Source organism: Mycetohabitans endofungorum (assembly GCF_002927045.1).
Classification (GTDB): Bacteria; Pseudomonadota; Gammaproteobacteria; order Burkholderiales; family Burkholderiaceae; genus Mycetohabitans; species Mycetohabitans endofungorum.
In genome coordinates this window covers 56838-114508 of sequence record NZ_PRDW01000009.1, presented here as the reverse complement: position 1 = coordinate 114508, position 57671 = coordinate 56838, and the positions used below count along the sequence as shown (strand labels likewise).

The following is a 57671-nucleotide window of genomic DNA, read 5'->3' as shown; positions in this document are numbered from 1 at the left end:
ATCCAAATAGGCAATGCGAGGCCGCCGCCGGTTTCGCGATCGCCTAAGCTGCGCGAGCTGTCAAAGCCGATCCATGCGACAGCGACCAGCGTATGCTGGTAGCCGGCGAACCAGGCGTCGCGCGAGTCGTTGGTCGTGCCGGTCTTGCCGCCGATGTCCACGCGCTTGAGTGCGTTCGACTTGGCGCCCGTTCCGCGCTGTGCGACACCGATCAGCAGGTTATTCATAATGTACGCATTGCGCGGATCAACCGCGCGCGGCGCATTCTGCTCGGCCACCACCGGCTGCGCACGCGCGACGAGCGCGCCGCGCGCATCGGTGACCTCGGCAATCAGGTAGGGATTGATCCGGTAGCCGCCGTTGGCGAACACCGCATAGCCGGCGGCCATCTGTAATGGCGTGACGAGCCCCGCGCCGAGTGCCATCGGCAGGTAGGCAGGGTGTTTGTCCGCATCGAAACCGAAGTGCGTGATGTGCTGCTGCGCGTAATGCGTGCCGATATGGCTCAGGATCCGGATCGATACGAGGTTCCTCGACTTCTGCAGCGCGGTGCGCATCGTCATCGGACCATCGTAGCCGCCGCCGTAGTTCTTCGGTTCCCACGCGTGGCCGCCGGGTGTGGTTGGCGGAAAGTACAGCGGCGCATCATTGATGATCGTCGCTGGCCCCAGTCCCTTGTCCAGCGCGGCCGAATAGATGAACGGCTTAAAGCTCGAACCGGCCTGGCGCCACGCCTGCGTGACGTGATTGAATTTGCTCTTGTTGAAATCAAAGCCACCGATCAGCGCGCGGATCGCGCCGTCCTGCGGCGAGAGCGCGATGAGCGCGCTCTCGACCTGCGGCAACTGCACGATGCTGAACGCACCATCCTCGGCCTTGGTGATCCGGATGATCGATCCGGGGCGGATGCGCTGGTTCCGCTGTGCACGCCCGGACAAGGCTGCGGCAGCAAAGCGCAGTCCGTCGCCTCGGATGGTGACGGTGTTGCCGTCGATCAGCGAAGCCTTGACCTCGTGCGGGCCAGCTTGCGTGACGACGGCGGCGACTAGGTCGCCGTTGTCCGGATGTTCGAGCAATGCGTCATCGATCGCCTGCTCGCGCTCGGCGGCATCCTGCGGCAATTCGACAAACCCTTCCGGTCCACGGTAACCATGGCGGCGGTCGTAGTCCATCACGCCCTTGCGCACGGCGCGGTATGCGACCTCCTGATCCGCCGAATCGATCGTCGTCACGACCTCGAAGCCGCGCGTGTAGGTCTCGTCGCGATACTGTGCGTACATCAATTGTCGCACCATCTCGGCCACGTACTCAGCGTGCACGCTGTACGGCGCGCTCACCGTCTTGAGCACGATCGGCTCGTGTATCGCCGCATCGTATTGATCCGTGTTGATGTAGTGCAACTCGAGCATACGTTGCAGGATGTACTCCTGGCGTATCTTCGCGCGCCGGGGGTTTACCACGGGGTTGTATGCGGATGGCGCCTTGGGCAGCCCGGCGAGCATGGCCGCCTGAGCGAGCGTCACGTCCTTCAAATCCTTGCCGAAGTACACGCGCGCCGCGCTGGCGAAACCGTATGCACGTTGCCCGAGATAGATCTGATTCATGTAGACCTCGAGAATCTGATCCTTCGTTAACGCTGACTCGATCTTGTACGCGAGCAGCATCTCGTACAGCTTGCGGGTGTAGGTTTTCTCGCTGGATAAAAAGAAGTTGCGTGCCACCTGCATTGTGATCGTACTGGCGCCTTGCGCATTGCCGCCCCGGGTGAAATTGGCCACGCCGGCGCGCAGGATGCCGGTCAGGTCAACCCCGCCATGATCGTAGAAGCGATAGTCCTCGATCGCCAGCACCGCCTTTTTCATCACCTCCGGGATTTCGTCGAATCGCACGATACGCCTGCGTTCCTCGCCGAATTCGCCGATCAGCACATGGTCCGCCGTATAGACGCGCAGTGGCAGCTTGGGCCGGTAGTCCGTCAATGCGTCCAACGACGGCAGGTTGCGCTCGGCAACGACCACCGCGTAGCACAGCACTAGCGCCAGCGCCAGTATCGTCCCGATCAGTAGGGTGCCCAGCGCGAGCAAAACCCGCCACCATAGCGCGCGCTTGCGCTTTGGGCCGGCCGGAGGAGGAGAGGCGTCAGGCGTCGTCGATTGCATGGGAATACCAAAAACACGAACTCGCGATTATAGCGGGGCGGGCTGACACGACTGATCCCCTTGTCCGCAAGGATGCCTATTGTGGACGCGACGTGGCGTGAGTGAGCCGCCGCTGGCCGATCAGCCGAATGTTCGGCGGCGGCGCAGCTCGCAACAATGTCTGCATGCTTCGTCGAGCGCAGAGCCGGAGCGGTTTCCGGCCGACGCGGCGAAGCAAGGGAGGGAACATGCAGAATGCTTTATTGTCCGTTGGACGCCGGTTCGCGGCAGGAATCGACATTACGCCGTCGGAAATCCGGATGGCGGTGGCCAGCCGCAGGCTGGCTGACGGCGCCGACGTGCGCGTCGAGCACCTGGCGGCGCAACCGCTGCCGGCGGGCGTGGTGGATGATGGCGAAATTTTGCGGCCCGAATGCGTGTCGCGGGCATTGAGCGTATTGCGCGACGGTATTCCGATACGGCGGTCTCTCGCCGGTGTGCGATACGCGATGGCGTTGCCGCCGGCGGTGACCTACACGGGCGTGACCTCGCTCGCCGAGTTGGCACGCCGCACACCTGGCCTCGCTTCGGCGCAGCACGCGTGCGCCGCGTTCGACGAATTGGAGCCGGCCGTGCTGGCCGAGGCCGAACGCCTGTTCGGCGTGGATCCATCGTCGATCGTCGTCGATTGGCTCATGGCGGATCGGGACGACGATCCCGACGCGGTGACGATCACCGCCGCTTCGCGTGATTGGCTCGATATACGGATCGCCACGGCAGCGGCTGCGAACATCGTGCTCAGTACGGTAGACGGCGAGGCTGCGGCCGCACTGCGTGCGTGTCGGTTGCATGGTGCACTCGTGTTGCCCGCCGGTTGTTGCTGGTGCGCGATATGGGTCGGCGGTGGCACTGTGTATGCGTGGCTGCTGCGCGGCACGATGGTACGGCGTGAGTGGCATGCGTTATCCGGGCACCGGGGCCCGATATTGGACGCGCTGCGTGACGCGCTGGCCTCTGACGACCTCTCGGGAGCCGTGGTGGGCGGCGAGGTTGCCGCGATCGCGGCCGCGGGACTCGATTTCGATGCGTTGCGCGGCGCGCTTGGATGCGATCCGCAGTTATTCCGGTGTGCGCCGTTTTGCCGCGCGTCGATCGCCGCACAACCGTGCAGCAACAGTCCGGCGTATGCCGTCGCCTTCGGGCTCGCGATGCGCGGGGTGCTCGAATGAGTGGTGTGTCAGCGAGGGCTCGTGACGGGCGTTGCCGTGCGGCATGTGCGTTGCTGCTTGGGGACCTTGGCGGTTTCAATCTGTTGCCCCATCGCGCGCGGCGCCGACGCAGAGTTCGTCAACGCAGAGCGTTTAGTGCCGCGTGTGCCGCGTTGGGCGGCGTTGGGGTCGCGGCGATTGTGGCGGCCGCCGCCGGACGCAATGACATCGCGGCTGAGCAGAACCGGCAACGGCTCGAAAGTGACCTTACGGCTGCAGCGATTCCGATGGCCGAGTACGCCAGCCTGCAGGCCGAACTGGGTGCCTACCGCGCGTTTTGCGAGCACGCGACACAACGCGCGGTGCGCAGGGATCAGTTGCTCGCGCTGCTCGACCGTCTGTCAAGGGCCGCAGCCCATGACGTGCGCCTGACCGAACTGAGTCGGCACGGCGACGAGACCTTCGTCAGCGGGCAAGCCACTGGCCAGTCCGCTTTATCTGCATGGCTAAATGAATTGCGGCATGCGCCAGGCGTGGTTTCGACCAGCGTCCTGTCGTTTCGGCGCGTGCCGCCTGATCGTGAGGCCGCCGACACAGGTCGCACCACGCCTGCTGGCGCGTTCAACTTTACTGCGCGGTTGACCCACGCCGGTACGCGGCCGTTGATGTCGCCGCATGAGCAGCGTGTGGTTGCGCGAGGTGTGGAGCAGTCCGTCCACGCTGGAGAGGCTTCATGATGGCGCACACAATCGATGCTTCCCCATACGGTTTACGCGGCCAGGCGGCGCTGCTTGCGTCGTGGCGGGCATTGGCGCGGCCGCTGGAGCAGTGGCCGGCCATGCAGTTTCGTATCGCGATGGGGGCGTTGGCCGCGTTGTCGTTCGGCGGCACGCTGTACGTGTCGCAATCCTCGCACGACGAGCGCATGCGCGCCGAGGCCGTGGCGGTGGCTGGGTTGCGTGCAAAGACTGCGCAAGCTCATCGGCAAGTCAGCGCGTTGCCCGCACTCAGGCGCCAGTTGGAAAAGGTGCGTGCTGTGCGGATCGATCCGGACATCGCACAGCACATGCAACGGATCGACACGTTGGCAGCACGTGCGGGCCTGTTACTCGACAGCGTCGAGCCTGTTGCCGAAGTCGCGGTGGGAGAACGCCGAGGCGAGGGGGCGCAAGCAGTCGACCGGCAGACGGCTAGGCTGGCCGCATCCGGCGACTTTATCGGCGCATGGTCCTTTCTCGGCTCGCTGAGCGCGCTGCCGGTGATCGCGATACCCGACGAGGTCCAACTGAAAGCGGACGGTGGGCAACTCTCGTTGCGCGCCCTATTGACGATATACGGAATGCGCGGTGGACCCGGTCTCGCTGCAGCTGGCTGCGGCCGCGAGTGGGTACGCGAGCCCCGCGTGCCGTTGCCGACGCGCAGCCTGGCGGCGGATGCTGTTCGCGTGCATGATGCCAGCCGGGATGCCGCTGTCGAGCGAGGCGTCGATGCCGACCGCAGGCGTACCGGCAACCCACCTTCGCCGTTGCCATCGGATCCTTTTAGTGGGTCCCGCGCACGCCAGACTCGCATGGCATCGGTCACGTCACCGGTGTGGATCGGCACGATATGGAGCGGGTCGCGCCGGATCGCCGTGGTCGACGCGATCAAACCCCGCCTACCAGCCGCCCCAGGCGATGGCGCCGACTTGGCGGCGGGGGCAATTGCCGACGACGCAGCTTGGGAGGCCGGGCGCAGCAATCATGGACCATCGGCGCCACCAGCGGAGGGCTACGGGTGAGCAGCGTTCGATTTGGCAACACGCGTCGCGTGGCGGCACGGTGTTTCGTAGCCACGATGGGCGTTGCGCTTTTCGGGCTTGCCGGGGCGCTGGCTGATGCCCGCGCGTCGTTGGCCACAGTGCGGCCCGTGTCGCATGCCATGGCCGAGCACGATATGCGCATGTTGCAACTGCCAAGCTCGGCGATGGCGGCGGGGGCGCCGGCAGCTCGCCGTGGGCCCGTGCCGAGGCTTGCGTCCACGCCTACACTCGCGTCCACACCTACACTTACACCAGCGTCCGGACCCATACCCGCGCAGACGCCGTTGCCGGCGCCGAAGGCCGACGCGCGGGATGGCGACGGGTCTTCCGCCTCCCCAGCGGCCGCGCGTAGCGGCTCGCGCTCCGGCACAAACGTGCACGATGGTGCGGACGCGGCTAGGCCGATATCCTTAACTTTTCGTGACGCGGAACTGAGCACGGTACTCGGCGCCTTCGCCGAATTCACGGGATCCAACATCATCGTCAGTGACAAGGTTCGCAAAAAAGTGTCGCTGCATCTGGTCGACGTGCGATGGTCCCATGCACTGGCTGCGTTGCTGCAAGCGCACGGACTCGAAATGGAGCGACGCGGCAATGTGATATGGATCGCGCCGGCGGCCGAAATCGCGGCGCGAGAACGCGCGTTGCTGGAGGTGCACGCGAAACGATTGCAGCTGGAGCCGCTGGCTAGCCGCCTGTTCGAACTTCATTATCAGCGGGCCGAAGACGTGCGGGCGATGATTTGCGCATCGGGCAGCCAGCGGCTGTTGTCCAGCCGCGGTGCGGCGAATGCCGACCCGCGTACCAATCAATTGTTCGTCACCGATGTTCCCGGCCGGCTGGCCGACATCGCGTCGCTGATCCACGCGATCGATCGGCCGACCCGGCAGGTGTTGATCGAGGCGCGGATCGTTGAGGCGGATGATGGATTTTCCCGCGCGCTGGGTGCACGAGTCGCGATGCTCAAGCGCGACGGTGGCGATAGCTCGACATCCGGTGGCGAAGTGGCGTCTCAGCGTAGCACCGGGGCGGGACTGCGGGGGCCGATGGTCGATCTGTTGGCCGCCCCGCTTTCCGGGTTTGTGCCGGCCAGCGCGGGCATTGGGCTGCTGAGCGCGTCGGTATCGAGGCTGCTCGACATCGAACTGAATGCACTGGAGATGCAAGGGCGCGGCCGCGTGGTATCGAGCCCGCGCGTGATCACCGCGGATCGTTTCAAAGCCGTGGTCGAGCAGGGGGCCGAAGTACCGTACCAGACCCGTACGCAGCGGGGCAGCGCGGTACAGTTTCGGCGCGCGACGCTCAAGCTCGAAGTTGAGCCGCGCATCACGCCTCGCGGACATGTGATACTGGACCTCGACATTGCCAAAGACAGTGTCGGCTCTGAGATGTCACATGGGCCGGCGATCCATACGAAACGGGTGCAGACGCGCGTGGAGGTTGAAAACGGCGGCACGGTTGCGATTGGCGGTATCTATTCGCAGGACGATCGGCAAGACGAGGCCCGCGTGCCCATCCTGGGTGATATCCCGCTGATCGGCGCTTTGTTCCGGCACCGGACCCGAAGTGACCGTCATAGTGAATTGATCATATTGATTACTCCCACCGTCGTCACTGGGCTGCAGGCAACCGGGGCGAACGCACTACGGCCTGCCGAGGCGGATCCGTCACAGTCCGCCGAGCAGGACGCACAAGAAACCGAGGGGCAGCATGAAGGGTGATGCGCAAACCGTCCGCGCCGCCCGTCGCGATGCGTGTTCCGGCTTCATAAGTACGGTGGTACTGCGCTGCGGCCTCGACAAACAACAACGTTTGCAATTAAGCTGCGCGACGGACCAGTAGATTCATGTCAATGACACAGTTGCTCGACGCGACGGCAAACGCCAGCGTTTTTTTCATCGGATTGATGGGGGCGGGAAAGACGACGGTCGGCCGTGCTGTCGCCCGTCGCCTCGGACGCCCCTTCGTCGACTCCGACCACGAAATCGAAGCCCGTACGGGCGCGCGCATTCCTGTGATATTCGAGCACGAGGGGGAGGATGGCTTCCGCCACCGGGAATCGGCGATCATCGACGAGCTGACGCGCCGTCCAGGCCTAGTCCTGGCGACGGGCGGCGGCGCAGTGATGCGGCCCCAAAACCGTGAGTGGCTGCATGCACGCGGTATTGTCATTTATTTGCGCGCCACGCCACATGACCTGTGGCTGCGCACCCGTCGCGACAAGAATCGTCCGCTGCTGCAGACTGACGATCCGCGCGGTAAGCTGGAATCGCTGTTCGAGTTGCGGGATCCGCTGTATCGTGAATGCGCGCATTTCGTGATTGAAACCGGACGGCCCACCGTCAATGGTCTTGTCAATATGGTACTCATGCAACTGGAACTGATCGGCATCCGCCCGCAGCCCGACTGCGACGCACCGCAGGATGCCCTGCCGCCCCATGACAATGCTTGTTGAGTCGCCCCGTATGATCCATGTCGAAGTCGAACTGGGCGAGCGCGCCTACCCGATCCATATCGGTGCGGACTTGATCGACCGGGAAGCGTTGTTCGCGCCGCATATTCGCGGGACATCGGTGGCCATTGTGACCAATACCACGGTCGAGCCGCTGTACGGCACGCGGGTACGGGCAGCGCTTGAGCGTGCCGGCAAGCGCGTGCAGACGATCGTGCTGCCCGATGGCGAAGCGCACAAGAACTGGCAAACGCTGAACCAGATATTCGATGCGTTGCTGGGTCAGCATGCGGACCGTAAGGTGACGTTGGTCGCGCTAGGTGGCGGTGTCGTCGGCGACATGACCGGCTTTGCCGCCGCATGCTACTTGCGGGGCGTGCCGTTCATCCAAGTGCCGACCACGCTGCTGTCCCAGGTCGATTCGTCGGTCGGAGGCAAGACCGGCATCAATCATCCGCTCGGCAAGAACATGATCGGCGCGTTCTACCAGCCGCAAGCGGTGATCGCCGACATCGGCACGCTGGGCACGCTGCCGCAGCGCGAGCGTGCCGCCGGCCTCGCTGAGGTCATTAAGACAGCGGCTATCGCGGATCCGGCATTCTTTGACTGGATCGAAGCGAATATCGACGCGTTGAATCATTGTGACGCATTGGCGCTGGCACGGGCGGTCAAGCGCTCCTGCGAGTTAAAGGCGAAGGTGGTCGCCGCCGACGAGCGCGAGGCAGGCTTGCGCGCGATACTGAATTTCGGCCATACGTTCGGCCATGCAATCGAGGCCGGCCTCGGGTATGGCCAGTGGCTGCATGGCGAGGCGGTCGGTTGTGGGATGGTGATGGCCGCTGACCTGTCGGTACGGCTTGGCCTGCTGGACGAGATCACGCGCGAGCGACTGGTCCGATTGATCGGCGCAGCGCACTTGCCCACGCGCGCGCCGGCACTTGGCACGGATCGGTATGTCGAACTGATGCAGGTCGACAAGAAGGCGGACAGCGGTACGATAAAGTTCATCCTATTGAAGCGAATCGGTGACACGCTGATCACCGGTGCGCCCGATGCTGATGTGCGCGCGACACTGGCGGCGAGCATCTGAGTTCATGCCCCAGCGTCCGAGCGGCTGAAGCACGGCGGCAGCAGTCGTTGCTCAAGGAGTGTCGGTAAGTGAAGAATGCGTACGAAGGTCAATTTCGGCATAGGGTGCCGACATTGTGCGATCTCGAGGATCATCTGGCGCCGTATGCGGTGTCTTCACGGCTGTCCCGCGGGCGCCGTCATCTGGAACCCGCGCCGGATTCCCGGACCGAGTTCCAACGCGATCGGGACCGTATCATCCATTCGACGGCGTTCCGGCGCCTCGAGTACAAGACGCAGGTGTTCGTTAATCACGAGGGCGACCTGTTCCGCACGCGACTCACCCACAGTCTGGAAGTCGCGCAGATCGCGCGTGCGGTGGCGCGTAACCTGCGCGTCAACGAGGACTTGGTTGAGGCGATTTCGTTGGCGCACGATCTCGGGCATACGCCGTTCGGCCATGCCGGACAGGATGCGCTGAACGAATGCATGCGCGAGTTCGGTGGATTCGAGCATAATCTGCAAAGTCTGGCCGTAGTTGATGAGTTGGAGGAGCACTATGGCGGATTCAACGGCCTGAATCTGTGCTTTGAGACCCGCGAGGGTATCTTGAAGCACTGCTCGCGTGAAAACGCGCGGCGTTTGGGCGAGCTAGGCGAGCGCTTTCTGCACGGGCGCCAACCTTCCATCGAGGCGCAGATCGCCAACCTTGCCGACGAAATTGCGTACAACAATCATGATATCGACGATGGGCTGCGCTCGGGACTGCTGGCCCTGGAGCAGCTCGATACGGTCGAACTGTGGCGCGCGCATCATGCATTGGCGAGGCAGGCCCATCCGACGTTGGATGGGCGGCGGCTAATCCACGAAACGATACGGCGGATCATCAATACGTTGATCGTCGATTTGATCGGCGCGACGGCTGAACGCCTGGCGATGGCGAGGCCAGACTCGGTCGATGCGGTTCGCGCATCGGCGCCGCTGGTCGCGCACAGTGACGCGATCGCGGCGCAAGCGCGCGAACTCAAACAGTTCCTGCTTCACAACCTGTATCGCCATTATCGTGTGATGCGCATGGCGAATAAGGCGCGTCGCGTGGTCGTGGGGCTGTTCGATGCGTTCCGGGACGATCCGCGCTTGCTGCCGCCTGATTACCAGTGCGATGATGCGGCGACGCAGGCTAGACTCATAGCGCATTACATCGCCGGGATGACGGACCGATATGCGCTGAAAGAATATCGCCGTTTGTTCGTCATCGACGACGGCTAAACTCTCACGCTTGCCTTCCCCGCGCATCGACTTGCGCTGCTTTCACCTTTGTTCAAGTGAGGAATGCAAGGTGGCCGATTGGCCTTATCCGCGCGTGGTCGCGCACCGGGGTGGCGGTACACTGGCGCCGGAAAACACACTAGCGGCGATCCGCGTCGGCGCGAGGCTGGGGCTCAAGATGGTCGGTCCGTCAATGTGGTGCGTGCCAGCATCACAATGCCGCGCCGCTAACGGCGCGGCGCGTCGCTAAGCGCGTCCCAGTAACAAACCCAGCAGCAACGCCGCGCCGGCAGCTGCAGCGACGGCCTGCCATGGGCGCTCATGGACATATTCGTCCGCACCGCCCCATGCGGCCTGCGCGCGGCGTTTCACGTTCTCCTGGACATCCCCCAAGCGTGAGCGCGTGGCTTCGATCTTGTCCCGCAATTGCTGGCGCAAAATCTCGACATCGGCTTGAGTACTGTCCGTTAGCGTATTTTCCAATTCGGACAACAGCTCACGTACTTCGGCGCCGGCGTCCTGCACGGCATGACGCCCATGGTGTGCGATACGCTGCGCATGGCGACCGGTCTTGTCGAACGAATCCTCTAGCGCCTGGCGGGTATTTTCCAAATTTGCCATTACAGCTTTCTCCAGATAGTGTCGAAATGTTCGACGGTGTTGCAAAAAAGCCACCCTGGGTGGCACGCGACGTGCGTGAATGCACTGAACAGCGGTGGCAGTGCGCAATGCAGCTGTCGGTGCCGACACAGTAAAGCACATTGCAGGCCAACCCGGAGATTGTTGGCACCGTGCCGATCAAGGCTGGCGATAGCTGCGCCGGTCAAGACGGGCATTACGGAGGCCAGCGTTGCATGGGCCAAAGCGGGCGGCACAGCCGCAAGCGCCGCTCCCAGCGTGGAAGAATGCCAGCACGGCGCCCCCCCGGCGCGTCGATCGTCAGAAGCGGTAGCCGACGTTTAGGAGCGTGACGAGTGGATTCAGCTTGATGCGCGTGTGGCTCGTGACGTTACGCACGCCAACCGGTGTTTGCGCGACGCTATGCAGTGTGGCATCGGTCGAAAATGGCAGGAACGATACGGAAAAGCTGGCGAAAATGTGCTTGTTGAAGTTGTACGCGAAACCGGCGTTGAACACTGGCGCCCACGCGCTGTCTACATCCACAGAGGTCGGGCCATGCAACTGTTGCGACACAAACGTTGGATTCGTGATCCGCGCGTTGGTGAACCAGATGTAGCTTACGCCGATTCCGACGAACGGACGAAACGCAGCATTCGCATTGCGGAAGTAGTATTTGAAGACGAGCGCGGGACTCCATTGTCGTGCCTCTCCGAGTTTGCCGTACGAGGCGAGGGTGCCGCCGCCGCGCAGGTTGAATTTGGGTGGAATGCCCGCATCGGCTTGGACGGCGAAGTTGTCAGTGATGAAGTACCCTGTGGAGAGGCCAAAAGTATCGGAGGAGCTGATACTAGCGCTCGACCCAGGGACTGTGAAGTTGACGGGGGAGCCGCCGACGTTCGTGATTCTCATTACGTCGCTGCTGTCTTGCGGCGCAAGATGGAACCATCCGGCTGCCATGTAGACGCTGCCAGCCGTTTGAGCATATGCCTGATTGAAGCAGCAGGCGATAGCCGCGAGCCCTGGAATGGCCTTGATGATGTGTATTAATTGCACGGTGCTCCTCCATTTTTTTAAAGTCCGCCCATTATGCAGACAACGTTTCAAACGAACCATAGTCCTGCGTTAGAGCATTTTCCCTAAAGCTGGGACGCAGTTGGCTTTGCACGCCGCGTCGTGCGCGAGCGCCGCGGGATGATTGACTCCTGTGGGTATATACCAAGTGCGATCTAAACGGAAATTCCTGCAATGGCCCGGTTAGCACGTCTTTATGTCCCCGACCAGCCGCAGCACGTAATCCTGCGAGGCATCGATCACCAGCCTGCTTTCGTCGATGACGAGGATTATGCGCTGTTTGTCGAATGCCTGAAAACGGCATCACGCGACCACCGGCTTGCGGTCCACGCGTACGTCCTGATGCCATCGGCGGTGCAGTTGCTGGCGACGCCGTGCGAGGAGTCCAGCCTTCCCAAAGCGATGCAGGCCGTGGGTAGGCGCTACGTCGCGCACTTCAACCGTCGCTATGGACGACGCGGTACGCTGTGGGAAGGGCGTTACCGCGCCACGGTGATCGAAGCAGAACAGTATTTTCTGCTGTGTAGCCGGCTGGTGGAACTCAGTCCGGTGCGCGAGCGCCTCGTTTCTTCTGTCGACGCATATCGGTGGTCCAGCTATCGACACCACGTTGGCCTCGCACTCGATCCGCTGATTACCGACCATCCGCTGTATTGGGCGCTGGCCAATACGCCGTTCGAGCGCCAGCACGCATACAAGCAGCTGTGTGAGCAGGCGTTGGATGAAAACGCAGTCAATGAGTTGCAGCAGGCCACGCTCAAGGGTTGGGTGCTGGGGAGCGAAAGTTGGCGTGACTGGGCGGCCCGGCAGGCGAACCGCCGCGTGTCACCGTTGCCGCGTGGACGCCCTCGTAAGGCGCGGGACGACGATGATCAGGGGGCGGCCGGTGCGCAGCCGCCTGGTGCAGAAGCCGGAGGCGAGGCCTCGGCTGCTGCGCGTCCGCCAGGCGATGTGCCGTCGTCGGAGGTAGGCCGCTCAGGCGAGGCAGGACCGGGCAATGGGCCGTGCGCACGGAACATGCAGCCGGGGCGGGCCACGACCGGCCTCGGCGCCGCTGACACGGGGGCGAGCGATGGCGCTTCGGCACGGGCATCGGGGGAGGAACCGGCCAATGGTGGTTCGGAAACGGATCCTCCCACTTCAACGTAGGGCACCCCTTTCAGCGGCGGCTCCATCAGCAGTAACTCGCTTAGTAGTGGCTACTGGTAGTTTCTCGGTCGCGGCGTTACGTCCGATATTCCTATATCGAATAGTCCCCTGTCGGGCGGTTCCGCATGGGCGCCTCCATGGGTAGCTTACATAAGTCAGCCTACATGAGGTAGCTGACATGGGCGGTCCACTTCGAGAAGTTGTCTCCTCGGGCGTTTCCCTTCCGACACTCCCCTCTTTGGTATTCCCCCTCCGGCTCCTACATCGGGCAGTCACTCATCCGGCGGTTCCTCATCGGGCAGCACGGTAGCCCTGGACCGACTGCACGACGCACAGGCCCGTAATGATGCATTGAATGCGGAACGGCCAGGGGCAGACGTGGTGCGTTCCGGTTGTCACGGACGCTGTCCTGATCGGCGAAGCAGGCACACCAAGGTGTATTTTGTTGCGTCACATTGATATGGAACTTATTTATTAAAATCAAAAATTAACAAGCATATTATAGGGGACATATCAATCTATTTTTCTTGGCATCCTATTAATTCGTCGCGTATATTCGATTTCCAGCTGATTCATCGCTTCCGTGTCCATAAGTGTTTTTCCGGCCGGTTGCACGGCCAGTCACAATCACGGTGTCCCCATGAAAGACGCAACACAACCGACCGTCGGCCAGGGCTTGCCCGAAGCACAAGGCCTGTACATGCCAGAAAACGAACATGACGCGTGTGGCGTCGGCTTTGTTGCCCACATCAAGGGCCGCAAGAGCCACGAAATCGTGGAGCAGGGTCTTAAAATTCTCGATAACCTGGATCACCGCGGCGCGGTGGGTGCGGATCCGCTGATGGGCGACGGCGCCGGCATCCTGATCCAAATTCCGGATGCGTTCTATCGCGAGGAGATGGCGCGGCAGGGTGTGACGTTACCGCCGTGCGGCGAGTACGGCGTTGGCATGATTTTTCTGCCCAAGGAGCACGCATCGCGCCTGGCTTGCGAGCAGGAACTCGAGCGCACGGTCAAGGCCGAGGGGCAAGTGGTACTCGGCTGGCGCGACGTGCCAGTCGACGGCACGATGGAAATGTCGCCGATGGTGAAGGCCAGCGAGCCGGTGATCCGCCAGATCTTCATCGGTCGCGGCAAGGACATCATGGTCACCGACGCGCTTGAACGCAAGCTGTACGTGATCCGCAAGACGGCCAGCCACCGTATCCAGGCGCTCAAGCTCAAGCATGGCAAGGAGTATTTCGTGCCGTCGATGTCGGCGCGCACGGTCGTCTATAAGGGGCTGCTCCTGGCGAGGCAGGTGGGGATCTACTATCGCGACCTGCAGGACGCGCGGGTTGTGTCAGCGCTTGCGTTGGTGCACCAGCGTTTTTCGACCAACACGTTCCCGGCGTGGGAGTTGGCGCACCCGTATCGGTTGATTGCGCACAACGGCGAAATCAACACGGTCAAGGGTAATGTCAACTGGCTGAACGCGCGCACCGGGGCCATCGCGAGCCACGTGCTCGGCGATGATCTGCCCAAGCTGTGGCCGCTAATCTACCCGGGCCAGTCCGATACAGCCTCGTTTGACAACTGCCTCGAATTGCTGGTGATGGCGGGCTATCCGCTGGCGCACGCGGTGATGATGATGATTCCGGAGGCGTGGGAGCAGCACGCGCTGATGGATGAGAACCGCCGCGCGTTCTACGAATATCACGCGGCGATGATGGAGCCGTGGGACGGTCCGGCGGCGATCGCATTTACCGACGGTCGTCAGATCGGCGCGACGCTGGATCGCAACGGCTTGCGTCCGGCGCGCTACTTAATCACCGATGACGACATGGTGATCATGGCGTCCGAGGCCGGCGTGCTGCCGATCCCCGAGTCCAAGATCGTCAAGAAGTGGCGCCTGCAGCCGGGCAAGATGTTCCTAATCGACATGGAGCACGGCCGCATCATCGATGACAAGGAACTGAAAGACAATCTGGCGAACGCGAAACCGTACAAGAGCTGGATCGATGCGGTGCGCATCAAGCTGGACGAAATCGAGCCGAAATCGGAGGACGTTGCGGCGGCGGCTGAGCCGCAGGGCGCGCTGGCTTTGCTGGACCGGCAGCAGGCGTTCGGTTACACGCAGGAGGACATCAAGTTCCTAATGGCGCCGATGGCGCAAGCCGGCGAAGAGGCGATCGGCTCGATGGGCAATGACTCGCCTCTCGCGGTGATGTCGAACAAGAACAAGACGCTGTACCACTACTTCAAGCAGTTGTTCGCGCAGGTCACGAATCCGCCGATTGACCCGATTCGCGAGAACCTGGTGATGTCATTGGTGTCGTTCATCGGGCCGAAGCCGAACCTGCTCGATACGAACAACATCAACCCGCCGATGCGGCTGGAAGTGTCGCAACCGGTGCTCGACTTCAAGGATATCGCGAAGATCCGCGCAATCGGCGAGTACACCGGTGGCAAGTTCAGTTCCTACGAATTGACGATCTGCTATCCGGTCGCGTGGGGCAAGGCCGGTATCGAGGCGCGCCTGGCGTCGCTGTGTGCTGAGGCAGTCGACGCTGTGCGCTCCGGCTACAACATCTTGATCGTATCGGATCGCAAAACCGACCGGGACAATGTCGCGATCCCGGCGTTGCTCGCGACCTCGGCGATTCACAGTCACCTGGTGGCGCATGGGTTGCGCACGAGTACGGGCCTGGTGGTCGAGACCGGTTCCGCGCGTGAGGTTCATCACTTCGCGCTGCTCGCCGGTTATGGCGCCGAGGCGGTGCACCCTTATCTGGCGCTCGAGACGCTGGTGGCGATGTCCAGCGGCCTGCCGGGCGCGCTGTCGGCCGACAAGGCCATCCAGAATTTCACGAAGGCGGTCGGCAAGGGCCTGCAGAAGGTCATGTCGAAAATGGGCATCTCAACCTACATGTCGTACACCGGCGCGCAGATCTTCGAGGCGGTGGGCTTGTCCAGCGAACTGGTCGCCAAGTACTTCAAGGGCACCGCATCCAGCGTTGGCGGCATTGGCTTGTTCGAAGTGGCGGAAGAGGCGATCCGCCTGCATCGCGATGCATTCGGCGACAACCCGGTCCTCGCGACGATGCTTGACGCCGGCGGCGAGTACGCGTACCGCGTGCGTGGCGAAGACCACATGTGGACGCCCGACGCGATTGCGAAGCTGCAGCATTCGGCGCGCAGCAACTCGTATCAGACGTATAAGGAGTACGCACATATCATTAACGACCAGACCCGCCGTCACATGACGTTGCGCGGCCTGTTCGAGTTCAAGGTCGATCCTGCCAAGGCTATTTCGCTCGATGAAGTCGAGCCGGCCAAGGAGATCGTCAAGCGCTTTGCAACCGGTGCGATGTCGCTTGGCTCAATCAGTACCGAGGCACATGCGACCCTGGCAATCGCGATGAACCGCATCGGTGGCAAGTCCAACACCGGCGAAGGCGGCGAGGACGAGCGTCGTTACCGCAATGAGCTGCGTGGTATCCCGATCAAGAACGGGGATACGCTCGGCTCGGTCATTGGTGAAGAGGCGGTCGTCGTCGATATTCCGTTGCGCGACGGCGATTCGCTGCGCTCGAAAATCAAGCAGGTCGCATCGGGTCGTTTCGGCGTGAGCGCCGAGTACCTAAGCTCGGCCGACCAGATCCAGATCAAGATGGCTCAGGGCGCCAAGCCGGGCGAAGGGGGCCAGCTGCCCGGACACAAGGTGTCGGCGTACATCGGCAAGCTGCGCTACTGCGTGCCGGGTGTCGGGCTGATTTCCCCGCCGCCGCATCACGATATCTATTCGATCGAGGACCTCGCGCAGCTGATCCACGACCTGAAGAACGCCAACCCGTGCGCCGGCGTATCGGTGAAACTCGTCTCTGAAGTCGGCGTGGGCACGGTGGCGGCGGGCGTGGCCAAAGCCAAGGCTGACCACGTCGTGATCGCGGGCCACGATGGCGGCACGGGCGCATCGCCGCTGTCTTCGATCAAGCACACCGGCACACCGTGGGAGTTGGGCCTGGCCGAGACGCAGCAGACGCTGGTGCTCAATAAGCTGCGCGGCCGGATCCGCGTGCAGGCCGACGGACAGATGAAAACCGGCCGCGACGTCGTGATCGGCGCGCTGCTGGGCGCCGACGAGTTTGGCTTTGCGACGGCGCCGCTGGTCGTTGAAGGCTGCATCATGATGCGCAAGTGCCATCTGAACACGTGCCCCGTGGGCGTCGCGACGCAGGACCCAGTGCTGCGCGCGAAGTTCCAGGGCCAGCCCGAGCACGTGGTGAACTTCTTTTTCTTCGTGGCCGAGGAAGTGCGCGAAATCATGGCGCAGCTCGGGATTCGCCGCTTCGACGAATTGGTCGGTCGGGCCGACTTGCTGGATACGAAAAAGGGCATCGCGCACTGGAAGGCGCGTGGTCTCGATTTTTCGCGGATCTTCCATATGCCTGAGGCGGGCGCCGAGGTGGCGCGCCGGCACGTCGATACGCAGGACCATGGCCTGGATCGGGCATTGGATCATGTGTTGATCGACAAGGCGAAGGCGGCGATCGACAATGGTGAGCATGTGTCGTTCATCCAGCCGGTGCGCAACGTGAATCGCACGGTCGGCGCGATGCTCTCGGGGTTGATCGCGCGCAAGTATGGGCACGATGGCCTGCCGGACGATACGATCCACATCCAGTTCAAGGGGACGGCGGGACAGAGTTTCGGCGCGTTCCTAGCGCGCGGCATCACGCTGGACCTGGTCGGCGACGGCAACGACTATGTGGGCAAGGGGCTCTCGGGTGGACGCATCATCGTGCGTCCGACCAATGACTTCCGCGGCAAGTCAGAAGAGAACATCATTTGCGGTAACACCGTCATGTATGGCGCGATTGAGGGCGAGGCGTACTTCCGGGGCGTTGCGGGAGAGCGCTTCTGTGTGCGCAACTCCGGCGCGACGGCGGTCGTTGAGGGCACCGGCGACCACGGTTGCGAGTACATGACCGGCGGCACCGTCGTCGTGCTCGGCGAAACCGGCCGCAACTTCGCGGCTGGCATGTCGGGAGGCGTCGCGTACGTGTTCGATCCGGACAACACGTTCGCGACCCAATGCAATAAGGCGATGGTCGCGCTTGAGCCGGTGCTGCAGCAGGCCGAGCAAGAGCGCACTGTCGATCCGGCGCTGTGGCATCAGGACCAGACCGACGAGGCGTTGCTCAAGGGGCTAATCGAGCGCCACTTTGAGTTCACCGGGTCGCCGCGCGCCAAGGCGCTGCTCGAGAACTGGGATACGTCGCGGCGTCAGTTCGTCAAGGTGTTTCCAACTGAGTACAAGCGTGCCTTGGCCGAGATCGGTGCCAAGAAGAAGGCGGCGAGCGCGCCGAGCCTAGCGGTCTGACGGCTCGCGCACCGACGCGGCGGCGGATGCGCCGGCAAGTCAACGCACGACAGTCCCGCCGCGGTGCAGCGGGCTGCCCCTCAATATGCATTGGTTAAGAGAAGCTCATGGGCAAGGCAACCGGTTTTCTCGAATATGAACGCCGCCACGAGGCGTATGAACTACCGCTAGAACGCGTGAAGCACTGGAAGGAATTCACGCATGCGCTGACCGACGAGGACGCAAAGATCCAGGGCGCACGCTGCATGGATTGCGGCATTCCGTTCTGCAACAACGGTTGTCCGGTGAACAACATCATTCCGGACTTCAACGACCTCGTGTTTCGCCAGGACTGGAAGCAGGCGATCGAGGTGTTGCACTCGACGAACAATTTTCCAGAGTTGACCGGCAGAATCTGTCCCGCGCCGTGCGAGGCCGCCTGTACGCTGAATATCAACAGCGACGCGGTGGGCATCAAATCGATCGAACGCGCGATCATCGACAAGGCGTGGAGCGAAGGATGGGTCGCGCCACAAGTGCCCAAGCTGAAGACCGGTAAGAAGATTGCGGTGGTGGGGTCCGGGCCTGCCGGGCTGGCCGCCGCGCAGCAGCTGGCGCGAGCCGGTCATGAGGTGACGGTGTTCGAGAAAAACGACCGAATTGGCGGTCTGCTGCGCTACGGCATCCCCGACTTCAAACTGGAGAAATGGCAAATCGACCGCCGCATGCGCCAGATGGAGGCCGAAGGCGTGACGTTCCGTACCGGCGTGTTCATTGGCAAGGAGCCATTGCCGCCGTCGATCAACAATGCAGCGAAGGACACTCTGTCGCCGGACGAATTGCGCGAACAATTCGACGCAATCGTGATGGCGGGCGGTGCCGAAACGCCGCGTGACTTGCCAGTGCCGGGCCGCGAGTTGGCCGGCATCCACTTCGCGATGGAATTCCTGCCGCAGCAGAACCGGGTCAACGCTGGCGACAAGCTCGCGGATCAGTTGCTCGCCAAAGGCAAGCACGTGGTCGTGATTGGCGGCGGAGACACCGGGTCGGACTGTGTCGGCACGTCGAACCGGCACGGCGCGAAGAGTGTCACGCAGTTCGAATTGCTGGCGCAGCCGCCGCAGGAGGAGAACAAGCCTCTCGTGTGGCCGTACTGGCCGATCAAGCTGCGCACGTCGTCGTCGCATGAGGAAGGTTGTGAGCGCGATTGGTCGGTCGCGACCAAGCGTTTCGAGGGCAGGAGAGGCAAGGTCGAAAAGCTGATCGCTGCGCGCGTCGAGTGGAGGGACGGCAAGATGCAGGAGGTGCCCGGTTCCGAGTTCGAAATGAAAGCGGACCTGGTACTGCTTGCGATGGGCTTCACGCAGCCGGCGGCGGCGATGCTCAATGCGTTCGCCGTTGACAAGGATCAGCGCGGCAACGTGCGGGCCGGCACCGACGGCGAGCGCGCGTATCACACGTCGGTCGACAACGTGTTTGCTGCTGGCGACGTGCGCCGGGGGCAGTCGCTGGTAGTCTGGGCCATTCGCGAAGGTCGCCAATGCGCGCGCGCGGTGGACGCGTTCCTGATGGGGGCATCAGAGTTGCCGTGCTGAGTTTGAGTCGTGCGCAGCAGGGCGGCTTTGCCGTAGGGAATCATCGATGGATGTCAGACTGCAGCGTTGCTTTGTTGCCCTCATTCCCGATTCCGGCGCCCTTGATGCAATCGACGCGTGGCGCGCTCCATGGCGCGCCGGTCATATTACAGGCGTCAGATGGACGCCGCGTGAGCAGATCCATCTGACCATACGATTTATTGGCGCACTGACGCCGAGTGGGGGAAAACGGCTGATCGACGAATGGCCGACGCTGACGCCGGTGCCGGACATGCTGCCCACCTCGCATGCCGCGATGCTGCCCAGCGCCAGGCGCGCGCGCGTGTATGCGCTTGAACTGATCAGCGCGCCGGCGTTCCTCGCGTGGGTGGCTCGCGTCGACGTGCTGCTGGAGCAGGCTGGTGTGCCCGCCGCTGCGCGGCCGTTGCGGCCGCATCTGACCCTGGCCAGGCTGCGCGGCGATCCGCCCGCGCTAACGCACGATTTCGAAACGGTGCGGCCCGTGCCGCCGTTGATCACCTTTGATACGCTGGCGTTGGTCAGCAGCATGCTGACGCCGGCCGGATCACGCTACACGACGCTCGCGGCGGTACCGGCCGGGCGCAGCCGGCCGTGACTGCACTATGCGCGCGTGGGGCACAGCCGTCACCACGCTGCCGCACGTCAGACATCGCGTACCACTTCGATTGTCTCGGCGTGCATCGCTTGCACGGACTCCCGGTGCGCGACACTGACGATTGCCGCGTGAGCTAGACGTTGCGTCAGCACGTGGTACAGCGCCGCCTCGGTGTCGAGGTCGAGCGCGCTGGTCGCTTCGTCAAGGAACAGGAAATCGGGTTTTTGCAACAGCACGCGGGCGATCGCCAGGCGTTGTTGTTCGCCCGGCGACAGCACGCGCTCCCAATGGTCACTCACGTCAAGCTTATCGACCAGTTCGCCCAGCCGGCAGGCGCGCAGCACGTCGGCACAGTCGGCGTCGGTAAACGCGTCGGCCGTCGCTGGATAGCACAGCGCGCTCTTGAGTGTGCCGATTGGCACGTAACTTTTCTGCGGCACGAACATCACCCGTGCGTTGACGGGCATCTCGATGGTGCCGCTGCCAAATGGCCATAGGCCGGCCAGCGAGCGCAGCAGTGTGCTTTTGCCGGAGCCCGACGCGCCTCGCACTAGCACCCGCGAGCCGGGCGCGACGGCAAACGAGCCGATCGTCGACAGCGGCGTGCCATCCGGGCGCATCAGCCGCAGCGCCTGCACGCGCAGTACCGTCGTATCGGCCATCCTCGTGTGGATGCCGCCGTGCTCGGTGGCCCGTGACGTCGATTCGAGCAACTGCGGCTGCGCCATGATGCGCCGAAATTCCTTGAGCCGGTTAGTCACAGCGCGCCATGCGGCCAGCGTCGAGTAGCTGCTGATGAACCATGAGAACGAGCTGCTGACGGTGCCGAACGCACCGATTATCTGCTGATAACCGCCGTAGCTGACCGCCTTCGCGAAGTATTTCGGTGCGGCGGCGATAAACGGGAACACAATGGCCAGTTGCGAATAACTGACCACGACAAGGTTCAGGCGCCGCGTATAGCGCATGATCATCCGCCAATTGTCGCGGATGTGCCCGAAGGCGCCTTGCAGCGCTTTCTCCTCGGAGCGTTCGCCCTCGTACAGGGCAATTTGATCCGCATTCTCGCGCAACCGGATCAACGAGAAACGAAAGTCCGCCTCGACCCGTTGTTGTTGGTAGTTGATCGACACGAGCGGGTGGTTGACGCGATGCGTGATGTACGAGCCGACCACCGCGTAGAGCAGGGCGGTCCACACCATGTAGCCGGGTATCGTCACGTCGGTGCCGAACACGGTGAAGCTAAGCGGGCCAGCCAAGTGCCATAGGACATTGCTGAACCACAGCAACGTGACGGACGTGGACAGGAAATCCAGTGAGAGCGCTAGCGTCGTGCTCGCCAGTTCTTGTAGGTCCACTGAAACCCGCTGGTCCGGGTTATCGGCGAGCTTGTCGCGCTCGATCCGATAGTACGCGCGGCCCGACAGCCACTCGTGCATATATTGCGTGGTGAGCCACTGGCGCCAGCGGAATTCGAGCATCTGCCGGAAGTACGTGCGGTACGAGCCGAGCAGGATCATCGCCATTGCGATCGCGGTAAATTGCAGCAGTGAGTGCTTGAACACCGGATAGTTGTACTGCTGGATCGAGTCGAAGAACACGCGCTGCCATGTGTTGAACCACGCGTTGACCGCCACCATGGTCATGTTTATCGCGACCACGAGCGCGAGCAGTCCCCAGGCGATCCACTTTTCGTCCGACACCCAATACGGCTTGATCAGGCTCCACGTGGTAATACGCTCGTTGTTGCCTGATGCGGGTTGATTCATAGGGTTCCTCAAATGTAGGGTTCCTCAAATCGGTCCATTCACCGGCGCGCCGCTGCGTCGCACTGTCGCGGGCGTCGCGGGCGTCGCGGGCGTCGCGGGCGTCGCGACGGTGACCGACTCGTGCCAGTGCGGATTGTTCCGGCTACCGCTTAATTTCGGCTTAAGGCGCGTGGCGGCGCACGCTCCGGCAGCGGCGATTGCGCGACATTGTGCCAGAGCAACGAATTGCGGCCCGCGGCGGTTTTGTGATTTAATGGGCTTAGACGAAATAGGGGTGCTTTGCACGTCGGTGCGGGTTTGCCAGTCGATGCGCGGCGAACCGCGTAGTGCGAGGCAGAGAGAGTCCCTTCGCACCCGATCCGGATAATACCGGCGCGGGAAGTTTCCGATTCCGTGCTGTCCTGCTGTGAGGGAGCGGACGTGCCTGCCGGCGCGCCACTGCGATCAGGTCCCGCACGTGAATCTCGCCGGTTTCGTCCTTGTACCCCGATTTCCGTACATAGGATTCGATTGCCGTGCTCAGATCTGACCCCCCTTCAGAAACCGCGTGCCACGCCGCGCCGATGCCCGATGTCGCAGTTCTGGGCGGCGGCTTGTCCGGTCGTCTCATTGCGTGGCGGCTCGCGCGCGCGGGCCATCACGTCGCGCTATATGAGCAAGGCGAGCCGAGCGGCCGCAGCGCGGCAGCGTGGGTCGCCGCGGCCATGCTCGCGCCGCTGGCCGAAGCTGCCAGTGCCGAGCCGTTGTTGGTGGAGTTGGGCGCCGCGTCGCTCGAGCGCTGGGCCGAATGGTTGCCGCAGTTGTCACAGCCGGTGTTCTTTCAGCGCAACGGCACGCTGATTGTTTGGCATGCGGCCGATCGCGCCGAATGGCCATTGTTCGAGCAGCGCGTGCGCGTGAACGCGCCCATTACGATGCTGCGCGACGGCATCGTCGCACTGCACGGTGCTCAGGTCACGCAAGCCGAGCCAGCGCTTGGCACGCGTTTTCACGACGCGCGCCTGCTGCCTGGCGAGGGACAACTGGACAATCGGCAGTTGCTGGCAGCGCTGGGGGCCGCGCTCGACGAACTGCATGTCGACACGCACTGGCATACCTGCGTGCGCGAGGATGCCCTGCCTGCTGCCGGTCTGGTGATCGATTGCCGTGGATTGGGCGCGAAGCGGGCATGGTCTGGTCTGCGCGGGTTGCGGGGAGAAGTCGCGCGGGTTCATGCGCCGGGCATTGGTCTGAGCCGGCCGGTGCGTCTATTGCATCCACGCTATCCGTTGTATATCGCGCCCAAGCAGGACGATCACTATGTGATCGGGGCCACCGAGATCGAGGGCGAGGACATGTCGCCGGTGAGCGTGCGCTCGGCGCTCGAGTTGTTGTCGGCGGCATACTCGCTGCATCCTGCCTTCGGCGAGGGCCGGATCCTCGAGCTAAACGCGCATTGCCGGCCCACACTGCCAGACCATCGCCCCGCGCTGTCGTGGGATGGCGCGTCGGTGTTGCGCGTCAATGGCCTGTACCGCCACGGCTACATGATTGCGCCTGAAGTGGCGCACGAAGCCGTGACGCTCACGCACGCGTTGCTCGATGCGCAGGTGCGAGATCCGGACGGTTTTGACGCATGGCGTGCCGCCTCGCGCTGGCCGATGCTTTACCATACGGCTGCGCTGCAGCCGTGCCCGACTGACGCATAAACTATGGATATCCAGATCAACAACCAGCCGTTTTCATTGCCCGACGATGCGCGCCTTGCCGACGCGCTAGCCTCGTATGGTGCGGTGCCGCCGTACGCGGTCGCGATCAATAGCGAATTCGTGCCGCGCGCGCAACATGCTGCGCGCGCGCTCACGCAAGGTGACCGAATTGACATCGTAAAGCCCGTGGCAGGCGGATGACGCATTGGTGGCATGCCACGCGAGCCAACAATCTGACCTATGGGTCACCGAAACTGACGAAGACAATGATGAATTCGCATTCCACCGCCGACGCGCTGATCCTGTACGGACAAACCTTCACAAGCCGGCTGTTGCTCGGCACTTCGCGCTACCCGTCGCTACATGCGCTCGAGGCCTCGCTCGAGGCCGCGCGGCCCGCGATGGTCACCGTCGCACTACGGCGCCAGTTGGCCGCGCAAGGCGACGCCGACGTCGGTTTTTTTGACGCGCTGAAGCGCCAGGGTGCCGCGCTGTTGCCTAACACCGCCGGTTGCCATGCCGTGAAGGAGGTGGTGACGACCGCGCAGATGGCCCGCGAAGTGTTCGAGACCGACTGGATCAAGCTCGAGCTGATTGGGGACGACTATACGTTGCAGCCAGATCCGGTGGGTTTGATCGAGGCGGCCGACATCCTCGTGCGGGACGGCTTCAAGGTGCTGCCGTATTGCACGGAAGACCTCGTCGTTGCGCGGCGACTGCTCGACGTTGGCTGCGAGGCGTTGATGCCGTGGGGCGCTCCGATCGGCACCGGCAAGGGGGTGGTGAACCCGTATGGGCTCAAGCTGCTGCGCGAGCGCCTGACGGGCGTACCGCTGATCGTCGACGCAGGCCTGGGTGTGCCGTCGCACGCGTGTCAGGTGATGGAATGGGGGTTCGACGCCGTGCTGCTCAACACGGCAGTGTCGCAGGCGGCGCGGCCCGAGGCGATGGCGCGGGCGTTCGCGAGTGCGGTCGATGCGGGGCGCGAAGCGTACTTGGCCGGGCCAATGCCAGAGCGCGACAGCGCGCATGCGAGTACGCCGGTGGTCGGTATGCCGTTCTGGCACCAGGACGGCTATCGCGCGCCGGAGGGCGCCGCCGTCCCGCCCTCGAATGAGCGTCCATGAGCGGTCCCTTCCTGCGGGAGCGCGAGGTTTTTTATCCGCCGGCGGACGAACTGCTGGAGGCGGCCGAGCGGATCCGCGTACGGTTGGGTGATTGGCCGCGCGCCAGCCAGTCTGTGCGTATCTGTCTCGCGCCGCCGCCGCAGCCGGGGCCCGGTGACGTGGTCGTAGCGACCGATGCACAGCCTCATGCGGCCGATGCCGCGCGCTGGGTGGCTGCCGGCGCCGCGGTGCTGGACGCGTCGGCGCGCGCCATGCGGTTGCATCAGGGCGATGCGGTCCGCACGTTGGAGGCCGCACCGTGCGACGACTGGATTGCGGCGTTCGCCGCGTTCATCGATTGTGGCTGCGCGCCGCACGACGCGTTGTGCCTCGCTCTGGCGTGGCGGCAGGGCGACGAGCATGCGCAGGATCCATGGCCGAGTGACTTATCGCGCTTTCCGCGCGTGCTGGGGTTGCCCGATGCGCCGGTGCGGCCGTTCGCCGCGTGTCCGGCAGCGCTTGGTCTGTATCCGGTGGTGCCGACAGCCGACTGGATCGAGCGGCTGCTACCGCTCGGCGTGCGTACCGTGCAACTGCGCCGCAAGGTTGACGGGGCGGGCGGCGCGGCGGATCCGCGCGAGTTAGCCGTGCTGCGGGCCGACGTGCGCCGCGCCGTTGTGGCAGGCCGCCGCTATGAGGGCGCACGCGTGTTCATCAATGACCACTGGCAACTGGCGCTGGACGAACGCGCATACGGTGTGCATCTGGGCCAGGAGGATTTGCAGCGTGCGGACATCGGTGCGCTTGCGCACGCGGGGCTGCGGCTGGGTTTGTCTTCGCACGGATACTACGAGATATTGGTGGCGCTGCACTTCAAGCCGAGCTATGTCGCGCTGGGCGCGGTGTTTCCGACCACCACCAAGGCGATGCCCAGCGTGCCGCAGGGGCTTGCGCGACTCGCGCGCTACGTGCGGCTGCTGGACGGCGTGGTGCCCTGCGTGGCAATCGGTGGCATCGACCTGCAGACGCTGGACGACGTGCTGGCCACTGGTGTGCGCGGCGCCGCGGTCGTGCGCGCGGTAACGCAGGCCCACGACATCGAAAAAGCAATTTTTGCGTTGCAAAGAGGGTTTGCCCGATAATGCGGGGCTCGCCTGCTATTTCCCTACGCCGCGAAGGTGGCATGTAAGCAGTCTTGTGCGCAGTCCACGTCGGGGTTTCAGGCGGCAAATCCGCTTTAGGTCCTATAATCCGCGTTCCGTGCTTTTTGATGACCGCCTACGTGCCGCCAACCGCCTCCGATATCCTGCTTGAGCTTCGCGACGTTGCTTTCGGCTACAGCGCTGAGCGGCTCGTGCTCCAGAACCTGAACATGCGTTTCAAGCGTGGACAGGTGGTTGCGATCATGGGCGGCTCCGGGTGCGGCAAGACGACGGTGTTGCGGCTCATCGGTGCGCTGGTGCGCGCCAACCGAGGTCAGGTGCTGTTCCGCGGCGAGGACGTCGGTGCAATGAGCCCCCAGGCGGTCTACGCGGCACGGCGCAGGATGGGTATGTTGTTTCAGTTCGGGGCGTTGTTTACTGACATGTCGGTGTTCGACAATGTCGCATTCCCGCTGCGCGAGCATACGGACCTGCCGGAGGCACTGATCCGCGATCTCGTGCTGATGAAACTCAACGCAGTCGGCTTGCGCGGCGCACGCGACTTGGCGCCGTCCGAAGTGTCGGGCGGCATGGCGCGCCGGGTCGCGCTGGCCCGGGCGATCGCGCTCGACCCCGAACTGATGATGTACGATGAGCCGTTCGCGGGACTGGATCCGATCTCGCTGGGCATTACCGCGAACCTGATCCGCACCCTCAATACCGCGCTCGGCGCCACGTCGATCCTCGTGACGCACGATGTGCCAGAATCGTTTGCGATCGCGGACTACGTGTATTTCATTGCGAATGGACGGGTGCTCGCCGAGGGCACGCCCGCGCAGTTGCGCGCGTCGCAGGATCCAAGCGTGCGGCAGTTCATCGACGGCGCGCCTGACGGTCCCTTTCATTTTCATTATGCGAGCGCGCCGCTGGATGCGGACTTCGGTCTGCGCGCCGCGTCGCGCGCAGGAGAGTAGCGCATGATCGCCACGGTCGGCCGCGCCGTTCTCGACGGCCTTTCACGCACGGGCTACGGCGCCCGCATGTTCGCGCGGCTCGCGTCGGAGTGCTTTCCATTGCTGCGGCGCCCGCGCACTGTCACCCAGCAGATCCACTTCCTGGGTAATTATTCACTCGTCATCATCGCCGTTTCGGGGTTGTTCGTCGGCTTCGTGTTGGGCTTGCAGGGCTACACCACGCTGAATCGCTACGGCTCCGAGCAGGCACTCGGACTGTTGGTCGCGCTGTCGCTGGTGCGCGAGCTTGGGCCGGTGGTCACCGCGCTGCTGTTCGCGGGACGCGCCGGCACGTCGCTGACCGCGGAGATCGGCCTGATGAAGGCGGGCGAGCAACTGACCGCGATGGAAATGATGGCGGTGGACCCAATCCGGGTCGTTGTCGCACCGCGATTCTGGGCTGGCGTGATCGCCATGCCGATCCTGGCGGCGATCTTCAGCGCGGTGGGCATCGTCGGCGGGTATTTTGTTGGTGTGGTATTGATCGGCGTGGACCCCGGCGCGTTTTGGTCCCAGATGCAAGCGGGCGTCGACCTGCGGCAAGACATCGGCAACGGCGTGATCAAGAGCATCGTGTTCGGCTTCGCGGTGACCTTCGTCGCGCTGTTCCAAGGCTATGAAGCCAAGCCGACCCCCGAAGGCGTGTCGCGCGCGACGACCAAGACGGTCGTGTTTGCCTCGCTGGCGGTACTCGGGCTGGACTTTCTGCTGACCGCGCTAATGTTCAATTGATGGATGGAACCGGCGCCACAGCGCGCCGGCACGACTGCGTGCGCGATTCCCGTGCAGCGCGCAGCGGCAACAGCTATTCCGATGGGATGACGATGAAGAAAAACGCTCTGGACTTCTGGGTCGGCTTGTTCGTGGTGCTTGGTTTTGTTGCGCTGCTGTTCCTGGCGCTCAAGGCTGGCAATATGAGTTCGCTGTCGTTTCAATCTACCTATTCGGTGAAAATGAAGTTCGACAACATCGGCGGACTGAAGCCGCGCGCGGCGGTCAAGAGCGCCGGTGTGACGGTGGGCCGCGTACAGAGCATCGGGTTCGATACGCAGACTTACCAGGCACTCGTTACGATCGACGTGTATAAGCAGTACACGTTCCCCAAGGACTCGTCGGCCAAGATCCTAACCTCGGGCCTGCTCGGCGAGCAGTACATCGGCCTGGATCCGGGGGGCGACGAGCAGCTACTCAAGGATGGCGACACGCTCACGATGACGCAGTCCGCGATCGTGCTGGAAAACCTGATCGGCCAATTCCTGTACAGCAAGGCAGCGGATGCCGGTGCGGGCAAGCCGGCCGCGCCTGCTGCACCCGCGGCGGCCCCCGGGCCCGCCGCGGCCAGCCCTGGCGCATCTCAAACCCAAGTCGCGCCGGCGAGCGCGACGGCAAACTGAGGGGAAGCACAATGATAACGATGCGAGCCACCGTCGTGGTCGTGGCCGTGGCCGCTGCGATGGCGCTGGGTGGTTGTGCGACGGTGAAGACGCCGTCGAAGCAAGACCCGCTGGAAGGATTTAACCGGACGATGTTCGAATTCAACGACACGCTGGACCGCGTGGCGATGAAGCCGGTGGCGCGCGCCTATAACTGGGCGTTGCCCCAATTCGTCCGCGATCGTGTGTCGAGCTTCTTCTCGAACATCGGCGACGTGTATATCGCCGCCAACAATTTGTTGCAAGGCAAGATCACCGCGGGCACGGAAGACATCATGCGCGTGGCGATCAATAGCACGTTCGGGCTGGGCGGGCTGTTCGACTTTGCCAGCCAGGCCAGGTTGCCGAAGCACCAATCGGACTTCGGCGTCACGTTGGGCCACTATGGCGTGCCGCCGGGCCCGTACCTCGTGCTGCCACTGCTCGGGCCCAATACCGTGCGCGACGCGGCAGGCCTGCTGGTCGACTGGCAGGGCGACCTGACTGCCTACATGCGTCCGATCTGGCTGCGCACGACGCTGTATGGCGTGCGCATCGTTAGCACGCGCGCGGCGTTGCTCGGTGCGACCGACCTGCTGTCCAATGCGGCGCTCGACAAGTATTCGTTCGTGCGCAACGCCCATTTGCAGCGGCGCCAGTACTTGATTTCGGATGGCAATCCGCCGCCGCCCGCGTACGACGATGAATCGGACGCCGACACCGGCCCGACTGACGATGGCGCACCGGCGCCTGACGCCGAAGGTGCGCCGGCTGCTGGCGCCGGCCCTACCCACCCCGCGGCGACGCGACCGCCGGTACCGGCCGCTGCACCGCAGCCCGACGCAGCGCAGGGGGCATCGGCCCCACAACGGCAGGAGCTGACCGGCGCGGTGGGGCCGGATGCTGCTGCGGCGCGATTGGCGTCGGAGACGCACGTGCCAAGCCAGCAGATGATTCCACCCGGCGGCCGTCCCTATAGCATCCCGAATCTTCGGTTCAGATGAGTATGCTTCGCGGCGAATGAAACTCGAACTGCGCAATTCGCTCCAATGTTCGACGATCGTTGACCATAGCGGAAAGAAACAATCGATAGGACTGAGTTAATGAAAAATTTTTTACTGATCCCCGTCGTTGCCACGTTGCTGTCGTTTAGTGCCGGTTCGTTTGCCGAAGCACCGGCTATTGATACAGGCGCACCGGATGGGCTGGTGAAATCGGTGACGACCGACGTGCTGAGCATCGTACGCGCCGACCCGTCGATCAAAGCCGGCGACATTGACCGGATCACGCAGGTCGTTAACCAGAAGATTCTGCCGTACACCGACTTTGCGAGGACGACGCGTCTGGTCATGGGGCGGCACTGGCGCACCGCGACGCCGCAACAGCAGCAGCAGATCGTCGAGCAATTCAAGATGCTGCTGATCCGGACCTATTCCGGGGCGCTGTCGCAGGTCGGCAATCAGGAAATCCAGTATCAGCCGCTGCGCGCGGCGCCGACCGATACCGACGTTGTCGTACGCTCGACGGTAATCAACAATGGTCGGCCGATCCAGCTTGACTATCGGATGGAGAAGACCGCGCATGGCTGGCGAGTCTATGATTTGAATGTCGCCGGCGCTTGGCTCGTGCAGACATATCAGCAACAGTTCAATGAGCAGATCCAGCAATACGGAATCGATGGCTTGATCAACTACCTATCGCTGAAGAATACGCCGGCTGCCGCGGCCAAGAGCACATCGTGACGACCTTTGAAACGGGCCAGACGCTGACGGTCGCGACGGCGAACGCCGTGCTCAAGGCTGGTCTGAACCATATCGCCGGCGGCGCGACCGGCGTGGATTGCGCCCGCCTGCAGCAATTCGATTCGTCGGCGTTGGCGGTATTGCTGGCGTGGCAACGTGCGGCTCGCGCGCGTCACGCGGCATCGTTCTCGATCTTGAACCTGCCCGACGGATTGGCCAGCCTTGCCCAGGCCTACGGCGTCCAGACGCTGGTTTCGTCCCGCCGACATTGACGCTGTCACGTCGTTTCAGGTGACGGCGTGGGCCACGTGGCCAATCGGCCCCTCGCGGCGACCCGCCGACTTCGCCTATAATCAAGCGTTTTTCAAGCCGTTGATAGGCCATTGCCCGCCCGCGCAGCCTGCACGGGCAGGTCTGCAAACTCTGCCGGCGCTGTCGCGCTGCACACTCATGCCAGCCATAGAAATCCACAACGTCAAAAAGCGCTATCGCGATTTGCAGGCGCTCAAAGGCGTGTCGTTCACCGTCGAGGATGGCGAGTTCTTCGGATTGCTCGGCCCCAACGGCGCAGGCAAGACGACGCTGATCAGCATGCTTGCGGGTCTGGCGCGCGCGGACGAAGGATCGATCGCGGTGCGTGGCCACGATGTCGTGACAGACTTCAGGCGCGCACGGCGCGCGCTTGGCGTGGTGCCTCAAGAGTTAGTGTTCGACCCCTTTTTTACCGTGCGTGAATGCCTTCGCATTCAATCCGGCTATTTCGGTTTGGCCCGCAACGACGACTGGATCGACGAGGTGATGGCCAATCTGGATCTGACTGAGAAGGCGGACGTCAACATGCGCGCGTTGTCCGGCGGAATGAAGCGGCGCGTACTGGTCGCGCAGGCGCTCGTGCACCGGCCGCCGGTGATCGTGCTGGATGAGCCGACCGCGGGCGTGGACGTGGAATTGCGCCAGACGCTGTGGAAATTCATCGCGCGGCTCAACCGCGAAGGGCATACGATCGTGTTGACCACGCATTACCTGGAAGAGGCCGAGGCGCTGTGCGACCGCATCGCCATGCTGCGCCGCGGCGAGGTGGTCGCGCTGGAGCGCACCGGTGCGTTGCTGCAGCGCTTCACCGGACTGCAGTTGTTCGTGCGCGTTAGCACAGGTGTGGTGCCGGCGCAGGTCAGGGCCCTGGCGGTCGGCGCGCCCGATCCGGCGGGCCGGCAGCACCTGCTGAGGTTGGACTCGTATGACGACGTGGAGCCGATTCTTGCGCAATGCCGTGCGGCTGGCTGCCGGTTCGACGAGATCGACGTGCGTAAGGCCGACCTGGAAGACGTGTTCGTGCAGATCATGAACGCGCCCGAGGTCGTGGAGGGGCTGGCATGACAGGCTTCAGGACGCTGTTTTACAAGGAAGTGCTGCGGTTCTGGAAGGTGGCCTTCCAGACCGTGCTGGCCCCGGTGATGACCGCGTTGTTGTACCTGACCATCTTTGGCCACGCGTTGCGTGGCCATGTCCAGGTCTATCCTGGCGTCGAGTACACGAGTTTCCTCATTCCGGGACTGGTTATGATGAGCGTGTTGCAAAATGCATTTGCGAACAGCTCGTCGTCGTTGATTCAGTCCAAGATCACCGGCAACCTAGTGTTCGCCCTGTTGTCGCCGCTGTCGCACTGGGAGATGTTCTGCGCCTACGTGCTGGCCTCGGTTGTGCGCGGCCTGACTGTCGGGCTGGGGGTATTCGTCGTGACCATTGCGTTCATCCCGGTGCCGTTCTTCGCGCCGCTGTATATTGTCGCGTTCGCCATGCTTGGCGCGGCGATCCTCGGCACGCTGGGCCTGATCGCTGGGATCTGGGCCGAGAAGTTCGACCAACTGGCGGCATTCCAGAACTTCCTGATCATGCCGTTGACGTTCCTGTCCGGCGTGTTTTATTCGACGCATACGTTGCCGGACCTGTGGCGGCACGTATCGCGCCTGAACCCTTTCTTCTACATGATCGACGGATTTCGCTTCGGCTTTTTCGGTGCGTCCGACGTGGCGCCGCTTGCCAGTCTGGCAGTGGTGGGGGGATTTTTCGTCGCCGTCGCGGCATTGGCGGTACGCTTGCTGGCGAGCGGGTACAAACTGCGTCATTGAAGCATGGGAATCGGTCAAGGCGTCGCGCTCGGCGTGCGTCGCGACCCACAATTGAAAGCATACTGAGAGGGACTTGCGATGTTGCCGACCCCGGAACAAGTCAAGGAATATATTGAAGCCGGCTTGCCGTGCGAGCGTATCGACATCGAAGGCGACGGCCAGCACTTCTTCGCGACGATCGTCAGCTCGGCATTCGAGGGCAAGCGCAGTATCGCGCGGCACCAGCTTGTCTATGCGGCGCTGGGCGAGCGCATGCGCGAGGAGATTCACGCGTTGAGCATGAAGACGCTGACACCGACTGAATGGCAAAACCGATGAAGCAGGATTCGAGTGCGAATTAAACGAGATAACCTGGGCGTGACGAACGACGCTCCAGCGGCCCAGGCGGTTCACGCGTCGCGCCCGCCGGCCGCACAACGCGGAAGCGAATCAATGGATAAATTGCTGATCGACGGCGGGGCCCGCCTCAATGGCGAGATCACGGTGTCCGGCGCCAAGAATGCGACGTTGCCGATCCTGTGCGCAAGCCTGCTGAGCGCGGAGCCGGTTCAGCTGGAGAACGTGCCGAACCTGCAGGACGTGCGTACCATGTTGAAGTTGCTCGGCCAGATGGGGGTGCGCTCGGAGGTGAACGGCAACGCAGTGACGCTGGACGCGTCGCAGGTCGACAAGCCGGTAGCGCCATACGAGTTGGTCAAGACGATGCGTGCGTCGATTCTCGTGCTTGGGCCACTGGTGGCGCGCTTCGGTCATGCACAAGTGTCGCTGCCTGGCGGATGTGCGATCGGCGCGCGTCCAGTCGATCAGCATATTAAGGGATTGACCGCGATGGGCGCACAGATCTCGATCGAGCACGGCTTCATCGATGCGCGGGCGCGACGCTTGAAGGGCGCGCACGTGATCACTGACATGATTACCGTGACCGGCACGGAGAACCTGCTGATGGCGGCGGTGCTTGCGGACGGGGAAACCGTGCTGGAGAACGCGGCGCGCGAACCGGAGGTCACCGACCTGGCCAACCTGCTGGTCGCGATGGGGGCGAGAATCGACGGGATCGGCACGGACCGGCTCGTGGTGCACGGTGTGCCGCGCCTGCACGGCGCGCGCCACGCGGTGATCCCGGACCGCATCGAGGCCGGCACGTTCCTGTGCGCAGCCGCCGCCACGGGTGGCGACGTCACGCTGCGCGGCGTCACCCCGCTGATCCTGGAGGCCGTCATCGACAAGTTGCGCGAGGCGGGCGCGCAAGTGTCGGCCGGCGATGACTGGATCCGCCTGCGGATGCAAGGCCGTGCGCGTGCGGTATCGTTTCGCACCTCCGAGTATCCGGCGTTTCCGACCGACATGCAGGCGCAGTTCATGGCGCTGAACGCCATTGCGACAGGGACGTCCCAAGTGGTGGAGACGATTTTTGAGAATCGCTTCATGCACGTGCAGGAACTGAACCGGCTTGGCGCGAACATCACGATCGACGGTAATACGGCGCTGGTGACCGGCGTGGACAAGCTGTCCGGCGCGAAAGTGATGGCCACGGACCTGCGCGCGTCGGCCAGCCTTGTCATTGCCGCGTTGGTGGCCGACGGGCAGACGCTGATCGACCGGATTTACCATCTCGATCGTGGCTACGACCGCATGGAGATCAAGCTGGGCGTGCTGGGCGCAAGTGTCAGCCGTGTCAGCGCGAATGCACCGATCGATTTAGTCCGCGGAGCGGTGGCATGAGCACGTCGGCCACGGCCAACATACCGGGCGCGTTGGCGCCGGCAGTCGGGCCGGGCGTGCCGTTGACATTGGCGCTGTCTAAGGGCCGTATCTTCGAGGAGACGTTGCCGCTGCTGGCGGCGGCCGGGATCACGGTGACCGAGGATCCGGAGTCGTCGCGCAAGTTGATTCTGCCCACCACGGATCCGGGCTTGCGCGTGATCATTGTGCGGGCGACCGACGTGCCAACCTACGTCGAGTATGGCGCAGCCGACTTCGGCGTGGCCGGCAAGGACGTGCTGCTCGAGCATGGCGGCGACGGACTGTACCAGCCGATCGATCTGAACATTGCCCGCTGCAGATTGTCAGTCGCGGTGCCGCAGGGTTTCGATTACGTGAATGCGGTGCGGCAAGGCGCCCGGCTGCGGGTGGCCACGAAGTACGTGAACAGCGCGCGCGAGCATTTTGCGACCAAGGGCGTGCACGTGGACCTGATCAAATTGTATGGCTCGATGGAACTGGCGCCGCTGGTGGGCCTGGCTGATGCGATCGTCGACCTGGTCAGCTCCGGCGGCACGCTGCGTGCGAACAACTTGGTCGAGGTCGAGCAGATCATGGAGATCTCGTCGCGGCTGGTGGTCAACCAGGCTGCGCTCAAGCTTAAGCGTACAAAACTCAAGCCCATTCTCGAAGCGTTCGAGCGCCCCAGCAAGGGCGGGGCGCAAGCCGTGGCCGGGCGCCGCGCAGATACCGGGGTGCCCGGCGCGTGATGCCCGCATCACGGGACACAAGGAACTCGTATGGCGATCAAGATCCGCAAACTCGACTCCTCGGATGCCGGTTTCAAGCCGGCGTTGGCGGCCGTGCTCGCATTCGAGGCGAGCGAAGACGAAGCGATCGAGCGCTCGGTCGCGCAGATCTTAGCTGACGTCAAATTACGCGGCGATGCCGCTGTGCTGGAATATACGAAGCGTTTTGACCGGCTGGACGTGGACAGCGTTGCGTCCCTGGAATTGCCGGCTGCCCAGCTGCAGGCGGCACTGGATGCGCTGGAGCCCAAGCGCCGGGCAGCGTTGGAGGCGGCGGCGGCACGCGTGCACGCGTATCACGACAAGCAAAAAATCGAATGTGGCAGCCATAGCTGGCAGTACACCGAGGCGGATGGCACGGTGCTCGGCCAAAAGGTCACGCCGCTGGACCGCGTCGGCGTGTACGTGCCCGGTGGTAAGGCCGCCTACCCGTCGTCGGTGCTGATGAATGCGATTCCGGCGCGCGTGGCTGGCGTGCGCGAAATCGTGATGGTGGTGCCGACGCCGGACGGCGTGGCCAATGACCTCGTGCTGGCTGCCGCGCTGCTTGGCGGCGTGGACCGAGTGTTGACCATCGGGGGCGCCCAGGCCATCGGCGCGCTCGCATACGGTACGGATGCGATCCCGGCCGTGGACAAGATCTGTGGACCGGGCAATGCCTACGTCGCCGCCGCCAAGCGACGAGTGTTCGGCACGGTGGGCATCGACATGATCGCCGGTCCATCGGAGATCTTGGTGTTGTGCGATGGCACCACCGATCCGCGTTGGGTCGCGATGGACCTGTTTTCGCAGGCCGAGCACGATGAACTCGCGCAGTCGATCCTATTGTGTCCGGACGCCGTGTTCATCCGGCGCGTCGAGGAGGCGATTGACCAGCTGATTGGGACGATGCCGCGGCGCGACGTGATCACCCGTTCGCTGCAGGATCGCGGCGCGTTGATCAAGGTCCGGGACATGGCCGAGGCATGCGCGATCGCCAACGACATCGCGCCGGAGCACCTGGAGGTGTCGGCGCTCGAGCCGCATCAATGGGTGCAGCATATTCGCCATGCTGGCGCGATCTTCCTCGGCCGCTACACGAGCGAGAGCCTCGGCGATTATTGTGCGGGCCCGAACCACGTGCTGCCGACTTCCCGTACTGCACGCTTTTCGTCGCCGTTAGGCGTGTATGACTTCCTGAAGCGCTCGAGCGTGATTGAAGTGAGCGCCGAAGGGGCGCAGACGCTGGGTGAAATTGCCGCGGAACTCGCGTATGGCGAGGGCCTGCAGGCGCACGCGCGCAGCGCCGAGTATCGGATGAAGACCGGCGGCTGAACGCACCGGCGGGCAGGCGGGACAGTTTGGATACCAGACTATGACGATACCCCAGGACATCATTCGCGCGGACGTGCTTGCGATGACGAGCTATCCGGTACCGGATGCCGCCGGCTTGATCAAGCTGGACGCAATGGAAAACCCCTACGCGCTGCCGCGGCCGCTTGCGGACCGGCTCGGCGAGCGGCTCGCACAGGTGGCGTTGAACCGCTACCCACTGCCGCGGCCCGGCGCGCTGCTGGACAAGCTCAAGTGCGCGATGCAGGTGCCGGTTGGTTGCGATGTGCTGCTGGGCAACGGCTCGGACGAATTGATCAGCCTGATTGCGACCGCGTGCGCGAAGCCGGGCGCCAAGATCCTGGCGCCGGTACCCGGCTTCGTGATGTATTCGATGTCAGCCAAGCTCGCCCATCTAGAATTCGTTGGTGTGCCACTGAACGTCGATTTGACGCTGGACGTGGGTGCGATGCTGGAGGCCGTCGCTGCACACCAGCCCGCGGTGATCTATCTGGCCTACCCGAACAATCCGACCGGCACGCTGTTCGACGACGCGGATCTCGAGCGAGTTGTGCGCGCGGCCGACCGGTCGCTGGTGGTCATCGACGAGGCGTATCAACCGTTCGCGCAGCGCAGCTGGATGTCGCGGGTCGGCGAGTTCGACAACGTGGTGGTCATGCGCACCGTCTCCAAGCTGGGCCTGGCCGGTATCCGGCTCGGCTATCTGGTCGGTTTGCCGGCCTGGATCAACGAATTCGACAAGGTGCGCCCCCCCTACAACACCAACGTGCTGACGCAGGCGACGGTCGATTTTATGCTTGATCACCTGGAAGTGCTCGATGCGCAGGCCGCTGAGTTGCGTGCCGAGCGGGCGCGACTGGCCGAGGCGATCGGCGCGTTGCCCGGGGCTCACGTGTTCCCGAGTGCGGGGAACTTCTTGCTGGTGCGCGTGCCGGATGCCGCCGCGGTGTTCGACGCGCTGCTCGGCGCACGGATTCTGATCAAAAACGTGAGTAAAATGCATCCGTTGCTGGCTGAGTGCGTGCGGATTACGGTCAGCACGCCGGATGAGAATGCACAATTGCTGGCTGCGTTGAAAAATGTGCTGGTTTAATCGCGTGCGAGTCGCCGTTTAACTTTTTCCGCCATTTTCAGGAATATCCATGCGTATTGCGGAAGTCGTGCGCAACACGAGCGAAACGCAGATCCGGGTCAAGGTCAATCTGGACGGCACCGGCCAGCAGAAGCTGAACACCGGGGTGCCGTTTCTCGATCACATGCTGGATCAAATTGCCCGCCACGGCTTGATCGATCTCGAGGTCAACGCGCTCGGCGACTGGCACATAGACGACCACCATACGGTCGAGGACACCGGCATTACGCTGGGCCAGGCTGTCGCCAAGGCGCTCGGCGACCGTAAGGGCATTCGCCGCTACGGCCACGCGTACGTACCGCTGGACGAAGCATTGTCCCGCGTCGTCATTGATTTTTCCGGACGCCCGGGACTGGAGTTCCATATCCCGTTCACGCGCGCGCGGATCGGCAACTTCGATGTCGATCTAACGATCGAGTTTTTTCGCGGCTTCGTCAATCATGCCGGCGTCACGCTGCATATCGACAACTTGCGCGGCTTGAATGCGCATCACCAGGTTGAGACCGCGTTCAAGGCGTTCGGCCGGGCGCTGCGCATGGCCGCCGAGATCGATGAGCGCGCGGCCGGACAGATCCCGTCAACCAAGGGCAGCCTGTAGAACACGTTGCCACCGTTGCTCAACCGTGCGGTGCCATTTTGCTTGAGCCTAACTGCGCACCAAAGCGCGGCGGAGAAGCGTCGCACGATACGCGTTGCGTCGATATCGGTGGTCTGCGTGATCGCGCGGTATCGGCCACGCTCGGCGAGCGCATTATCTCTTTCTTCGGCATTTCGACGGCGTCGCTTGGGCAACGCGCGCAGCACCCCGCCGAGGAGCGCGACGAGGCCGAGGTGAAGAGCAGCGTGGCCGTCGTGTGCCGCTGGCGATTCCGCTGCTGACGGGGCCGGGGACGATCAGTACCGTAATCGTGTATGCGAACAAGTCGCACTACTGGTGCGAGTTACTCGAACTGATACTGATTGAAAATACTGCTACCGGTACTCAGGTAGCAGGCGAACAGCGCGCGGGGCGGGTGGTGCGACCACCCCGCGCGGTTTTGGGAAGGATGTGTATCAGAAGCGGGTCTGCATGAAAACTTCGATAGCGATTGTCGACTACGGAATGGGCAACCTGCGCTCGGTCTGGCAGGCGATGTTGCGCGCCGCACCACAGGCCGACGTGCAAGTGGTCAGCGACGTGCACAAGGTACGCGCCGCGCATCGCGTGGTGCTGCCCGGTCAAGGGGCGATGCGCGATTGCATGGCGTCGCTGGCCGCCTCGGGGCTGCAGGACGCGGTGCTGGAGGCGACACGCACCAAGCCGGTCCTGGGCGTGTGTGTGGGCGAGCAAATGCTGTTCGACTGGAGTGAGGAGGCTGATACGAAGGGCCTGGGTGTGCTGGGCGGCAAGTGCATGCGTTTTCAACTGGACGGCAAGCTGCAGGACGACGGCTCGCGTTTCAAGGTGCCGCAGATGGGCTGGAACCGGGTGCGGCAGACCCGGCCCCACCCGCTGTGGGATGGCATCGCCGACCAGAGCTTCTTCTATTTCGTGCACAGCTATTATGTGGTACCCGACGACGCGTCTGACACCGTTGGGGAAACGGTGTACGGCGCGCCGTTTACGTCCGCGGTAGCACGGGATAACATTTTTGCCACCCAGTTCCATCCCGAAAAAAGCGCGGAAGCGGGGTTGCGGCTGTATCGCAATTTTGTCCGGTGGAATCCATGATGATTGCTGATGCCTGATGCCTGATGCCTGATGCCTGATGCCTGATGCCTGATGCCTGATGCCCGATGCCCGATGCCCGATGCCCGGTGTTCGGTGTTCGGTGGCGCGCAGCCTTCGGCACTGGGTCGCGCGCCGGCCGGGGCCGCCTTACAACTTGTACTAAACTAGCAAAGACCTGCCGTCACACCGCAACGTGGTGGCAGCCCAATGAATTTTTCACTCCAGACTGACACGCGATAGTTATGTTGCTCATCCCGGCCATCGACCTCAAGGACGGTCAATGTGTGCGCCTGAAGCAAGGCGATATGGAACAGGTGACGGTCTTTTCCGAGGACCCGGCGGCCATGGCCCGTCATTGGGTGGATAACGGTGCGCGTCGGCTTCATCTGGTCGACCTGAATGGCGCGTTCGCCGGCAAGCCGAGGAACGAAGAAGCGATTCGCTCGATCATCGCCGAGGTCGGTGATGAGATTCCGGTGCAGCTCGGTGGCGGGATTCGCGACCTCAATACGATCGAGCGGTACCTGGACGATGGACTGTCGTATGTGATCATCGGTACGGCCGCGGTGAAGAACCCGGGATTCCTGCGGGATGCGTGCAGTGCATTCGGCGGCCATATCATCGTCGGGCTGGACGCGAAGGACGGCAAAGTGGCCACGGACGGCTGGAGCAAGCTGACCGGGCACGAGGTGATCGACTTGGCGCGCAAGTTTGAGGATTACGGCGTCGAGGCGATCGTCTATACCGATATCGGCCGCGACGGTATGTTGCAGGGAATCAACATCGAAGCGACCGTGCGTCTCGCGCAGGCGGTCAAGATTCCGGTGATCGCCAGCGGTGGGCTGTCGAATCTGGCCGACATCGACGCGCTGTGCGCCGTCGAGGACGACGGGATCGAGGGTGTGATTTGTGGGCGCGCGATTTATTCCGGCGAACTCGATTTCACGGCTGCGCAGAACCTTGCCGATTCGCTGCGCGAGTCCAGCGCCTGAAGCTGCGGCGCGCGCCGCGGGTCAGCTGCCCGTGCGCCGCCGTCGCGCTGGCCCCACGCGTTTCACTTTTCAGCACCTACTTTCATGGCTTTACCGAAACGCATCATTCCGTGTCTTGACGTGACCGCCGGACGGGTCGTCAAGGGCGTCAATTTCGTCGAACTGCGCGACGCCGGCGATCCGGTCGAGATCGCGCGGCGCTACGACGAGCAGGGGGCTGACGAACTCACGTTCCTGGACATTACCGCGACGTCCGACGGGCGCGACTTGATCCTGCCGATCATCGAGTCGGTCGCCGCGCGGGTGTTCATTCCGCTGACGGTCGGCGGTGGCGTGCGCACCGTCGAGGACGTACGACGGCTGCTCAACGCAGGCGCCGACAAAGTCAGTGTAAATTCCACCGCGGTGGCCAATCCGCAGTTCGTCCGCGACGTAAGCGAGCGCTACGGTTCGCAGTGCATCGTCGTTGCGATCGACGCGAAGCAGGTCGGTGATTCGCATGAGGCGCCACGTTGGGAGGTGTTTACGCACGGCGGCCGCAAGGCGACTGGGCTCGACGCCGTACAATGGGCGTGTCGGATGGCGCAGTTTGGAGCCGGCGAGATCTTGCTGACCAGCATGGACCGGGATGGTACCAAAAGTGGATTCGATCTGGCGCTCACGCGCGCGGTATCGGACGCGGTGTCGGTGCCGGTCATCGCCTCGGGCGGCGTGGGCTCGCTGCAGCATCTGGCCGACGGGGTCACTGATGGCCGCGCGGACGCGGTATTGGCTGCCAGCATTTTCCACTATGGCGAATACACGGTCGGCGACGTGAAGCGGTTCATGGCCGAACGTGGCATTGCAGTGAGGCAGTAATGGACGGCAACGACTGGCTGGACAAGGTGAAATGGGACGCGAACGGCCTGGTGCCGGTGATCGCGCAGGAAGCGTCGAGCAACGATGTGTTGATGTTCGCGTGGATGAACCGCGAAGCATTGGCCAAGACCATCGAGCTGGGGCGTGCCGTCTATTTTTCCCGCTCGCGCAACAAGCTGTGGTTCAAGGGCGAGGCGTCCGGCCATGTGCAACACGTGCGCGAAGTGCGGCTGGACTGCGACGAGGATGTCGTGCTGTTGAAGGTCGAGCAGGTATCTGGCATTGCCTGCCATACCGGCCGGCATTCGTGTTTTTTTCAGAAATTCGAAGGCACCGTGGACGACGGCGGCTGGATATCGGTCGCCTCCGTCCTGAAGGATCCGGAAAGCATCTATTCATGACCTACCATACTCAACCTATGCTGCACGGGACGGCTGACGCCAGGCGTGCACGGGACGTGAACGACACCCCGCGCGACGTGTTGCTGCGGCTGGCGGCGACGATTGACGGCCGCAAGGGGGGCGATCCCGAGGCCTCTTATGTCGCGCGACTGTTCCACAAGGGCGACGACGCGATTTTGAAAAAGATCGGCGAGGAGGCCACCGAAGTTGTGATGGCGGCCAAGGACGCGCGCCACGAGGGCTCGAGCGCGACGCTGGTGAACGAGGTGGCCGACCTGTGGTTCCATTGTCTTATCATGTTGTCGCATTATGGTGTTGGGCCCAATGACGTGCTGGCCGAACTGCAACGCCGCGAGGGCCTATCGGGCATTGAGGAAAAGGCGTTGCGCAAGCGGCGCGAGCGCGAACAGGATGGTGATTGAGGCATGCGGCAGTGCTGCGGAGCGACGCGATGAATGATCCGTTAGATGGCAACGAGCGTGCGGTGCGCACGGTCCAGCGTGCGCCGCTGGACGAACAGCGGCTGCGCTCGCTCAGAACGCTTACCCATCTGTTGTACGCGCTCTATGCGTTGGTGTGGTTCACTGGCGGCGTGTCGGCCCTGATTGCTGTCATCGTCAATTACGTCAAGCGTGACGATGTTGCCCACACGCCGTACGCCGCGCATTTCGATTGGCAGATTCGCACCTTCTGGTGGGGATTGGTGTGGGGCGGCGTGGGTTTCGTCACGATGGTGATTGTGATCGGTTTCGCCATCTGGTTCGCCGCCGGCGTCTGGGTACTTTACCGGATCATCAAGGGATGGCTGTATCTGAACGACAACAAGCCGTTGCCGGTGCGACAGCGGGCGGCGGCATGACGGTGGGCTGACTGGAAACGTGATATGACGCAATCCGACTGTATCTTTTGCAAGATCGCCAGCGGCGAGTTGCCGAGCAAAAAGGTGTTCGAGAACGACGAATTCGTCGCGTTCCACGATCTGCGGCCGGCAGCTGCCGTGCACGTGCTGGTCATTCCTCGAAAACATATCGAAACACTGTCCCATTGCACGGAAGAAGATGCACCGCTGCTTGGTAGAATGGCAATACTAGTCGCGCGCCTGGCCGAGCAATTGGGTTGCGCATACACCGGTGGGCAAACCGGTTTCCGGACCGTGATCAACACCGGGCCGGGCGGCGGGCAGGAAGTCTACCACCTGCACGCGCATATCCTGGCCGGCCCGCGGCCGTGGTTGAGGATGGGTTGATACACCGCACGCATTCGAAATCGGAGAGTTTTTATGGGTTCGTTAAGTATTTGGCACTGGTTGATCGTGCTGTTGATCGTTGCGTTGGTGTTCGGCACGAAAAAGCTGCGCAACATCGGCAGCGACCTCGGTGGTGCGGTCAAGGGCTTCAAGGAAGGTATGCGCGACGCGCAAGAGGCTAGCACCGACCCGCACAAGGAACTGCCACGCTCCGATACGATCGATGTCGACGCGAAGGAGAAGGCCGGTTCGCGCGATGCGCGTTGAGCGCGCAGCTCGTGCGCTGACTGGTTCCCCGCCATGCTCGACTTAGGCCTTAGCAAGATGGCGCTGATCGGCGTCGTGGCGCTGATCGTGATCGGCCCGAAGAAGCTGCCCGGTGTGGCGCGCACTGCGGGCGCATTGTTCGGCCGTGCCCAGCGCTATGTGAACGACGTCAAGGCGGAGGTGATGCGCGAGATCGAGTTGGACGAGTTGCGCAAGATGAAATCCGACTTCGAGGATGCCGCGCGGGGTATGCAAACCTCGATTCACGAGCACGTGCAGCAGGCGCAAACCGAGTTGACTGATGTTTGGCGTGACGGCACCGGCCCGAGCACGGACAGCGCCGAGCAAGGTGTCGGCGTCGGCACGCCGAATTCGATTTGGCACGACTCGTACAGTGGAGCGGGGCGGACCTCGTCGCGCAAAAACTGGCGAGTCAAGCGCACGGCGACGCCGCTGTGGTACAAACGGGTCGCCGCACGCCGTACCCGTGTACAGTCCGGCGCGGCCCGCGTGGCGCGGCATACGCCGCCTAACCTGCGGCGTCCGATCCGTTTCCTGTGATTCGGTACCGTTTCCTGTCCACTTTTTCTCCGTCCCAGGCCGCTGTGAGCGAAGCTCCGCAAAATCCGCAGAACCAAGACACCGAAGAAACGTTTATTTCGCATTTGATCGAGTTGCGCACGCGGGTGATCCGCGCCTCCGTCTCGGTGCTGGTGGTATTCGTGTCGCTGGTCTATTGGGCGCCGGACATTTTCCGGTTGCTGGCTCATCCGCTGATGGTGAACTTGCCCAAAGGCGGCAAGATGATCGTCACCGACGTCACAGGCTCGTTTTTCGTGCCAATGAAGGTGACGATGCTGGTCGCGTTCGTGATCGCGCTGCCGGTGGTGCTGTACCAGATCTGGGCGTTTATTGCGCCGGGCCTGTACCAACATGAGAAAAAGCTTGTGGTGCCCCTGGTTTCGAGCAGCTACGCGCTGTTTCTGTGCGGGATGGCGTTCGCGTATTTCGTCGTTTTTCCGACTGTCTTCCGCGTGATGGCGCACTACAATGCGCCGCTCGGCGCCGAGATGTCGACGGATATCGACAATTATCTGAGCTTTGTGTTGACGATGTTCATCGCGTTCGGCGTGACGTTTGAAGTGCCGATCGTCGTCGTGTTGCTCGCGAAGCTGAATCTGGTGACGGTGAAGAAGCTCAAAGAAGTGCGTCCGTACGTGATCGTCGGCGCGTTCGTGGTCGCCGCCATCGTGACGCCGCCCGACGTTTTCTCCCAACTCATTCTCGCGGTGCCGCTGGTCGTGCTATACGAACTCGGGATCATTGCGGCACGGCTGCTGGTCACTGGGCAGCCGGACAGCGAGCCCCGAAGCGAAGAGGCAAAATAGCGGCGCGGGCGGGTCGTGCGCTCCTTTCTGCTGAGCGCCGCGCGGCGGCGCCCGTCACTAATCGTCGTCGCCGTTGTCCAGCGCTTGCTTGGGTGGCGGCGGGCGCTTGCCGATCGTCACGTCGATGTCCATTTCGTGCGACTTGCGCCACAGGTGCACCTTCGCGACCGTGCCGGGCTTAATCAGCGCGATTACGTTGAGCAGGCTCGTCGTGTCGGTGATGTCCTCATCGTTGACCTTCACGAGGATATCGCCCGGCTTGATACCGGCCTTGTCCGCCGGTCCGCCTCGCAGAACGCCCGCCACGATTGCGCCCGTTTTCTGCTGCAGGCCAAATGACTCTGCAATTTCCGGTGTCACGTCTTGAGGCTCGACGCCGATCCAGCCGCGCGTGACCGTGCCCGTCGTGATGATGCTCTCGAGCACGCTGCGTGCCGTGGACACTGGAATGGCAAAGCCGATTCCCAGCGAGCCGCCGCTGCGCGAATAGATCGCGGTATTGATGCCGAGCAAGTTGCCGTTCACATCGACCAGTGCGCCGCCGGAATTGCCCGGGTTGATCGGCGCATCGGTCTGAATAAAGTTTTCGAACGTGTTGATCCCTAGGTGATTGCGTCCGAGCGCGCTGATAATGCCCATTGTCACCGTTTGGCCGACCCCGAACGGATTGCCGATCGCCAACACGACGTCGCCCACGCGCGCATTCTCCATCCGTCCGAGCGTGATCGTCGGCAGGTTGGGTAGATTGATCTTGAGCACCGCCAGATCCGTTTCCGGGTCTACGCCGATCATTTTCGCGTTCGCCGTGCGCCCGTCGGCCAACGCGACCTCAATCTCGTCGGCGCCGTCCACCACGTGCTGGTTCGTTAGAATGTAGCCCTCCGAGCTCACAATGACGCCGGAGCCGAGGTTGGACGCGGGCTCCTGGCGTTTGCGCTCGTAATTGCGATCGCCGAAGAAATAGCGGAACAGCGGGTCGTTGGCGCGCGGATCCGGCATCTGAGCGCCGTCCTTGCTGGAAAATACGTTCACCACCGCTGGCATCGCGCGCTGGGCGGCGTCTGCATATGACGTGACCAGGCCGCGGCCCGCAATGCCCGGGGCGACCTCCTGCAGCGCGACGATCGGGGACGCCAGCTGTTGCCCGAGGTTACCTTGGCGCTGCAGCCAGTGCGGCTTTAGCGTCGCGACGATGAACATCAACGCGAGCAGTACCGTCACCGCCTGCGCAAAGAACAGCCAAAAGCGTCTAAGCATTTGAACTTATGGGGCTTGCATGGATCGAAATGAGCTTGAATTGTACTTGAACGGGTTGCTCGAAACGTCGCGGTTCCGAGACTATTGCCCCAACGGCTTGCAAGTCGAGGGCCGTCGCCGGATCGAGAGGGTGGTCACCGGCGTGACCGCTTGCGCGGCGTTGCTCGAGGCGGCGATCGACTGGAAAGCTGACGCGGTGCTCGTACATCACGGGTATTTTTGGAAGAACGAAACGCCGCAAATCACGGGCCAAAAGTATCGGCGATTGCGCCTTCTGATCCAGAATGACATCAACCTGTTGGCCTACCATCTGCCGCTGGATGCTCACGCGGAATTGGGCAACAACGCGCAACTCGGTGCGCGGATGGGCTGGCTGGCCGACGCACGGTTCGGTGACAACGATCTCGGCTTCATCGCCACGCTGCCGATGCCCACGTCGCTGTCGCATCTGGCCGCGCAGGTCGGCAATACGCTTGGACGCGCGCCGCTCGTGCTCGGCGATCCCGATCGCAAGTTGCGCCGTGTTGCGTGGTGCACCGGCGCCGCGCAAGGCTACTTCGACGATGCAATCCGGGCCGGTGCCGAGGTCTACCTAAGCGGCGAAGTATCCGAGCCCACCACCCACTTGGCGGCGGAGTCTGGCGTGGCGTATGTGTCGGCCGGCCACCATGCGACCGAACGTTACGGCGTGCAGGCCATCGGGGCCCACTTGGCCGACACATTCGGCTTGGAACACCTGTTTATCGACATCGATAATCCGGTCTAGCTGGGCTGCGTCGATATCTGCGCCGACAAACTCACATGTGTCGGCGAGGAACGACTGATGCGGCATATCGCCGCACCCGCACCCGCACCCGCACCCGTGCCGTGCCAGGGGGCATGCGCCGCCGCATCCCGCACATCACGCCGCCGCATCTGGCACATCGCACCGCCGGGTCGGGCCTACCACGGAGCGCGTGCGTCAGTCGCAGCGCCCGCGGATCCCGCGCGACGTCGATTTCGCGGTTCTTGTTAAGTATTTGCTTAATTTTAGATGCTGTGCTGTACGAATCGGTGTCGCCAAACCCTTGCGCAGCAAGCCTTTACGCGGCAGGCTGTAACCAAGGCTTGTAAATGGCGGCTGCATTCCCGCACACTACAAGTGGGTAGCCGAAGGAAGCTGGAGTCCAACCAAGAAGTGGGGCGTGTGATGCGAGACAAGGAAGACAATCGCGTCGATGGCAGCCGCCGTACCTGGCTGATAGCGACGTCAGTAGCAGGTGGAGTGGGGGGCATGACAAGCCTGGTGCCGTTTGCTGCATCGCTGGCACCGTCCGAAAAGGCCAAGGCCGCAGGTGCGCCGGTCGAAGTGGACATCAGTGCTCTGAAGCCCGGCGAGATGATGACCGTTGCATGGCGCGGCAAGCCTGTGTGGATCATCAATCGTACCGAGCAGATGCTGGCCGAGGTCATCAAGGCCGATGGCGAGGTCGCCGATCCGCACACCCAAAATCCGTTTTCGATCCCGCTCCCCGAGTATTGCCAGAACGAATACCGCTCCCGTCCCGAGCACAAGAACATCCTCGTGCTTGTGGGCATCTGCACACACCTGGGCTGCTCGCCGAGCCCGCGCTTTTCGCCGGGTCCCCAGCCGAACCTGCCGGCCCATTGGCCGGGCGGTTGGCTGTGTCCGTGCCATGGCTCGACCTTTGACTTGGCCGGCCGCGTGTTCAAGAACAAGCCCGCACCGCAAAACCTCGATGTACCGCCGTTCATGTTCAAGACGGCCACGCAGCTCGTGATTGGCCAGGACGAGAAGGGAGAGGCGTAAATGGCGACGACGGACAATCCTGATGAAGGCGCGGGCCTGCTTGGCTGGATCGATCGCCGCTTTCCGCTGAGTTCCACCTGGAAGGCGCACGTATCCGAGTACTACGCGCCAAAAAACTTCAACTTCTGGTATTTCTTCGGCTCACTGGCCCTGCTCGTGCTGGTGATCCAGATCGTCACCGGCATCTTCCTAGTGATGAACTACAAGCCCGACGCGCAGCTGGCGTTTGCGTCGGTCGAGTACATCATGCGCGAAGTGCCGTGGGGCTGGCTGATCCGGTACATGCATTCGACTGGCGCATCGATGTTTTTCGTCGTCGTCTATCTGCACATGTTCCGGGGGCTGCTGTACGGTTCCTATCGCAAGCCGCGCGAACTGGTGTGGATCTTCGGCTGCCTGATCTTCCTGTGCCTGATGGCCGAAGCGTTCTTCGGCTATTTGTTGCCGTGGGGCCAGATGTCGTTCTGGGGCGCGCAGGTCATCGTGAACTTGTTCTCCGCGATTCCGTTCATCGGTCCGGACCTGTCGCTGTGGATCCGTGGCGACTACGTCGTATCGGATGTCACGTTGAACCGCTTTTTTGCGTTTCACGTGATCGCGATTCCGCTGGTGCTGATCGGTCTGGTCGTTGTTCACATCATCGCGCTGCACGAAGTCGGCTCGAACAACCCCGACGGTATCGAGATCAAGGCCAAGAAAAATGCAAACGGCATTCCGCTGGATGGCATCCCGTTCCATCCGTACTACTCGGTGCACGACTTTTTTGGCGTCTGCGTCTTTCTGCTCGTGTTCTGCGCGATCATTTTCTTCGCACCCGAGATGGGCGGCTATTTCCTCGAGGCGAACAACTTCGTGCCGTCCGACCCACTCAAGACGCCGACCGAAATTGCGCCGGTCTGGTACTTCACCGCGTTCTACGCGATGCTGCGTGCGACGACGGACGACTTCAAGATCGTGTTGATGATCGTGGCCGGGTTGCTCGGCGTGCTCGGATTGATCAAGGCCCGCGGGGGGATGAAGAAGATTGGCTCGGTCATGGTTGCCGCGCTCGTGATCCTCGCGATGGTCAGCACCCAGGCCAAGTTCTGGGGCGTCATCGTCATGGGCGGAGCCGTTCTCACGCTGTTTTTCCTGCCGTGGCTCGATCGCAGCCCGGTCAAATCCATCCGCTATCGTCCGGACTTTCATCGATTCTTCTATGGGATCTTCATCGTCGTCTTCCTGACACTGGCCTTTCTCGGCACGCGGCCTCCATCCCCGGCCGCGACCGTGATCGCGCAGGCTTGCACGCTAGTGTATTTCGCATTCTTCCTCGGGATGCCGTTCTGGACTCGCCTGGGCACATTCAAGCAGCCGCCCGAGCGCGTGACCTTCAAGCCGCATTGAACGCGGGAATCGGACGTGAACGGAGAATACCGATGAAGAAATGGCTTTCGATACTTGCGCTGCTGACAGCAGCGCTGGCTGCCACGTTGGGCGTGGCCCATGCCGAGGAGGATATCGTCCTCGATCGCGCGCCGGACCGCACCAACAATCTCGCGTCGCTGCAACATGGCGCGCAGTTGTTTGTGAACTACTGTCTGAACTGCCACAGCGCGAGCATGCTGCGCTATAGCAAGCTGCAGTCGATCGGCATTTCGCAGAAGGCAATCGAGGACAACCTGTTATTTAGCGGCGGCAAAATTGGTGACACGATGACCGTTGCGATGCGCCCGGCCGATGCGCAGGAGTGGTTTGGCGTCGCGCCGCCAGACTTGTCGCTCGAGGCGCGCGCGCGAGGCGTGGACTGGCTGTACACGTACTTGCGCACGTTTTATCGCGACCCAACGCGGCCGACCGGGTGGAACAACCTCGCGTTCCCGAATGTCGGAATGCCCCATGTACTGTGGCAACTGCAGGGCGTGCGCGACGCGAAATTCATTGAACATAAAGGTGAGGACGGTGAGGTGACACACCAGTTCGACGGCTTTACCCAGGTGACCAACGGGACGCTTGCGCCGATAGACTATGATTCGTCTGTCGCCGACCTTGTCTCCTACCTTGCCTGGATGTCAGAGCCGACACGCAAGACGCGCGAGCGCATAGGCGTGTGGGTACTGCTGTTTCTCGGCGTGCTGACCCTGTGCGCGTGGAGACTCAACGCCGCGTACTGGAAAGATATCAAGTAAACACGCCGTTAGCGGTGTGGGGCTGGCAGCGAAGAAGACCGGCATGGGGCGGTCTTCTCAGCACTGGCCCTTCGGTTTTTTGAGGAAAGTAAAAATGATGGTTTTGTATTCCGGCACCACTTGTCCATTCTCCCAGCGTTGCCGGTTGGTGTTGTTCGAAAAGGGCATGGACTTTGAGATCCGCGATGTTGACCTGTTCAACAAACCGGAGGACATCTCGGTGATGAACCCGTACGGGCAGGTGCCGATCCTCGTGGAGCGCGACCTGATCCTGTACGAGTCGAACATCATCAACGAGTATATCGACGAACGTTTCCCCCATCCGCAATTGATGCCTGCCGATCCGGTCCAGCGTGCCCGTGCACGGCTGTTCCTGCTCAATTTTGAGAAAGAGCTGTTCGTGCACGTTGGCACGCTCGAGAATGAGAAGGGCAAGACAGCCGAGAAAGCGCACGAGCGCGCGCGCGCGGCGATTCGAGACCGGTTGACGCAACTGGCACCGATTTTCGTCAAGAACAAGTACATGCTGGGCGAAGAGTTCTCGATGCTCGACGTCGCGATCGCGCCGCTGTTGTGGCGCCTGGACCACTACGGCATCGAACTGTCCAAGAATGCAGCGCCGCTGATGAAATATGCGGAACGCATTTTTAGCCGGCCTGCCTATATCGAGGCGTTGACGCCATCCGAGAAGGTGATGCGTCGTTAAGCGGCGGCGGGCTTGCGTCCCCAGCCGTAACTGCTTGCCGGTGTGGCGCCCGTGTGTCGGGCGCGACGCGTCGGCAGTTCAAGGAACAATAATGCAAGAGATTTCCACTAAGCCCTATTTGTTGCGCGCGCTCTATGAGTGGTGCACGGACAATGGATTTACGCCGCATATCGCGGCGAAGGTTGACAACCGCACGCGCGTACCCCGGCAGTTCGTGCGTGACGGCGAAATCGTGCTTAACATCAGCTTCGATGCGACCAGTCAGTTGCAAATGGGCAACGACGTGATCGAATTCCTCGCGCGCTTCTCCGGCAAATCGCACAAGATCGAGGTGCCGGTGAGCAACATTTTGGCGATTTATGCGCGCGAGAACGGGCAGGGAATGGCGTTCCCGGTCGAGGGGGTTCCGCAGGAGCCGGTTGAAGGCGCGCCGGAATTCGAGGCGCTCGCGGCAGATGAATTCTACGATATGACGCCGAAGGAGAAGCAACGCGTGCTGCGTGAGCGCGTGTTGCAGCAGGCGGGACAGAGCGGGCCGGCCACGGTCGGCCGTGACGTGCAGCGCGGGCAGCACGCAGAGGGTCCGATTGTGCAAGGGCCCGATGCCGGCGAGGCCGCGGGCGAGGGTCGGAAGGACAGTAGTCGCAAGCATCTGAAAGTGATCAAATGATCTTTTGCCGCAGACCAGCGGCTGTAGTATACTATTCTGCTACGCCGGCTTAGCTCATCTGGTAGAGCAGTTGATTTGTAATCATCAGGTGGCGGGTTCGAGTCCTGCAGCCGGCACCAATACTGACGCGGGTCCCAGTGAATGGGGCCCGCTTTTTTTGTTCTACAAAACCCGCTTTGTTCTACAAAATTGCTTTTGCTGACAAGATGGAGGCCGCGTAGCGCGCTCCGAAGGGCCAATTGGCAGTTAAGTACTTCACGCCGATCGGTGCTGCATGACCGCCGCAACAGAAGCCGCCGCCGGTTACCATCCCAGCCGACGGAAGGCGGCTGACCATGCTGATAGTGCCCCTGTCACCGGTCGATTGGCGATTGGATAAGAGCGAGACGAATGGAAAAGGTTGACGCACACTTGCCAAGCTTGACTACCGGGCGAAGCAAGGCCGTATCAGCCGACAATGAGCGCGACAGCGCCAAGCGTGACAAAGAAACTTTTGTTATCTGAGCTACAACCAGGCGTATTTACACACATCGTTTGCAAACAAAATTGTGTCGCAGCTGTCTGGGAAACGCCTTTGTGTATTTAGCGCGTTGAAGGGGTGGACTTGTTCGATGATGTTGTTTGTTTTGTCGCACCTGGATGCGCATGCGCCGCTTGGCGTTTAGCGTTGTCCTTTTCCAGATAACAAGAGCGCGCCTAACGAGTAGAAGATTCCAATACCGTGGCAATAGCCAAAGGATAGGCCGCTTTTGACTTCAACACAGCCGTGCAGCGAGTTTTGGCGGGCAAATTTTTGCCCTATCGGGTTGACGAGCCAAAGCCAGGATGACCGACTTTGTACATGCATTATCAGCAATGGTTAAAAAAAACCGTTCACCCATGTGTTACAAAGTCGGCGTAATCCTATTCTCATCTGCCCGGGTGGCCGTGCGACATTAGACTATTGTGCGTGCAGTATCGCTTCGCGCTGCGCTCTTCTCACTTCTTGCTAAGCTTGCCGATGGACTTTGATTTAAACGCCACTTTGAACAACACGCAAGCCGCCATTTACGCGAGCGATGAACAAGCCCGCCCACAGGCTACGGCTGCACCGCCCACGGGTGTGAAGCGATCGGCGAGCCCGGTACCCGACACATCGCTAAAAAAGCCGAAAACTCACACTGCGCTGCCGGATAAAGTAATTTTGACTATTGCGGATCATTTGCCGGCTAATGATATTCCTGCATTTTCACTACTGGACAAGCGCACTTATCACCTAATGGAGGAAAAGCAATGGGCCGCGCACTGCGCCAAGCAAGCGGGCAATGTCCGTGATCTCGCGTCGTGGCAACAGCTGATTGATGACATCGAGCGTATCCAGGCTGCACCGAGCCTGCGGGCCGAACCCCTCCTAGCGCTCTCTACACGATTTCTGTATTTACCCCCGCAGCAGCGAGTCGAAGCATTCGAACGACTGTTCACGGCGGCCGAGCGTGTCCCGGAACAAGGCTTTCGAATACAAAAAAGGTTGCTATTATCACAGCGCAGTTACACATGCCCGCAAAGAATATTCGATTTTGCCTATGCAATGGCCGAAAGACGTCGACCTGACCAAGAGAATTTCTGGCCCGAGCTGGCCGAATTGCTTGGGGAGGTGGACTATCAACGTTTTAACTTACGAGCACCTCAGCGTGAAAGGTATCAGGCGTTGCTCAACCGGCTTGCGCACCTAGACCCGTCTGAACAAGCTAAGCTGATCCCCCCATTGGCTGATCGACTGACACTTAGCAGAGAGGAGGCCCCCGACTTGGCCTCTTTGGCCTTGGCACAGCAGCAGGTACACCAGCAGATTGCTTCTCAGCAAGGCGCATCGGTCGACACATTGGCCGCTGCTACACGGGATTTGTCCGAAGCAGAGCGTGACGCGCACTTGGCAGCAATGGTTAACCAAGCAAGACTTAACCAAATCAATACTCTAAGACGTAGAGAAAGCAATATTCTCTCGGCCTATATGGCCTTGCTACAGCAAACACGATCGCTGCCTCCCTCTCAGCAAGGCGCATCGGTCGGCGCGTTGGCCGCTGCTACACAGGATTTGCCCGAAGCAGAGCGTGCCGTGCGCTATGCAGAAATGCGACAACTAGCATTATCGCTTTCGGACGAGCAGTTGGGAATGGCGCTACACCGTCTTCCAGTGGGGTTAACTGGATTGCCACCCGAGCAACACGCGCACGAACTTCAATTACTGGAACCTGCGCTATTGCGCGTGCTGCCCGCGCAGCGCGTGCAGGCCGCCCTCGGTTTGCTGAGATGTAGTCCCCAGCTGAACGACGTACTCTCAAGGCAGGTATGGCAGCGTGCGTTGCAGCTGCTTGACGGCAGCAGTGAAGCGGAATTATTGGAGTTATTTAGTGGTTCAAGGCTCGTGTCCGCCATAGAGTTCTCAATGCATGGCGGAAAACGGCACGATGCCGTCAATGAAATTTTGGCTTTTGTGGACCGCAACCGCGTCACTGAGTCCACTCGTGCAATGATGTTCACGCATATGCCATTATTATTTGCGGCCATGGGATCCACAGGGCGTCTTCAGGTCGCACTCGGTCTATTGCGATATAGTTCCCAGCTGAACGACGTGCATTCAAAACAAGTGTGGCAACGTACGCTACGGCTGTTTCGCGGCTATCTTGCAACGGAAATATTGGAGGTGCTGAGCCAGGCAAGACAAGAGGGCGTGACAACCGCAATGAGCGACCAGAAATGGCAAGATGCCGTCAACGAAATCACGGATTTTTCAAAACGCAGCGGCTTCACTGCGTCCAGTCATGCAACGCTACTCGCGCATATACCGTGGTTACGCAACCCTAATTTGGAGCGGCCTAGGCAGCAGCGGCTCGAGTTGGAGACGAGGGGTAATGCGTGCCAAATGCGTCCCGAAAACTACCCCCCCTACCATAGGCCACAATAAGTTCGTCACCAGCCTCGGCTTATAACGGGCAGTCCTAGAGCCGCAATGGCACGTTGCGGTGCGCTCGAGACCGCGCAGCTGTCCGCTTGCGATGATTTGGACGCAGTGCGGGCTTGGCTGTCCAATTACGCTGGCATGAAAACGAAGTTTGAGAACTACCGCAAGAAAGGGCAATCATCAGATGGCGGGTTCGAGCCTGCCGTAGGTGCCAAACAAATCAATGGGTTACGCGATATTTGCGTAACCCATTGGCGTTTCCAAAACCCATTTATGCTATATGATCCCGATTTTGAACGCCAGATGAAGCTGGTGGAAGAGATCATGCATGACGACCGCGGCATCTTGCGGGCGCTTGCCAAGTGGCCGCTTGGCGATGGATTCGCGCGGACCTGATCTATGCTGTGCATGATCGCCGAAACCGCATCGCAAAGACCCGCGCTTACCGATTGGTCCGCGCCCGGTTTTAAGGAGGAGTCCATGCGGATGGCTGTACGCGGGATCCACTCCCCGTTTTTATCGTGCTGCTGATAAGTCAAATTGTTCTGTCGATAAGTGGGTCTGCTTACGCCAAAGATTGGCATAAACACCTTGTCGCCTCAGCAAACTACTATGCGTGCCCGTCTCCACGATCGCACCCTCTTGCATGACTAAAATCAAGTCCGCATGCTGAATGGCAGAAAGCCGGTGTGCAATCACGAGCCGCGTGGTGTGACGATAACGTTCATAGAGATGCTTGAAGATATCGGCCTCGGTGTGGGCATCGAGCGCGGCAGTCGGTTCGTCCAGTAGTAGCAAAGCACTATTGCGCAATAAAGCGCGGGCCAGTCCCACACGTTGCCGCTCACCGCCCGACAATTTGTTGCCTCGCTCGCCAATCGACGTGTCCAGGCCCTGGCTCGCCGCAGCAATGACGGGTGTCAGCGCACAGGAATGGATAACTTGTTCAAGCTCCGAATCGGAGGCTTGCGGGCAGGCAAAGCAGATGTTTTCGCGTATCGAGCGATCCAGCAAATGTGCGTCTTGTGTCACATAGCTGATCGACTGACGCAACTGCGATTCGGAAAACGATTCGATTGGTTGGCCATCGATGAGGATTTGCCCTTCATCGAGCTTATACAGGCGCAATAACAACTTGATGAGCGTGGATTTCCCCCCGCCGCTCGGTCCTACCAGAGCACAGAAGGCACCAGCAGGAATCGAAAAATTCGCATGGCGCAATACTCGTCTACCGCACGGATGGCGAAAGCTGACGTTGCGAAATTCGATTGACGGCGCTTGCTTGAACAGGGGGGAGCCCAAGGGTTCGAAGTGCCATCTGACACGGATGGTGTGCAGCAATTCCGATAGATTGAACAAACCTATTTGGACTTCCCGCACCACATAGCCGAACGTGCTGAGCGGCAAAGTAAATCGCAGCAGGTAACTGTTCAACAGTACGAAATCGCCTATGGTGAGCCGGTGTGCCAGGATATCTTGTCCCGCCAAAGCTGTGAGCGTGGTCAGCCCGATACCGACAATCAGTAATTGAGCGGCGCCAACTATCTCCATCTTGCGCGTGATATGGATACTCGCCCAGGCACGCATTTTTAACACACGGTCGAGCCGGGTTAATTCGCTAGCTTCATTCGAAAACGCTTTGACCGTATCGGCATGCGTTAGCGTATCGACCAGCCGCGTAGAGGCACGATCCGACGCCCGGTTTTTCTTGCGTTGCAGCGCTTCACAGCGCTTCGCCGTCGATACGCTAAAGTAAAGATAGAGGGCTAGAACCCCCAGCAAAACTGCTGCATAAATGAGTCCAAACAACGAGAATACGACAATGCCGACGACCGCGATTTCGACACAAATCGGTGCGAGGCTCCAAAAGAGCCCGATAATCGCATGCATCGCACTGTCTTGTACGCGTGAGAGTTCGCTAACGGAGGCGCCCGTTTGATGAGCACTCAATGCCGCAGCGGGCTGACCGAGCACTCGACTAACGTAATTCAGCGTAATCGTGCGTTTGATACGCTCATTGACCAACACGAACAAATACTGCTCGCAACGGTTCGTCGCTTGTGACAGAAACCACGCGCCGCCGTAAGCTACACAGAGCAGATAGACGCTCACTGCCGAGAGCGCCGCGTCGGACAAACCGTCGATGAGCCACTTGAGCAGCATCGGTGCGATAATGGTCAGTCCGACCGAGCATCCGGTACAGCCGATGGCTGCGATGACCTGAAAACGTGTTTTCCATTCACGCGTCCACAAGCAATGCAGCAAAAAGAAAATTGTTTTGAAAAGACCGTGCTGCATCACGCTTCACTCGCTAGTCATTGCCATCCTTGAACAAACAGTTCGGCGGCATAGAGGTGAAGGAGGCCCATAAAATATTTACTGTGCCCCTTACTGCTATGCTGAATCGCAGCGCGTGTGCGCTTTACATCGACATAGCCCTCTTTGGCCAAAAATCCCTCGAGACAGAGCGCCATCATATGATCCTTGTGGTCACGAATGCCCAACAAATCGATACCTGATGTTTCGCCTTTGTTTCGTCGCCATAGGTTCGGATAACCTGTGGCTTCCGAGACAGACTTTCTCAGAACAATGCGATTATGCGCCCCTTCGAAATGATCGTAACTGGGTATGGACAACGCGAACTCGACCATTGGCTGACAAAGAAACGGATAATGCGTGGGTTGCGTAAATGGATAAGCGGGCGATCGAATGTCGTCGAGCGTCAAAAAAGCCAAAGCTAGCTGATATAGCTGACCGGGTAACCGAAACTTATTTTTCTGGAGAAACGGATGCAAATGGGCTCGTTGATCGAACGATTCGTGCTGTGTTTCTTCAGACAGAAGATCGAGTGTGCTGCCGTTATTTTCAAAAGGATCTGAGGAAAGTAACGATCGGGCCGCGCCCGTTGCCACTTGAATCAAAGGCGCTCTGTGAATGAGTGCCAGGTCCATCGCCACGCGCATTAATCGCTGCCATCGCCATGTAAGTGCCGCATCGGCAAGCGCGCTGAAAGGCGGAGGCGACAAAAAGAGCGAATCCCCTCCATGCCCGCTGATCAACTGAGTATGCTCCCCCTTCTCGAGCTGGTTTGCAAAATATTGATTAAATGCGAGCAGACAATATCGGATATGCGGTTTAGCCACCCGCGGAGCAGACTGAACAGGAGCAAACGATAATACCCTCGTATCCACTTCATGGAGGTGAGCTTGTACGCTTTGTGCAACGTGACGCGCATGTTCCAGCTCGTTGGATGAAGCGACACCGGCATGGTAATAATGCGCGCAAGACAGCGGATGGTCAACAGAGGAGACCGCGCGCATTGCCAGCAACACGGAGCTGGATTCCAGACCCCCGGAGAGTTCCAGCACGGGCCGATCGGCAAATGATACAAACCGGTTAAGATAATTTTTTAAAATGCCGAATGGGGTTTGGGTGCCATCTTCTACTGCGTGCCTGAGGGGATCCCAAACCGTCACGATTTGCGGTTTACCCTCATCGATATAGGAGACGGCGCAGCCTGCCGGAATTTCTTGGATACGATCAAACGGCAGTTCACCATTTTGTACGGTACCCGTGCGTAACCATGTCGAAAAAAAAGTTTTATTCCATGCCGGACGCTCGCCGCATTCTACTAAGGTTTGATGCAGGCACGTGATCGTATCCGAAAAAAGCAAACCGTAACGGCTGGACCATGCCCAATATACAGGCCATTGGTTACTTGGATCGCTGCAGCAGATCAATTTTTTGGCAGTCAGATCAAAGCAGATAAAGAAATATTTACCCCAGAAGCGAGCCATGAGACGCGCAGGACCTACTGTCGCAATTGCCTGCAAGTCGTCTTCCTTAATTTCGCTCTGGTCTAGCTTCGAAAATGCTGAACCATAAAAACAGTAGAAGTACGTGCCAAATTGTCCACATAGGGCACGCGTGTCGGCCCTATCTTGTTGAT

53 protein-coding genes, 1 tRNA gene, 3 pseudogenes and 1 riboswitch (2 of these 58 cut by a window edge) are annotated in these 57671 nt (G+C 61.6%); of the genes and pseudogenes, 50 read left to right on the top strand and 7 right to left on the bottom strand.

Going from position 1 to position 57671, the window contains the following annotated elements:
* On the bottom strand, positions 1 to 2159 hold the 5' portion of the coding sequence (locus B0O95_RS10205; protein ID WP_104077816.1) for a penicillin-binding protein 1A. Its footprint begins 250 nt before the window's first position; 2159 of the gene's 2409 nt are visible here — the first part of the coding sequence; the start codon lies at positions 2157 to 2159; its stop codon lies off the left edge, out of view.
* A gap of 227 nt (positions 2160 to 2386) precedes the next feature.
* On the opposite strand from B0O95_RS10205, the gene pilM reads away from it, so the two are divergent.
* The 8 genes and pseudogenes from pilM to ugpQ all read left to right on the top strand — a co-directional run.
* The gene (pilM, locus tag B0O95_RS10200; RefSeq protein ID WP_158249481.1) at positions 2387 to 3367 is read left to right on the top strand and encodes a pilus assembly protein PilM; all 981 of its coding nucleotides are present in this window, start codon (positions 2387 to 2389) and stop codon (positions 3365 to 3367) included.
* Between the two features lie 152 nt (positions 3368 to 3519).
* A complete protein-coding gene (locus B0O95_RS10195) occupies positions 3520 to 4083 on the top strand; it encodes a PilN domain-containing protein (RefSeq protein WP_104077814.1) in 564 nt (187 codons plus the stop codon).
* Positions 4080 to 5126: a hypothetical protein gene (locus tag B0O95_RS10190; RefSeq protein ID WP_146064049.1), complete on the top strand. Its 1047-nt coding sequence runs from the start codon at positions 4080 to 4082 to the stop codon at positions 5124 to 5126. Before B0O95_RS10195 ends, B0O95_RS10190 begins: the two co-directional genes overlap by 4 nt.
* Before the next feature lie 56 nt (positions 5127 to 5182).
* Entirely contained in the window at positions 5183 to 6868 is a 1686-nt protein-coding gene (locus B0O95_RS10185; RefSeq protein ID WP_104077812.1) for a type IV pilus secretin PilQ, read from the top strand.
* Positions 6869 to 6993: 125 nt separating this feature from the next.
* Complete coding sequence (locus B0O95_RS10180) at positions 6994 to 7602, top strand: shikimate kinase (RefSeq protein ID WP_104077811.1); 609 nt, start codon at positions 6994 to 6996, stop codon at positions 7600 to 7602.
* Between the two features lie 10 nt (positions 7603 to 7612).
* A complete protein-coding gene (gene aroB, locus B0O95_RS10175; RefSeq protein WP_104077810.1) occupies positions 7613 to 8689 on the top strand; it encodes a 3-dehydroquinate synthase in 1077 nt (358 codons plus the stop codon).
* Between the two features lie 68 nt (positions 8690 to 8757).
* Positions 8758 to 9936 carry a deoxyguanosinetriphosphate triphosphohydrolase gene (locus B0O95_RS10170; protein WP_104077809.1) on the top strand — a complete coding sequence of 393 codons (1179 nt, stop codon included), beginning with the start codon at positions 8758 to 8760 and terminating at the stop codon, positions 9934 to 9936.
* A gap of 31 nt (positions 9937 to 9967) precedes the next feature.
* A pseudogene (gene ugpQ / locus B0O95_RS10165) lies at positions 9968 to 10120 on the top strand (glycerophosphodiester phosphodiesterase); the annotation flags it as partial.
* 62 nt (positions 10121 to 10182) lie between these two features.
* Here ugpQ and B0O95_RS10160 read toward each other — a convergent pair.
* Together B0O95_RS10160 and B0O95_RS10155 are read right to left on the bottom strand one after the other, a co-directional pair.
* Positions 10183 to 10557, bottom strand: coding sequence for an ElaB/YgaM/YqjD family protein (locus B0O95_RS10160; RefSeq protein WP_104077808.1), 375 nt, complete (start codon positions 10555 to 10557; stop codon positions 10183 to 10185).
* 318 nt (positions 10558 to 10875) lie between these two features.
* A complete protein-coding gene (locus B0O95_RS10155) occupies positions 10876 to 11601 on the bottom strand; it encodes an OmpW/AlkL family protein (RefSeq protein ID WP_233203290.1) in 726 nt (241 codons plus the stop codon).
* 201 nt (positions 11602 to 11802) lie between these two features.
* Here B0O95_RS10155 and B0O95_RS10150 point away from each other — a divergent pair.
* From B0O95_RS10150 to thpR, 4 genes and pseudogenes are all read left to right on the top strand, one after another.
* Positions 11803 to 12495: pseudogene (locus B0O95_RS10150) on the top strand (transposase); the annotation flags it as partial.
* 922 nt (positions 12496 to 13417) lie between these two features.
* A complete protein-coding gene (locus B0O95_RS10145; protein ID WP_104077806.1) occupies positions 13418 to 18142 on the top strand; it encodes a glutamate synthase-related protein in 4725 nt (1574 codons plus the stop codon).
* A 107-nt stretch (positions 18143 to 18249) separates the two neighbouring features.
* On the top strand, positions 18250 to 19716 hold the full coding sequence (locus tag B0O95_RS10140) for a glutamate synthase subunit beta (RefSeq protein ID WP_104077805.1): 1467 nt from the start codon (positions 18250 to 18252) through the stop codon (positions 19714 to 19716).
* A 46-nt stretch (positions 19717 to 19762) separates the two neighbouring features.
* Complete coding sequence (thpR, locus tag B0O95_RS10135) at positions 19763 to 20332, top strand: RNA 2',3'-cyclic phosphodiesterase (protein ID WP_104077804.1); 570 nt, start codon at positions 19763 to 19765, stop codon at positions 20330 to 20332.
* A 47-nt stretch (positions 20333 to 20379) separates the two neighbouring features.
* Here thpR and B0O95_RS10130 read toward each other — a convergent pair whose 3' ends face one another.
* On the bottom strand, positions 20380 to 22101 hold the full coding sequence (locus B0O95_RS10130) for an ABC transporter ATP-binding protein/permease (RefSeq protein WP_104077803.1): 1722 nt from the start codon (positions 22099 to 22101) through the stop codon (positions 20380 to 20382).
* 260 nt (positions 22102 to 22361) lie between these two features.
* Positions 22362 to 22499, top strand: a riboswitch (TPP riboswitch).
* 165 nt (positions 22500 to 22664) lie between these two features.
* Between B0O95_RS10130 and B0O95_RS10125 the strand changes: the two genes are divergently transcribed.
* The 29 genes and pseudogenes from B0O95_RS10125 to tatC all read left to right on the top strand — a co-directional run bounded on the left by B0O95_RS10125 (position 22665) and on the right by tatC (position 44170).
* Positions 22665 to 23789: an FAD-dependent oxidoreductase gene (locus tag B0O95_RS10125; protein WP_104077802.1), complete on the top strand. Its 1125-nt coding sequence runs from the start codon at positions 22665 to 22667 to the stop codon at positions 23787 to 23789.
* A 3-nt stretch (positions 23790 to 23792) separates the two neighbouring features.
* On the top strand, positions 23793 to 23990 hold the full coding sequence (gene thiS / locus B0O95_RS10120) for a sulfur carrier protein ThiS (RefSeq protein ID WP_104077801.1): 198 nt from the start codon (positions 23793 to 23795) through the stop codon (positions 23988 to 23990).
* 68 nt (positions 23991 to 24058) lie between these two features.
* Positions 24059 to 24916 carry a thiazole synthase gene (locus tag B0O95_RS10115; RefSeq protein WP_104077854.1) on the top strand — a complete coding sequence of 286 codons (858 nt, stop codon included), beginning with the start codon at positions 24059 to 24061 and terminating at the stop codon, positions 24914 to 24916.
* Positions 24913 to 26037, top strand: coding sequence for a thiamine phosphate synthase (gene thiE, locus B0O95_RS15555; RefSeq protein ID WP_146064048.1), 1125 nt, complete (start codon positions 24913 to 24915; stop codon positions 26035 to 26037). Before B0O95_RS10115 ends, thiE begins: the two co-directional genes overlap by 4 nt.
* Positions 26038 to 26165: 128 nt before the next feature.
* On the top strand, positions 26166 to 27011 hold the full coding sequence (locus tag B0O95_RS10105) for an ABC transporter ATP-binding protein (RefSeq protein ID WP_104077800.1): 846 nt from the start codon (positions 26166 to 26168) through the stop codon (positions 27009 to 27011).
* A 3-nt stretch (positions 27012 to 27014) separates the two neighbouring features.
* Positions 27015 to 27782 (top strand): lipid asymmetry maintenance ABC transporter permease subunit MlaE, encoded by a 768-nt coding sequence (gene mlaE / locus B0O95_RS10100; RefSeq protein ID WP_104077799.1) that lies wholly within the window; start codon positions 27015 to 27017, stop codon positions 27780 to 27782.
* Positions 27783 to 27868: 86 nt separating this feature from the next.
* On the top strand, positions 27869 to 28444 hold the full coding sequence (mlaD, locus tag B0O95_RS10095) for an outer membrane lipid asymmetry maintenance protein MlaD (RefSeq protein ID WP_104077852.1): 576 nt from the start codon (positions 27869 to 27871) through the stop codon (positions 28442 to 28444).
* 11 nt (positions 28445 to 28455) lie between these two features.
* Positions 28456 to 29466 (top strand): MlaA family lipoprotein, encoded by a 1011-nt coding sequence (locus B0O95_RS10090; RefSeq protein ID WP_104077798.1) that lies wholly within the window; start codon positions 28456 to 28458, stop codon positions 29464 to 29466.
* 99 nt (positions 29467 to 29565) lie between these two features.
* Positions 29566 to 30204, top strand: coding sequence for an MlaC/ttg2D family ABC transporter substrate-binding protein (locus tag B0O95_RS10085; RefSeq protein WP_104077797.1), 639 nt, complete (start codon positions 29566 to 29568; stop codon positions 30202 to 30204).
* Complete coding sequence (locus B0O95_RS10080) at positions 30201 to 30476, top strand: STAS domain-containing protein (RefSeq protein ID WP_104077796.1); 276 nt, start codon at positions 30201 to 30203, stop codon at positions 30474 to 30476. The genes B0O95_RS10085 and B0O95_RS10080 overlap by 4 nt, the downstream gene beginning before the upstream one ends.
* Before the next feature lie 178 nt (positions 30477 to 30654).
* A complete protein-coding gene (locus B0O95_RS10075; protein WP_104077851.1) occupies positions 30655 to 31581 on the top strand; it encodes an ABC transporter ATP-binding protein in 927 nt (308 codons plus the stop codon).
* Positions 31578 to 32333 carry an ABC transporter permease gene (locus tag B0O95_RS10070; RefSeq protein WP_104077795.1) on the top strand — a complete coding sequence of 252 codons (756 nt, stop codon included), beginning with the start codon at positions 31578 to 31580 and terminating at the stop codon, positions 32331 to 32333. The genes B0O95_RS10075 and B0O95_RS10070 overlap by 4 nt, the downstream gene beginning before the upstream one ends.
* A gap of 78 nt (positions 32334 to 32411) precedes the next feature.
* Positions 32412 to 32651 carry a BolA family protein gene (locus B0O95_RS10065; RefSeq protein WP_076785593.1) on the top strand — a complete coding sequence of 80 codons (240 nt, stop codon included), beginning with the start codon at positions 32412 to 32414 and terminating at the stop codon, positions 32649 to 32651.
* A 114-nt stretch (positions 32652 to 32765) separates the two neighbouring features.
* A complete protein-coding gene (murA, locus tag B0O95_RS10060) occupies positions 32766 to 34055 on the top strand; it encodes a UDP-N-acetylglucosamine 1-carboxyvinyltransferase (protein ID WP_370641741.1) in 1290 nt (429 codons plus the stop codon).
* Positions 34052 to 34804 (top strand): ATP phosphoribosyltransferase, encoded by a 753-nt coding sequence (gene hisG, locus B0O95_RS10055; protein ID WP_233203285.1) that lies wholly within the window; start codon positions 34052 to 34054, stop codon positions 34802 to 34804. The genes murA and hisG overlap by 4 nt, the downstream gene beginning before the upstream one ends.
* Positions 34805 to 34834: 30 nt before the next feature.
* Entirely contained in the window at positions 34835 to 36157 is a 1323-nt protein-coding gene (gene hisD / locus B0O95_RS10050; protein ID WP_104077794.1) for a histidinol dehydrogenase, read from the top strand.
* A 40-nt stretch (positions 36158 to 36197) separates the two neighbouring features.
* Positions 36198 to 37268 (top strand): histidinol-phosphate transaminase, encoded by a 1071-nt coding sequence (gene hisC, locus B0O95_RS10045; RefSeq protein WP_104077793.1) that lies wholly within the window; start codon positions 36198 to 36200, stop codon positions 37266 to 37268.
* Positions 37269 to 37317: 49 nt separating this feature from the next.
* Entirely contained in the window at positions 37318 to 37905 is a 588-nt protein-coding gene (hisB, locus tag B0O95_RS10040) for an imidazoleglycerol-phosphate dehydratase HisB (protein WP_104077792.1), read from the top strand.
* A gap of 6 nt (positions 37906 to 37911) precedes the next feature.
* Positions 37912 to 38269: pseudogene (locus B0O95_RS10035) on the top strand (MarC family protein); the annotation flags it as partial.
* A gap of 107 nt (positions 38270 to 38376) precedes the next feature.
* Positions 38377 to 39018: an imidazole glycerol phosphate synthase subunit HisH gene (gene hisH / locus B0O95_RS10030; RefSeq protein WP_104077791.1), complete on the top strand. Its 642-nt coding sequence runs from the start codon at positions 38377 to 38379 to the stop codon at positions 39016 to 39018.
* Positions 39019 to 39260: 242 nt separating this feature from the next.
* Positions 39261 to 40010 carry a 1-(5-phosphoribosyl)-5-[(5-phosphoribosylamino)methylideneamino]imidazole-4-carboxamide isomerase gene (gene hisA, locus B0O95_RS10025; RefSeq protein WP_104077790.1) on the top strand — a complete coding sequence of 250 codons (750 nt, stop codon included), beginning with the start codon at positions 39261 to 39263 and terminating at the stop codon, positions 40008 to 40010.
* Between the two features lie 84 nt (positions 40011 to 40094).
* A complete protein-coding gene (hisF, locus tag B0O95_RS10020; RefSeq protein WP_104077789.1) occupies positions 40095 to 40868 on the top strand; it encodes an imidazole glycerol phosphate synthase subunit HisF in 774 nt (257 codons plus the stop codon).
* Positions 40868 to 41269 (top strand): phosphoribosyl-AMP cyclohydrolase, encoded by a 402-nt coding sequence (gene hisI / locus B0O95_RS10015; protein ID WP_104077788.1) that lies wholly within the window; start codon positions 40868 to 40870, stop codon positions 41267 to 41269. The genes hisF and hisI overlap by 1 nt, the downstream gene beginning before the upstream one ends.
* A gap of 17 nt (positions 41270 to 41286) precedes the next feature.
* Positions 41287 to 41691 carry a phosphoribosyl-ATP diphosphatase gene (locus B0O95_RS10010; protein WP_104077787.1) on the top strand — a complete coding sequence of 135 codons (405 nt, stop codon included), beginning with the start codon at positions 41287 to 41289 and terminating at the stop codon, positions 41689 to 41691.
* Between the two features lie 29 nt (positions 41692 to 41720).
* Positions 41721 to 42128, top strand: coding sequence for a DUF4870 family protein (locus B0O95_RS10005; RefSeq protein WP_104077848.1), 408 nt, complete (start codon positions 41721 to 41723; stop codon positions 42126 to 42128).
* A 24-nt stretch (positions 42129 to 42152) separates the two neighbouring features.
* Positions 42153 to 42515: a histidine triad nucleotide-binding protein gene (locus B0O95_RS10000; protein WP_076785583.1), complete on the top strand. Its 363-nt coding sequence runs from the start codon at positions 42153 to 42155 to the stop codon at positions 42513 to 42515.
* 33 nt (positions 42516 to 42548) lie between these two features.
* Positions 42549 to 42782 (top strand): Sec-independent protein translocase subunit TatA, encoded by a 234-nt coding sequence (tatA, locus tag B0O95_RS09995; RefSeq protein ID WP_104077786.1) that lies wholly within the window; start codon positions 42549 to 42551, stop codon positions 42780 to 42782.
* Positions 42783 to 42815: 33 nt separating this feature from the next.
* Positions 42816 to 43343 (top strand): Sec-independent protein translocase protein TatB, encoded by a 528-nt coding sequence (gene tatB, locus B0O95_RS09990; RefSeq protein ID WP_104077785.1) that lies wholly within the window; start codon positions 42816 to 42818, stop codon positions 43341 to 43343.
* A gap of 44 nt (positions 43344 to 43387) precedes the next feature.
* Positions 43388 to 44170 (top strand): twin-arginine translocase subunit TatC, encoded by a 783-nt coding sequence (gene tatC / locus B0O95_RS09985; RefSeq protein WP_104077784.1) that lies wholly within the window; start codon positions 43388 to 43390, stop codon positions 44168 to 44170.
* Between the two features lie 57 nt (positions 44171 to 44227).
* On the opposite strand, the gene B0O95_RS09980 is transcribed toward tatC, so the two are convergent.
* Complete coding sequence (locus B0O95_RS09980; protein WP_104077783.1) at positions 44228 to 45427, bottom strand: Do family serine endopeptidase; 1200 nt, start codon at positions 45425 to 45427, stop codon at positions 44228 to 44230.
* 19 nt (positions 45428 to 45446) lie between these two features.
* On the opposite strand from B0O95_RS09980, the gene B0O95_RS09975 reads away from it, so the two are divergent.
* From B0O95_RS09975 to B0O95_RS09935, 9 genes are all read left to right on the top strand, one after another.
* Positions 45447 to 46193, top strand: coding sequence for a Nif3-like dinuclear metal center hexameric protein (locus tag B0O95_RS09975; protein ID WP_104077782.1), 747 nt, complete (start codon positions 45447 to 45449; stop codon positions 46191 to 46193).
* A 423-nt stretch (positions 46194 to 46616) separates the two neighbouring features.
* A complete protein-coding gene (gene petA / locus B0O95_RS09970; RefSeq protein ID WP_104077781.1) occupies positions 46617 to 47237 on the top strand; it encodes a ubiquinol-cytochrome c reductase iron-sulfur subunit in 621 nt (206 codons plus the stop codon).
* Complete coding sequence (locus B0O95_RS09965; protein ID WP_104077780.1) at positions 47238 to 48623, top strand: cytochrome b; 1386 nt, start codon at positions 47238 to 47240, stop codon at positions 48621 to 48623.
* Positions 48624 to 48655: 32 nt separating this feature from the next.
* Positions 48656 to 49405, top strand: a complete 750-nt coding sequence (locus tag B0O95_RS09960; RefSeq protein WP_104077779.1) for a cytochrome c1 — start codon at positions 48656 to 48658, stop codon at positions 49403 to 49405.
* A gap of 94 nt (positions 49406 to 49499) precedes the next feature.
* Positions 49500 to 50111: a glutathione S-transferase N-terminal domain-containing protein gene (locus B0O95_RS09955; RefSeq protein WP_041753298.1), complete on the top strand. Its 612-nt coding sequence runs from the start codon at positions 49500 to 49502 to the stop codon at positions 50109 to 50111.
* Positions 50112 to 50202: 91 nt separating this feature from the next.
* Positions 50203 to 50781 (top strand): ClpXP protease specificity-enhancing factor, encoded by a 579-nt coding sequence (locus B0O95_RS09950; RefSeq protein WP_104077778.1) that lies wholly within the window; start codon positions 50203 to 50205, stop codon positions 50779 to 50781.
* Positions 50782 to 50824: 43 nt separating this feature from the next.
* Positions 50825 to 50900, top strand: a tRNA-Thr gene (locus tag B0O95_RS09945).
* An 881-nt stretch (positions 50901 to 51781) separates the two neighbouring features.
* Positions 51782 to 53725 (top strand): hypothetical protein, encoded by a 1944-nt coding sequence (locus B0O95_RS09940; protein WP_146064047.1) that lies wholly within the window; start codon positions 51782 to 51784, stop codon positions 53723 to 53725.
* Between the two features lie 135 nt (positions 53726 to 53860).
* Positions 53861 to 54118, top strand: coding sequence for a hypothetical protein (locus tag B0O95_RS09935; protein ID WP_233203283.1), 258 nt, complete (start codon positions 53861 to 53863; stop codon positions 54116 to 54118).
* Between the two features lie 120 nt (positions 54119 to 54238).
* Here the strand turns inward: B0O95_RS09935 and B0O95_RS09930 are convergent, their stop codons facing one another.
* Positions 54239 to 56020 (bottom strand): ATP-binding cassette domain-containing protein, encoded by a 1782-nt coding sequence (locus B0O95_RS09930; protein ID WP_104077775.1) that lies wholly within the window; start codon positions 56018 to 56020, stop codon positions 54239 to 54241.
* Positions 56021 to 56037: 17 nt separating this feature from the next.
* On the bottom strand, positions 56038 to 57671 hold the 3' portion of the coding sequence (locus B0O95_RS09925) for an asparagine synthase-related protein (protein WP_104077774.1). 109 nt of this gene lie beyond the right edge of the window; the window shows 1634 of its 1743 coding nt (coding positions 110-1743); its start codon lies beyond the right edge, outside the window; the stop codon is at positions 56038 to 56040.

Coding starts and splice junctions, on each gene's coding strand:
- B0O95_RS10010 (WP_104077787.1), top strand. CDS start 41,287: ATGCTGCACGGGACGGCTGACGCCAGGCGTGCACGGGACGTGAACGAC.
- tatA (WP_104077786.1), top strand. CDS start 42,549: ATGGGTTCGTTAAGTATTTGGCACTGGTTGATCGTGCTGTTGATCGTT.
- B0O95_RS10075 (WP_104077851.1), top strand. CDS start 30,655: ATGCCAGCCATAGAAATCCACAACGTCAAAAAGCGCTATCGCGATTTG.
- aroB (WP_104077810.1), top strand. CDS start 7,613: ATGATCCATGTCGAAGTCGAACTGGGCGAGCGCGCCTACCCGATCCAT.
- thpR (WP_104077804.1), top strand. CDS start 19,763: ATGGATGTCAGACTGCAGCGTTGCTTTGTTGCCCTCATTCCCGATTCC.
- thiS (WP_104077801.1), top strand. CDS start 23,793: ATGGATATCCAGATCAACAACCAGCCGTTTTCATTGCCCGACGATGCG.
- B0O95_RS09930 (WP_104077775.1), bottom strand. CDS start 56,020: ATGCAGCACGGTCTTTTCAAAACAATTTTCTTTTTGCTGCATTGCTTG.
- tatB (WP_104077785.1), top strand. CDS start 42,816: ATGCTCGACTTAGGCCTTAGCAAGATGGCGCTGATCGGCGTCGTGGCG.
- hisD (WP_104077794.1), top strand. CDS start 34,835: ATGGCGATCAAGATCCGCAAACTCGACTCCTCGGATGCCGGTTTCAAG.
- B0O95_RS10115 (WP_104077854.1), top strand. CDS start 24,059: ATGAATTCGCATTCCACCGCCGACGCGCTGATCCTGTACGGACAAACC.
- B0O95_RS09960 (WP_104077779.1), top strand. CDS start 48,656: ATGAAGAAATGGCTTTCGATACTTGCGCTGCTGACAGCAGCGCTGGCT.
- B0O95_RS09935 (WP_233203283.1), top strand. CDS start 53,861: ATGAAAACGAAGTTTGAGAACTACCGCAAGAAAGGGCAATCATCAGAT.
- B0O95_RS10005 (WP_104077848.1), top strand. CDS start 41,721: ATGAATGATCCGTTAGATGGCAACGAGCGTGCGGTGCGCACGGTCCAG.
- hisF (WP_104077789.1), top strand. CDS start 40,095: ATGGCTTTACCGAAACGCATCATTCCGTGTCTTGACGTGACCGCCGGA.
- B0O95_RS10190 (WP_146064049.1), top strand. CDS start 4,080: ATGATGGCGCACACAATCGATGCTTCCCCATACGGTTTACGCGGCCAG.
- B0O95_RS09940 (WP_146064047.1), top strand. CDS start 51,782: ATGGACTTTGATTTAAACGCCACTTTGAACAACACGCAAGCCGCCATT.
- B0O95_RS10160 (WP_104077808.1), bottom strand. CDS start 10,557: ATGGCAAATTTGGAAAATACCCGCCAGGCGCTAGAGGATTCGTTCGAC.
- B0O95_RS10185 (WP_104077812.1), top strand. CDS start 5,183: ATGGGCGTTGCGCTTTTCGGGCTTGCCGGGGCGCTGGCTGATGCCCGC.
- B0O95_RS10180 (WP_104077811.1), top strand. CDS start 6,994: ATGTCAATGACACAGTTGCTCGACGCGACGGCAAACGCCAGCGTTTTT.
- B0O95_RS10000 (WP_076785583.1), top strand. CDS start 42,153: ATGACGCAATCCGACTGTATCTTTTGCAAGATCGCCAGCGGCGAGTTG.
- B0O95_RS10090 (WP_104077798.1), top strand. CDS start 28,456: ATGATAACGATGCGAGCCACCGTCGTGGTCGTGGCCGTGGCCGCTGCG.
- B0O95_RS09950 (WP_104077778.1), top strand. CDS start 50,203: ATGCAAGAGATTTCCACTAAGCCCTATTTGTTGCGCGCGCTCTATGAG.
- hisI (WP_104077788.1), top strand. CDS start 40,868: ATGGACGGCAACGACTGGCTGGACAAGGTGAAATGGGACGCGAACGGC.
- hisG (WP_233203285.1), top strand. CDS start 34,052: ATGAGCACGTCGGCCACGGCCAACATACCGGGCGCGTTGGCGCCGGCA.
- thiE (WP_146064048.1), top strand. CDS start 24,913: ATGAGCGGTCCCTTCCTGCGGGAGCGCGAGGTTTTTTATCCGCCGGCG.
- hisB (WP_104077792.1), top strand. CDS start 37,318: ATGCGTATTGCGGAAGTCGTGCGCAACACGAGCGAAACGCAGATCCGG.
- B0O95_RS09965 (WP_104077780.1), top strand. CDS start 47,238: ATGGCGACGACGGACAATCCTGATGAAGGCGCGGGCCTGCTTGGCTGG.
- mlaE (WP_104077799.1), top strand. CDS start 27,015: ATGATCGCCACGGTCGGCCGCGCCGTTCTCGACGGCCTTTCACGCACG.
- B0O95_RS10130 (WP_104077803.1), bottom strand. CDS start 22,101: ATGAATCAACCCGCATCAGGCAACAACGAGCGTATTACCACGTGGAGC.
- hisH (WP_104077791.1), top strand. CDS start 38,377: ATGAAAACTTCGATAGCGATTGTCGACTACGGAATGGGCAACCTGCGC.
- pilM (WP_158249481.1), top strand. CDS start 2,387: ATGCAGAATGCTTTATTGTCCGTTGGACGCCGGTTCGCGGCAGGAATC.
- B0O95_RS10145 (WP_104077806.1), top strand. CDS start 13,418: ATGAAAGACGCAACACAACCGACCGTCGGCCAGGGCTTGCCCGAAGCA.
- hisA (WP_104077790.1), top strand. CDS start 39,261: ATGTTGCTCATCCCGGCCATCGACCTCAAGGACGGTCAATGTGTGCGC.
- hisC (WP_104077793.1), top strand. CDS start 36,198: ATGACGATACCCCAGGACATCATTCGCGCGGACGTGCTTGCGATGACG.
- murA (WP_370641741.1), top strand. CDS start 32,766: ATGGATAAATTGCTGATCGACGGCGGGGCCCGCCTCAATGGCGAGATC.
- B0O95_RS10070 (WP_104077795.1), top strand. CDS start 31,578: ATGACAGGCTTCAGGACGCTGTTTTACAAGGAAGTGCTGCGGTTCTGG.
- B0O95_RS09955 (WP_041753298.1), top strand. CDS start 49,500: ATGATGGTTTTGTATTCCGGCACCACTTGTCCATTCTCCCAGCGTTGC.
- B0O95_RS10085 (WP_104077797.1), top strand. CDS start 29,566: ATGAAAAATTTTTTACTGATCCCCGTCGTTGCCACGTTGCTGTCGTTT.
- B0O95_RS09975 (WP_104077782.1), top strand. CDS start 45,447: ATGGATCGAAATGAGCTTGAATTGTACTTGAACGGGTTGCTCGAAACG.
- B0O95_RS10125 (WP_104077802.1), top strand. CDS start 22,665: ATGCCCGATGTCGCAGTTCTGGGCGGCGGCTTGTCCGGTCGTCTCATT.
- petA (WP_104077781.1), top strand. CDS start 46,617: ATGCGAGACAAGGAAGACAATCGCGTCGATGGCAGCCGCCGTACCTGG.
- B0O95_RS10105 (WP_104077800.1), top strand. CDS start 26,166: ATGACCGCCTACGTGCCGCCAACCGCCTCCGATATCCTGCTTGAGCTT.
- B0O95_RS10140 (WP_104077805.1), top strand. CDS start 18,250: ATGGGCAAGGCAACCGGTTTTCTCGAATATGAACGCCGCCACGAGGCG.
- B0O95_RS10065 (WP_076785593.1), top strand. CDS start 32,412: ATGTTGCCGACCCCGGAACAAGTCAAGGAATATATTGAAGCCGGCTTG.
- B0O95_RS09980 (WP_104077783.1), bottom strand. CDS start 45,427: ATGCTTAGACGCTTTTGGCTGTTCTTTGCGCAGGCGGTGACGGTACTG.
- mlaD (WP_104077852.1), top strand. CDS start 27,869: ATGACGATGAAGAAAAACGCTCTGGACTTCTGGGTCGGCTTGTTCGTG.